Source organism: Streptomyces sp. NPDC055189 (assembly GCF_053606765.1).
The window spans coordinates 1-57,671 of the sequence record NZ_JBSGSG010000035.1 but is presented as its reverse complement, the minus strand read 5'-3'; the positions used below and the strand labels follow the sequence as shown (position 1 = coordinate 57,671).

At 70.7% G+C, this 57,671-nt stretch carries 43 protein-coding genes and 1 pseudogene; 30 read left to right on the top strand and 14 right to left on the bottom strand.

Annotation, left to right across the window (positions count from 1 at the left end):
* Positions 1-264: 264 nt before the first annotated feature.
* The 9 genes and pseudogenes from ACWFR3_RS24110 (at position 265) to ACWFR3_RS24070 (ending at position 10,261) form a co-directional block, all read left to right on the top strand.
* On the top strand, positions 265-1,419 hold the full coding sequence (locus tag ACWFR3_RS24110; protein ID WP_453736689.1) for a glycosyltransferase: 1,155 nt from the start codon (positions 265-267) through the stop codon (positions 1,417-1,419).
* Positions 1,416-2,900 carry a sugar transferase gene (locus ACWFR3_RS24105; RefSeq protein WP_453736688.1) on the top strand — a complete coding sequence of 495 codons (1,485 nt, stop codon included), beginning with the start codon at positions 1,416-1,418 and terminating at the stop codon, positions 2,898-2,900. Before ACWFR3_RS24110 ends, ACWFR3_RS24105 begins: the two co-directional genes overlap by 4 nt.
* 5 nt (positions 2,901-2,905) lie before the next feature.
* Positions 2,906-4,264 (top strand): O-antigen ligase family protein, encoded by a 1,359-nt coding sequence (locus ACWFR3_RS24100; RefSeq protein WP_453736687.1) that lies wholly within the window; start codon positions 2,906-2,908, stop codon positions 4,262-4,264.
* A complete protein-coding gene (murJ, locus tag ACWFR3_RS24095; protein WP_453736686.1) occupies positions 4,261-5,946 on the top strand; it encodes a murein biosynthesis integral membrane protein MurJ in 1,686 nt (561 codons plus the stop codon). Before ACWFR3_RS24100 ends, murJ begins: the two co-directional genes overlap by 4 nt.
* Complete coding sequence (locus tag ACWFR3_RS24090; protein ID WP_453736685.1) at positions 5,936-6,721, top strand: polysaccharide deacetylase family protein; 786 nt, start codon at positions 5,936-5,938, stop codon at positions 6,719-6,721. The genes murJ and ACWFR3_RS24090 overlap by 11 nt, the downstream gene beginning before the upstream one ends.
* Positions 6,718-7,512: pseudogene (locus tag ACWFR3_RS24085) on the top strand (glycosyltransferase); the annotation flags it as partial. The gene ACWFR3_RS24090 and the pseudogene ACWFR3_RS24085, both read left to right, overlap by 4 nt.
* Positions 7,507-8,436: a glycosyltransferase gene (locus ACWFR3_RS24080; RefSeq protein ID WP_453736716.1), complete on the top strand. Its 930-nt coding sequence runs from the start codon at positions 7,507-7,509 to the stop codon at positions 8,434-8,436. The pseudogene ACWFR3_RS24085 and the gene ACWFR3_RS24080, both read left to right, overlap by 6 nt.
* The gene (locus tag ACWFR3_RS24075; RefSeq protein ID WP_453736684.1) at positions 8,436-9,104 is read left to right on the top strand and encodes a lipopolysaccharide biosynthesis protein; all 669 of its coding nucleotides are present in this window, start codon (positions 8,436-8,438) and stop codon (positions 9,102-9,104) included. Before ACWFR3_RS24080 ends, ACWFR3_RS24075 begins: the two co-directional genes overlap by 1 nt.
* Positions 9,105-9,109: 5 nt before the next feature.
* A complete protein-coding gene (locus ACWFR3_RS24070; protein ID WP_453736683.1) occupies positions 9,110-10,261 on the top strand; it encodes a GNAT family N-acetyltransferase in 1,152 nt (383 codons plus the stop codon).
* 6 nt (positions 10,262-10,267) lie between these two features.
* Here the strand turns inward: ACWFR3_RS24070 and ACWFR3_RS24065 are convergent, their stop codons facing one another.
* Complete coding sequence (locus ACWFR3_RS24065; protein ID WP_453736682.1) at positions 10,268-11,518, bottom strand: glycoside hydrolase family 26 protein; 1,251 nt, start codon at positions 11,516-11,518, stop codon at positions 10,268-10,270.
* 165 nt (positions 11,519-11,683) lie between these two features.
* Here ACWFR3_RS24065 and ACWFR3_RS24060 point away from each other — a divergent pair, with 165 nt between their 5' ends.
* Positions 11,684-12,964, top strand: coding sequence for a carboxylate--amine ligase (locus tag ACWFR3_RS24060; protein WP_453736681.1), 1,281 nt, complete (start codon positions 11,684-11,686; stop codon positions 12,962-12,964).
* Positions 12,957-14,225: an NAD(P)-binding domain-containing protein gene (locus ACWFR3_RS24055; RefSeq protein WP_453736680.1), complete on the top strand. Its 1,269-nt coding sequence runs from the start codon at positions 12,957-12,959 to the stop codon at positions 14,223-14,225. Before ACWFR3_RS24060 ends, ACWFR3_RS24055 begins: the two co-directional genes overlap by 8 nt.
* 241 nt (positions 14,226-14,466) lie before the next feature.
* Here the strand turns inward: ACWFR3_RS24055 and ACWFR3_RS24050 are convergent, their stop codons facing one another.
* The 3 genes from ACWFR3_RS24050 to ACWFR3_RS24040 all read right to left on the bottom strand — a co-directional run bounded on the left by ACWFR3_RS24050 (position 14,467) and on the right by ACWFR3_RS24040 (position 16,327).
* A complete protein-coding gene (locus ACWFR3_RS24050; RefSeq protein ID WP_453736679.1) occupies positions 14,467-15,333 on the bottom strand; it encodes a chaplin in 867 nt (288 codons plus the stop codon).
* Positions 15,334-15,450: 117 nt separating this feature from the next.
* Positions 15,451-15,708, bottom strand: a complete 258-nt coding sequence (locus ACWFR3_RS24045; protein ID WP_453736678.1) for a chaplin — start codon at positions 15,706-15,708, stop codon at positions 15,451-15,453.
* Positions 15,709-15,916: 208 nt separating this feature from the next.
* Positions 15,917-16,327 carry a rodlin gene (locus ACWFR3_RS24040; RefSeq protein WP_453736677.1) on the bottom strand — a complete coding sequence of 137 codons (411 nt, stop codon included), beginning with the start codon at positions 16,325-16,327 and terminating at the stop codon, positions 15,917-15,919.
* A 205-nt stretch (positions 16,328-16,532) separates the two neighbouring features.
* Here ACWFR3_RS24040 and ACWFR3_RS24035 point away from each other — a divergent pair, with 205 nt between their 5' ends.
* The 7 genes from ACWFR3_RS24035 (at position 16,533) to ACWFR3_RS24005 (ending at position 22,689) form a co-directional block, all read left to right on the top strand.
* Complete coding sequence (locus tag ACWFR3_RS24035) at positions 16,533-16,943, top strand: rodlin (protein WP_453736676.1); 411 nt, start codon at positions 16,533-16,535, stop codon at positions 16,941-16,943.
* A gap of 628 nt (positions 16,944-17,571) precedes the next feature.
* Entirely contained in the window at positions 17,572-18,477 is a 906-nt protein-coding gene (locus ACWFR3_RS24030) for an LCP family protein (RefSeq protein ID WP_453736675.1), read from the top strand.
* Between the two features lie 111 nt (positions 18,478-18,588).
* On the top strand, positions 18,589-18,996 hold the full coding sequence (locus ACWFR3_RS24025) for a rodlin (RefSeq protein WP_453736674.1): 408 nt from the start codon (positions 18,589-18,591) through the stop codon (positions 18,994-18,996).
* A 103-nt stretch (positions 18,997-19,099) separates the two neighbouring features.
* Entirely contained in the window at positions 19,100-19,408 is a 309-nt protein-coding gene (locus ACWFR3_RS24020) for a trypco2 family protein (protein WP_453736673.1), read from the top strand.
* 11 nt (positions 19,409-19,419) lie between these two features.
* The gene (locus ACWFR3_RS24015; protein ID WP_453736672.1) at positions 19,420-20,487 is read left to right on the top strand and encodes an effector-associated domain 2-containing protein; all 1,068 of its coding nucleotides are present in this window, start codon (positions 19,420-19,422) and stop codon (positions 20,485-20,487) included.
* Between the two features lie 103 nt (positions 20,488-20,590).
* Complete coding sequence (locus tag ACWFR3_RS24010; protein WP_453736671.1) at positions 20,591-20,779, top strand: hypothetical protein; 189 nt, start codon at positions 20,591-20,593, stop codon at positions 20,777-20,779.
* A gap of 59 nt (positions 20,780-20,838) precedes the next feature.
* On the top strand, positions 20,839-22,689 hold the full coding sequence (locus ACWFR3_RS24005; RefSeq protein WP_453736670.1) for an HEXXH motif domain-containing protein: 1,851 nt from the start codon (positions 20,839-20,841) through the stop codon (positions 22,687-22,689).
* 66 nt (positions 22,690-22,755) lie between these two features.
* On the opposite strand, the gene fxsT is transcribed toward ACWFR3_RS24005, so the two are convergent.
* The 3 genes from fxsT to ACWFR3_RS23990 all read right to left on the bottom strand — a co-directional run bounded on the left by fxsT (position 22,756) and on the right by ACWFR3_RS23990 (position 29,754).
* Positions 22,756-26,658: an FxSxx-COOH system tetratricopeptide repeat protein gene (gene fxsT / locus ACWFR3_RS24000; protein WP_453736669.1), complete on the bottom strand. Its 3,903-nt coding sequence runs from the start codon at positions 26,656-26,658 to the stop codon at positions 22,756-22,758.
* A 314-nt stretch (positions 26,659-26,972) separates the two neighbouring features.
* Entirely contained in the window at positions 26,973-28,505 is a 1,533-nt protein-coding gene (locus ACWFR3_RS23995) for a VMAP-C domain-containing protein (protein ID WP_453736668.1), read from the bottom strand.
* A 142-nt stretch (positions 28,506-28,647) separates the two neighbouring features.
* The gene (locus tag ACWFR3_RS23990) at positions 28,648-29,754 is read right to left on the bottom strand and encodes a threonine synthase (protein WP_453736667.1); all 1,107 of its coding nucleotides are present in this window, start codon (positions 29,752-29,754) and stop codon (positions 28,648-28,650) included.
* Between the two features lie 340 nt (positions 29,755-30,094).
* Between ACWFR3_RS23990 and ACWFR3_RS23985 the strand changes: the two genes are divergently transcribed.
* The 9 genes from ACWFR3_RS23985 (at position 30,095) to ACWFR3_RS23945 (ending at position 41,595) form a co-directional block, all read left to right on the top strand.
* Positions 30,095-31,669, top strand: a complete 1,575-nt coding sequence (locus ACWFR3_RS23985) for a S8 family peptidase (RefSeq protein WP_453736666.1) — start codon at positions 30,095-30,097, stop codon at positions 31,667-31,669.
* Positions 31,670-32,000: 331 nt separating this feature from the next.
* Positions 32,001-33,128, top strand: a complete 1,128-nt coding sequence (locus ACWFR3_RS23980) for a DUF4190 domain-containing protein (protein ID WP_453736665.1) — start codon at positions 32,001-32,003, stop codon at positions 33,126-33,128.
* Positions 33,129-33,244: 116 nt separating this feature from the next.
* Positions 33,245-34,510, top strand: coding sequence for an alpha/beta hydrolase (locus ACWFR3_RS23975; protein ID WP_453736664.1), 1,266 nt, complete (start codon positions 33,245-33,247; stop codon positions 34,508-34,510).
* A 215-nt stretch (positions 34,511-34,725) separates the two neighbouring features.
* Positions 34,726-35,478, top strand: a complete 753-nt coding sequence (locus tag ACWFR3_RS23970) for a GntR family transcriptional regulator (RefSeq protein ID WP_453736663.1) — start codon at positions 34,726-34,728, stop codon at positions 35,476-35,478.
* 179 nt (positions 35,479-35,657) lie between these two features.
* The gene (locus ACWFR3_RS23965; RefSeq protein WP_453736662.1) at positions 35,658-37,388 is read left to right on the top strand and encodes a purine-cytosine permease family protein; all 1,731 of its coding nucleotides are present in this window, start codon (positions 35,658-35,660) and stop codon (positions 37,386-37,388) included.
* Positions 37,389-37,579: 191 nt separating this feature from the next.
* Positions 37,580-37,765 carry an SPOR domain-containing protein gene (locus tag ACWFR3_RS23960; RefSeq protein ID WP_453736661.1) on the top strand — a complete coding sequence of 62 codons (186 nt, stop codon included), beginning with the start codon at positions 37,580-37,582 and terminating at the stop codon, positions 37,763-37,765.
* Between the two features lie 18 nt (positions 37,766-37,783).
* Complete coding sequence (locus tag ACWFR3_RS23955; protein WP_453736660.1) at positions 37,784-38,170, top strand: (deoxy)nucleoside triphosphate pyrophosphohydrolase; 387 nt, start codon at positions 37,784-37,786, stop codon at positions 38,168-38,170.
* 187 nt (positions 38,171-38,357) lie between these two features.
* Positions 38,358-38,774 (top strand): ATP-binding protein, encoded by a 417-nt coding sequence (locus ACWFR3_RS23950; RefSeq protein ID WP_453736659.1) that lies wholly within the window; start codon positions 38,358-38,360, stop codon positions 38,772-38,774.
* A gap of 166 nt (positions 38,775-38,940) precedes the next feature.
* Positions 38,941-41,595, top strand: coding sequence for a SpoIIE family protein phosphatase (locus ACWFR3_RS23945; RefSeq protein WP_453736658.1), 2,655 nt, complete (start codon positions 38,941-38,943; stop codon positions 41,593-41,595).
* A 14-nt stretch (positions 41,596-41,609) separates the two neighbouring features.
* Here ACWFR3_RS23945 and ACWFR3_RS23940 read toward each other — a convergent pair whose 3' ends face one another.
* The 7 genes from ACWFR3_RS23940 to ACWFR3_RS23910 all read right to left on the bottom strand — a co-directional run bounded on the left by ACWFR3_RS23940 (position 41,610) and on the right by ACWFR3_RS23910 (position 50,341).
* Complete coding sequence (locus tag ACWFR3_RS23940) at positions 41,610-42,323, bottom strand: PspA/IM30 family protein (RefSeq protein ID WP_453736657.1); 714 nt, start codon at positions 42,321-42,323, stop codon at positions 41,610-41,612.
* Between the two features lie 106 nt (positions 42,324-42,429).
* Positions 42,430-44,535 (bottom strand): TPM domain-containing protein, encoded by a 2,106-nt coding sequence (locus ACWFR3_RS23935; RefSeq protein ID WP_453736656.1) that lies wholly within the window; start codon positions 44,533-44,535, stop codon positions 42,430-42,432.
* Positions 44,536-44,998: 463 nt separating this feature from the next.
* Positions 44,999-46,267 carry an alpha/beta hydrolase gene (locus ACWFR3_RS23930; protein ID WP_453736655.1) on the bottom strand — a complete coding sequence of 423 codons (1,269 nt, stop codon included), beginning with the start codon at positions 46,265-46,267 and terminating at the stop codon, positions 44,999-45,001.
* Between the two features lie 102 nt (positions 46,268-46,369).
* Positions 46,370-47,179, bottom strand: a complete 810-nt coding sequence (locus ACWFR3_RS23925) for a succinate dehydrogenase/fumarate reductase iron-sulfur subunit (RefSeq protein WP_453736654.1) — start codon at positions 47,177-47,179, stop codon at positions 46,370-46,372.
* Positions 47,176-49,113, bottom strand: a complete 1,938-nt coding sequence (locus tag ACWFR3_RS23920) for a fumarate reductase/succinate dehydrogenase flavoprotein subunit (RefSeq protein WP_453736653.1) — start codon at positions 49,111-49,113, stop codon at positions 47,176-47,178. The genes ACWFR3_RS23925 and ACWFR3_RS23920 overlap by 4 nt, the downstream gene beginning before the upstream one ends.
* Positions 49,113-49,946, bottom strand: coding sequence for a hypothetical protein (locus tag ACWFR3_RS23915; RefSeq protein WP_453736652.1), 834 nt, complete (start codon positions 49,944-49,946; stop codon positions 49,113-49,115). The genes ACWFR3_RS23920 and ACWFR3_RS23915 overlap by 1 nt, the downstream gene beginning before the upstream one ends.
* 80 nt (positions 49,947-50,026) lie before the next feature.
* Positions 50,027-50,341 carry a hypothetical protein gene (locus ACWFR3_RS23910; RefSeq protein WP_453736651.1) on the bottom strand — a complete coding sequence of 105 codons (315 nt, stop codon included), beginning with the start codon at positions 50,339-50,341 and terminating at the stop codon, positions 50,027-50,029.
* 378 nt (positions 50,342-50,719) lie between these two features.
* Here ACWFR3_RS23910 and ACWFR3_RS23905 point away from each other — a divergent pair, with 378 nt between their 5' ends.
* The 3 genes from ACWFR3_RS23905 to ACWFR3_RS23895 all read left to right on the top strand — a co-directional run bounded on the left by ACWFR3_RS23905 (position 50,720) and on the right by ACWFR3_RS23895 (position 57,534).
* Positions 50,720-53,065, top strand: a complete 2,346-nt coding sequence (locus ACWFR3_RS23905; protein ID WP_453736650.1) for an ABC transporter family substrate-binding protein — start codon at positions 50,720-50,722, stop codon at positions 53,063-53,065.
* Between the two features lie 343 nt (positions 53,066-53,408).
* Complete coding sequence (gene typA, locus ACWFR3_RS23900) at positions 53,409-55,283, top strand: translational GTPase TypA (RefSeq protein WP_453736649.1); 1,875 nt, start codon at positions 53,409-53,411, stop codon at positions 55,281-55,283.
* 625 nt (positions 55,284-55,908) lie between these two features.
* On the top strand, positions 55,909-57,534 hold the full coding sequence (locus ACWFR3_RS23895; RefSeq protein WP_453736648.1) for a peptide ABC transporter substrate-binding protein: 1,626 nt from the start codon (positions 55,909-55,911) through the stop codon (positions 57,532-57,534).
* The last annotated feature ends 137 nt before the right edge of the window (positions 57,535-57,671 follow it).

Genomic DNA, 57,671 nt, shown 5'->3' with positions numbered 1-57,671 from the left:
CGATGGCCCCGGGGCCGTGCTCCCGGAGAGCCTTGTGCGTTACGCACTTCACGTTTCCGACACACTTGTCAGCCTTCCTGGAAAAATACAGAAGGCGGCTACTGTTGCTTACCTCCTGAAGCCATTTGAAAGAACAAGTGCGGGGAAGTTACGAGCCGAGTGTGACTGTCGCATTTAAATTCTCTCCCTGCTGGTGCGGAACCCTTCCCGAAAGGGCAAAGCCGGTCATGCGTCATTCCCCGGGCCCTGAGCAAGGCGCCGTGCATGCAATTGATTTCAACTGACCACCGGCTGAGCGTCCTCCACGTCGCCCAGCCCGTCGACGGCGGAGTGGCCCGAGTGGTCACCGACCTGGTCAAGTCCCAGCTGTCCGCCGGAATGCGGGTCCACGTGGCGTGTCCGGACGGCGGCAGCCTGCCGGACGCCGTGCGCGGCGCGGGCCTCAGTCCCGTCCGGTGGACGGCGACCCGTTCGCCGGGTCCGGGGCTGCCGGACGAGGTGCGACGCCTCGCCCGCGTGGTCGGCGAGCTGCGGCCCGACATCGTGCACGCGCACAGTGCCAAGGCCGGGCTCGCCGCCCGGCTCGCCCTGCGCGGCCGGGTCCCCACGGTGTTCCAGCCGCACGCGTGGTCCTTCGAGGCCGTCGGCGGCGTGACCGCAGGACTCGCCCTGCGCTGGGAGCGCTTCGGGGCGCGCTGGGCCACGCACGTGGTCTGCGTCAGCGAGGCGGAGCGGCGCACCGGGCAGCGGGCCGGGATCGACGCGCCCTGGTCCGTGATCCCCAACGGCGTGGACGTCGAGCGCTTTCGGCCCATGCCCGCGCAGGCCGCGCGGGCCGCCCTCGGGCTGTCCGGGCAGGCGCCTCTGGTGGTGTGCGTGGGGCGGCTGTGCAGGCAGAAGGGGCAGGACGTCCTGCTGCGGGCCTGGGCCGCGGTGACCGAGCGGATGCCGCTCGCCCGTCTCGTACTCGTCGGCGACGGGCCCGACGCGGCCGGGCTCCGCGACCGGGCGCCCGCCTCCGTGCTGTTCGCCGGTGACGTGGGGGACGCCACCCCCTGGTACCGGGCGGCCGACCTCGTGGTCCTGCCGTCCCGCTGGGAGGGCATGGCACTCGTACCCCTTGAAGCGATGGCGTGCGCGCGTCCCGTGGTGGTCACCGATGTGGACGGCGCGCGCGAGAGCCTGCCGCCGGAGCTCGTGCCGCACGGCCTCGTCCCCGCGGAGGACCCGCGGGCACTGGCGCGGGCCGTCGTCGGCCTGCTCGGCGATCCGCCGCTGAGCGCGTCCCTCGGCCGTGCGGCGCACCGCCACGTTCTGAACACCCACGATGTGCGGCACACCGCGGACGCGGTCGCGGCCGTGTACCGCGAGCTGCTGGGCGTGGGGCCCATCAAGTGCAGGGAGTCCATCAACCCGTGAGTGCGGAACGAACCGTCGCCACCCCTGCCACGCAGCCACGGGCGGCCGACCATGCCATGGCCACCGCCTCGGTCATCCCGCCACGCAGAGCCGGGCGAGGACGCAGAACGACCCTCGGCCGGGGGGCATCGGCACGCCGCTCGTCGGCGGCCGCCCCCCTGTTCGCCGTCGACTGCAGCGCCGCCCTGCTCGGCACCGTGCTGCTCACCGGCCCGCAGCGCCACCCCCTGCTGATGGTCCTGCTCCTTGCCGGGGTGACCGTCCTGAACGCGCGCGCCGGTCTCTACCGTCCGATCGCCGTGCCCTGCGCCCTCGACGAACTCCCTTCGCTGGCCTGGCAGGCCGTGCTCGGCTGGTGCGCCGTGGGACTCGTGGCCGCGAGCCTCTCCGCCCTGACCCCGCTCTCCCTCACCACCGTGTGCGCGGCGGCGGCACTGCAGAGCGTCCTTGGCTGCGCGGGCCGCGGCGCCCTGTACTGGTGGGCGCGCCGCGCGACGCTGCGACAGCCGCGCCCCGCTCTGGTGGTCGGCCCCGGTGCCGTCGCCCGGCGCGTCGCGGAGGCGGTCCTGCGTCATCCCCGGGCCGGGGTGCGGCCCGTCGGCATCGTCGGGGACGCGCCCGCCGAACGCACGGAGACGGAGGGGGCCGAACTGCCGGTGCTCTCCACGATCGAGGAGCTGCGCCGCGCGGTCATCCAGAACTCCGTGCGCACCGTCCTGGTCGTCGGGCCCACGCCGGGACCGGAGCAGATCGGCTGGCTGCGGACGCTGAGCGGCTCGGGGCTCGACGTATGGGCGATCGACGCGACGCAGCCGCCGGGTTACGACGTGCCGGGGCGCCAGGCCAGGTCCGGGCGGCTCGCCGGGTTCCCCTGCCGGCAGCTGGTGCCCGCACGGCGCAGGCACTTCAGCGTCAGCAAGCGCGCCCTGGACCTCGTGACCTCGGGGATCCTGCTGCTGCTCATCAGCCCCGTGCTCCTCGCGTGCGCCGCGGTCCTGCGGGCCACCGACGGACCCGGCGTGATCTTCCGGCAGGAGCGGATCGGCAGGGACGGGCGGCCGTTCACGCTGCTCAAGTTCCGCACGCACCGCCCCGCGGACCCGCACGAGTCGGCGACCCGGTGGACCGTCGCGGGCGAGCAGCACATGAGCCGGTTCTGCCAGTTCCTGCGCCGCTCGTCGCTCGACGAGCTTCCACAGCTGTGGAACGTCTTCCGCGGCGACATGAGTCTGGTCGGCCCGCGCCCCGAACGCCCCTATTTCGTCGGCCAGTTCAGTCAGAAGTACGACGGCTACGGGGAGCGCCACCGGATGCCGACCGGCATCACCGGGCTCGCCCAGATCCAGGGCCTTCGGGGTGACACCTCGATCGAGGACCGGTGCCGGTTCGACAACGCCTACATCGACAGCTGGTCGTTCTGGCAGGACCTCTGCATCCTGCTGCGCACCGCCGCGTCCCTCGTCCGTCCGACGGGGAGCTGACGCCGGTGAACGGTGCCCCGATCACGCTCGTTCCGCCCGGCTCGCCCGCCGCCGCACTGGCGTCGGCGCTCCGGAGCGCCGGGCCCGTACTGCCGGTCATGGCTCTGGTCGCCCTGCTCGCGCTGCCCGTGGCGCCGGGCGAGGACGGCTCGGCGGGCGGCACGGCCGCCGACGCCGCCTCCGCCCTGGTGGTCCTGTGGTGCGTGGCCCGCACCGTGCGCGGGGCTCACCGGCCGCTGACGCGGACCGCCGCCGTCGTGCTGGGTCTGCCGGTCATCGGCATCGCGGTCGCGGCGGTCGGCGCGAGCACCGCGTCCGCCGGGGCCACCGGCCTGGTGCGTTACCTGCAGATCTTCGTCCTCGTACCGGCGGCGGTCCTGCTCCTTGTCCGCGACCGCCGCGACTTCCGCCTGGTGGCCTGGTCCCTCATCGGCCTCGCCCTCTTCCAGGGGGCGCTCGGCGTCCATCAGTACGTCACGGGGACCGGCGCCAGCTACATGGGCTCGGACGTCCGTGCCGTGGGGACCTTCGGGCCGACGGACGTCATGGGGATGGCGACCGTGGTGTCGTACGGAGTGGTGTGCGCCCTCGCGCTCGCGCTCGGCCCGGCCTCCCCGAGGCAGCGTCAGGCGGCGCTCGTGTGCGCGCTGCTCCTCGTCGTCCCGCTCGCGCTCTCCTTCAGCCGGGGCGCCTGGATCGCCACCGTCGTGGCCTGCGGCGCGCAGCTGGGGCTCGCGGGAGTGCGGCGCGCGCTGCGGGGGATCGCCGTGGCGGCCGCCGCGGCCGTGGTGCTCGTGGGCGGCTTCGGGATCGGCACGCAGATGCTGCAGGAGCGGATCAGCAGCATCACGCAGGTGACCGACGCCCCCGACCAGTCGGTCACCGACCGGTACACCATGTGGGCGGCGGCCGTGGACATGTGGAAGGACGAACCGGTGTCGGGCGTGGGGCTCAAGGCCTTCCCCGACCACCGCGACAGCCACGCCTCGCTGGCCCTCTCGTCGGCCAGCGACACCGCGGGCGCCGGCGTGGGGTTCAGCCGCCAGCCGCTGCTCTCCCCGCACAACATGTATCTGCTCGTCCTGGGCGAACAGGGGCTGCTCGGCCTGTGCACGCTGGTCGGCAGCTGGGCGGCCTTCCTGCTGCTCGGCCTGCGGCGCCTTGCCCTGGTGCGCGGGGGCGCCGGCGCGGACTGCGCGCTCGTCGCGTGCGGTCTGCTGGTCTGGCAGCTCGTGGACTTCTCGTACGCCGACATCGGCGGTCCTTCGACGGTGCTCATGGCCGTGGCCCTCGGGCTCGTGGCCTGGTGGGCTCTGTCCGAGCGCGCCCTTGCCGCGCCGGTGCAGGGGGAGGCCCCGCGATGACCCCGACGACTCACCCGGCGGAAGCGGGTGCCGGTACGGCCGGCAAGGTGCCCGCGCCCACCACCACCGAGGCCGCACCCGCAAAAGGCTCCGACCCCTCCAACGGATTCCTCGCCAAGGCCGCCCTGATCACCGCGGTCCTCACGGTCGCCGGATCGGTGCTCGGGCTCGTGCGCGACCAGGCGCTCGCCCACTTCTTCGGGGCGGGCTCCGAGACCGACGCCTTCCTCGTCGCGTGGACCGTCCCCGAGCTGGCCACCACGCTGCTCATCGAGGACGGCCTCGCGTTCGCCCTCGTCCCCGCCTTCAGCATGGCGCTCGCCCGTCGCGGGCAGGGCGCGCGCCGCGATCCGGTCCGCGCCCTGGTGGCCGCGTCGCTGCCCCGCCTCATGCTCGGTTCCGGGGTCGTCGCGCTGATCCTGATGGCCGGGGCGCCGGTGGTGGTGGAGGTCCTCGCGCCGGGGCTGCCCGACCCGCGGCTCGCCGTCGACTGCACGCTGCTCACCGCCACCTGCGTCTTCACGTTCGGCCTCGCCGGGTACTGCAGCGCGGCGCTGCGCGCCCACCGCCGGTTCGTGGCGCCCGCCGCCATCTACGTCTTCTACAACATCGGCATCATCACCGCGGTGTTCGTCCTCGCCCCCCGCTACGGGGTGCGGGCGGCGGCTTTCGGCGTCGCGGTCGGCGGCGTACTCATGGTCCTCGTCCAGGCCCCTTCGCTCTGGCGGCAGCTCACCCGGGGCGCGGCCGACGTACCGCACGACGGGGAGACGGGTACGCCGGCCCCGGCCCTGATGAGCACCGCCCTCATCGCCACCGTGCTGCTCTTCGCGCTGTGCCGGCAGTCGCAGGTGCTCATCGAGCGCTTCCTGGCCTCCTCGCTGCCCTCGGGCGCCATCTCACACCTCAACTACGCGCAGAAGGTCGCGCAGGTGCCGATGGTCCTCTCCCTGATGCTGTGCACGGTCACGCTCCCCGTCGTCGCCCGTGCCCTGGCCGAAGGAGACGTCAAGCGGGCCAGGTCGCGCGTCGAGCGGGACCTGGGCCTGGCCGGCTGCGTGGTGCTGCTCGGCACCGCCGTGGTGATCGCCTGCGCCCCGCAGCTCATCCAACTCCTCTTCCAGCGCGGCGCCTTCACGGCGCGGGACACCGAAGCCACCGCGGCCGTGATGCGCGTGTACGCCCTGGGGCTCCTGGGCCACACGCTGGTGGGGGCACTCGTCCGCTCCTACTTCTCGGCAGGGCGCCCCACGTGGTTCCCGCTCGGCGCGATGGCGGCCGGGGTCGCGGCGACCGCCGGGATCGGCGGCTGGGCGGTGGACCTGTGGGGCGTACGGGGCATCGCGCTCGCCAACGCGGCGGGGATCAGCGTCACGGCCTGCGTGCTGTTGCGCGGGATGGGGCCGCGCAATGTGCCGATCCGGGTCCGCGAGGTGCTTGGCGAGCTGGCCAAGCCGGTGGCCGCGACGGTGTGCGCCACCGCGGCCGGCTGGACCCTCGCGAGCCTCTTCGGCTCGCCGCTCGTCGCCCTCGCCGTCGGTGCGCCGGCCGTGGTGGCCGTCTTCGTCCTCGTGCTCTGGGCCCTGAAGGCACGGGCCTTCGAGCCCGTCCGCCGTTCCGTCACACCCGTCGTCACCTCCGCAGTCTCATCCGCCACACGAAAGCTCACGCATGTCCGTTGACACAGCACTCGGCGAGACCTCCCGTTCGCGGCGCACGCGGCCATGGCTGCCACAGGCGCCGATGTGGGTGGCGATGTACCACTCCGTGGACACCTGCGCGGACGACCCGTACAAGATCACCGTCACGCCCGAACGGCTCGCGGCCCAGCTGCGTCTGCTCCGGCGCCGCGGCCTGCGCGGGGTGAGCATGTCCCGGCTCCTCACGGCGCGCGCCCGCGGCGAGGGGCGCGGCCTGGTCGGCCTGACCTTCGACGACGGGTACGCCGACTTCGTCGACCACGCCCTGCCGCTCCTGCACCGCTACGACTTCGACGCCACCGTCTTCGTGCTGCCGGGCCGCCTCGCGGGCGACAACGCGTGGGATCCGCTGGGCCCGCGCAAACCGCTGCTCGGCGCCGAGGGAATCCGTCGCGCCGCCGCCGAGGGGATGGAGATCGCCTCGCACGGCCTGACGCACGTCGACCTCACCCGGGCGGGCGACCGGCTGCTGTGGCAGGAGACCAGCGGCAGCCGGGTCGCGCTGTCCGACCTCATCGGCCGCGAGGTCGAGGGCTTCTGCTACCCGTACGGCACCGTGGACCAGCGCGTCGTCGAGACCGTACGAGCGGCCGGCTACCGCTACGCGTGCGCGATCTCCCCCGGCCCGCTGACCGGCGTCCACGCCCTGCCCCGCGTCCACATCGGGCAGCAGGACACCGCCCTGCGGCTCCAGCTGAAGCTGCGGCTCAACCGGCTTCGCCGCCGGGCGGTCCGCGAACCGGCGGTGACCGGATGAGAGCCCTGCACATCATCACCGGCCTCGGAGTCGGCGGCGCCGAGCTGCAACTGCGCCTGCTGCTGCGCCATTTGCCCGCCGACTGCGACGTCGTGACCCTCACGAACCCCGGCCCGGTCGCAGACGGCCTGACGGCGGACGGCGTGCGCGTCATCCACCTCGGCATGTCCGGCAACCGCGACCTCGGCGCCGTGCCCCGCCTCGCGAAGGTCATCAGGGGCGGGCGGTACGACCTCGTGCACACCCACCTCTTCCGGGCCTGCCTCTACGGCCGCATCGCCGCCCGCCTGGCCGGGACGCGTGCCGTCGTCGCCACCGAACACTCCCTCGGCGACTCGCAGATGGAGGGACGGCCGCTGACCGCGGGCGTCCGCGCGCTGTACCTGACCGGGGAGCGCCTCGGCCGGGCCACGGTCGCGGTCTCCCCGTCCGTCGCCGAGCGGCTCAGCCGGTGGGGAGTGCCCCGGCAGCGTATTCACGTCGTACCGAACGGCATCGACGTGGACCGGTTCCGCTTCGACCCGCGGGCCCGGATCACCGCCCGCCGCCGACTGGGGCTCCCGGACGAGGCGTTCGTCGTGGGAGGAGTCGGACGCCTTGCCCCCGGCAAGCGCTTCGACGTCCTGCTGCACGCGGTGGCCGCGCTGCCAGGGGACGTACGCGTGCTGCTGGTCGGCGGAGGCCCCGAAGAGGCCGGGCTGCGCGCGACGGCCGCGCGGCTCGGCGTGACGGACCGGGTGGTATTCGCCGGGGAGCGGTCCCATCTGTCGGGCGGCGGGACCCAGTTGCCTGGGGGCGGGGCCCAGCCGTCTGGGGGTGGGGCCCAGTGGTCCGGCGGCGGGGCCCAGCTGCCTGGGGGTGGGGCCCAGCGGTCCGGCGGCGGGGCCCAGCTGCCCGGGGGTGGGGCCCAGTGGTCCGGGGGCGGGACCCAGCCGTCTGGGGGTGGGGCCCAGCGGTCCGGTGACGAGTCCCAGCTGCCTGGGGGCGGGGCCCAGCGGTCCGGCGACGAGCCCCAGCTGCCTGGGGATGGGGCCCAGAGGTCCGGGGGCGGGACCCAGTCGTCCGGTGACGAGTTCCAGCTGCCTGGGGGCGGGGCCCAGCGATCCGGCGACGAGCCCCAGCTGCCTGGGGATGGGGCCCAGAGGTCCGGGGGCGGGACCCAGCCGTCCGGTGACGAGTTCCAGCTGCCTGGGGGCGGGGCCCAGCGATCCGGCGACGAGCCCCAGCTGCCTGGGGATGGGGCCCAGAGGTCCGGCGGCGGGGCCCAGCCGTCTGGGGGTGGGGCCCGGCGGTCCGGCGACGAGTCCCAGCGGTCCGGGGGCGGGACCCACCTGTCCGGCGGCGGGGCCCAGCCGTCCGAGGGTGAGACCGGCCTTCCGGCGCTGCTCGCCGCCATGGACGTCCTCGCGTCGCCGTCGCCAGAGGAGGCCTTCGGCCTCGCCGTCGTGGAAGGACTCGCCGCCGGTCTTCCGGTCCTCTACGTCCGGTGCCCCGCCGTCGAGGATCTTCCGTCGGACGAGACCGCCGGCGCCGAGCGCGTCACGGGCGACCCGGATTCCTTCGCGCGGGCGCTGCTGCGGGTCCGGGCGGCGGGAGCACGGCCGCGGCTCGCCCCACCGGCCGCGCACCGCTACAGCATCACCCGCAGCGCCGCACAGCTGATGCACGTCTACGAGGCAGCTGCCTCCGGCTCGACCCCGAGAGTGAGTTCCTGATGACCGAAACCCTCAGCAGGCGGCTGCGCCCGTCCGGTCTCCCGGCCCCGGTCCTTGCCCGCGTAAAGCGGCTGCCCGCGTGGTGGATCCTGCCGGCGGGTGCCGTCATCGGCGCCCTGACCGGCGGCCTGTACGGCGCGGTGCAGACCCCCGAGTACACCGCGACGAGCTACGTGATCGCCGTCCCGCAGAAGGACTCCGACCCCACCGCCGCCCTCGGCTTCGCCACGGCGTACGGCCGGGTCGCCACGCAGCTCGCGGTGCTCGGCGACGCCCAGGTGGAGTCGGGCGTCTCGCCGCAGACGCTGCGAGAGAGCGTGCAGGCGGCCACCTCGCCCGACGCCCCGATGATCTCCATCTCGGCGTCCGCGGCCCAGCCGGGCAAGGCGGCCGACATCGCCAACGCCGTGTCGCGCTCCCTGACCAACAACGCCAACCACACCAAGGAGAGCACGCAGGTGCGCCTCCTCCAGCTGTCGCGCGCGGTCAAGCCGACCGAGCCCGCGTCGGCGTCGGCGGGCATGACCTCGCTGGTGGGTGCCTGCGCGGGAGGTCTGCTCGGCGGGCTCGCCCTCCTCGTACGGCCCCGGCGCGGCGAGGGCGACGACGCGGCACCGGCCACCGTGCCGGGCCCCGCGCAGTCCGCCGACGTCAACCGGGAGAGGTGACGGGAGTGACCGAAAGCCCCCTGCTCGACAGCCCCCTGCTCGACAGCCCTCTGACCGTCGAACTCTGCACCGACGAGGCGGAGTTCGCGGGCCTCGCCACGGCATGGGCCCGGCTGCACCGCGGCTGCCGGACGGCGACACCGTTCCAGAGCCACGCCTGGCTGCACTCGTGGTGGCTCTCGTACGGCACCCGCGGGCGGCTCCGCGTGGTCCTCGTGCGCCGGGACGGCGAGCTCGTCGCGGCTGCGCCCCTGATGCGCGTCCACGTCCCGCTCCCGGCGCTCGTTCCGCTCGGCGGCGCGATCTCCGACTTCACCGACGTACTGCTCGCCGACGAGTTCGCCGCCGAGGCCGCGAACGCGCTGGCCGACGGCCTGTCGGAGCTCGCCCGCGGCGCACTGATCGACTTCCGCGAGGTCCGGTCCGGAGCCGCGGTGGAGCGCATCTACGAACGCTGGCGCGGACCCCGCCTCCGCCTCACGGACTCGCTCTGCCTGGAGCTGCCCGCGGCCTCGATGGAGGAGCTTCTCGGCCGGCTGCCCGCACCGCGGGCCCAGCGGGCGCGCGCCAAGATCCGGAAGATGGACGCGCTCGGTGTCCAGCGGCGGATCGTACGGCACGACGAGGTGGACGCCTCGGTGCGTACGCTGCTGCACCTGCACCAACTCCAGTGGCAGGGACGGAAGGTGACGTCAGAGCACCTCAAGGAGCGGTTCTCCGAGCACCTGATCAGGTCGGTGGGGCTCATGGTCAGGGCGGGCGACGCGGTGGTCACCGAGTTCCGGCTCGACGACGACGTGGTGGCCGCCGACCTGACCCTGCTCTCGCCGCACCTGGTCGGCGGCTATCTGTACGGGGCGCATCCGCAGCTGCGCGAGCGGAAGGTGGACGTGGCGACGATGCTCCTGAACGCGTGCGCCGAGCACGCCGAGGGCGACCGGAGCCGGGTCCTGAGCCTCCTGCGCGGCAACGAACCGTACAAGCACCACTGGCGCCCCGAGACGGTCACCAACCACCGGCTGCTCCTCGCCCGCAGGCGCACCGCACCCCTGCTGCGGGCCGCCGCGTGGGACGCGGGCGCCCGCAGCACGGGCAAGGAGTTCCTGCGCAAGCGCCGGGAGCGCCAGGAGCGTCAGGAACACAGGGAGCGTTCCTGATCAGGGCTACTTGTACCTGTGCCAGTCGACGCGCATGCACAGCTTGCCGCCCAGCCACTGCTCGGCCCATTCGCCCAGGTTCAGCGGGGAGCAGTTCGGCGGTGTCGGGGGCGCGGTCGGCTCCGGGGCGGTCCCGGTGTCCGTGCGGCCGGAGAGCAGCGTCCGGTAGGCCTTGGACGACTTGGGATTGTCCTCGCACTGCCACACGCCGTGCGGGCAGTAGTCGGTGACGGTGTTGTAGAGCGGCTTGTGCTCGTCCATCCAGGCGAGCATCTTCCGCATGTACTCCTCGTTGTCGCCGTTCCGGAACAGGCCCCACTCCGGATAGGAGATCTCCTTGCCGTGGGCCTTCGCGAATTCCACGTGCTGTTTGAGGCCGTACGGTTCGCTGACCTGCCGTTCGAAATCCGTGCCCGTCGGCTGGTCGTACGAGTCCATGCCGACGATGTCCACGACGTCGTCACCCGGATAGCACTCCGTCCAGGGAATGGCGTCCCGGCCCCTGTTCGGCGTGAAGTCGAACTTGAATTTCTGGCCCGGCACCGAACGCATCGTCGTGATGATGCGCTTCCAGTATTTCTTCCAGGCATCCGGGTCGGGACCGCATCGATGGGTGTACGTGGTGCCGTTCATTTCCCAGCCGAGCACCAGGACGGTGTCGGGCACCTTGAGTTTCACGAGCCGTTCGGCGAGTGCGCGGTAGTGCTCGTCGAATTCGCCCTCCGCGCCCCGGCGGAGCAGCGCGCGGACCTCCTCGTCGCCGACGTGGTCCTCGTTGCGTTCCATCATGGGGACGTTGAGCACGAACATCCGGTCGTCCTGCGCGCGCCGCCACCGGGCCCAGCTCTCCAGGAAATTCGGGGCCCCTTCGATGTTGCTCCACTGATCGCCCGGCAGGTAGGTGTGCCCCACGCGGAGCTCGGCGCCGCCCAGCCATTTGCTGAGCTCGGCCATGCGCCGCACGCCGTCGGGCCCGTAGGTGAGGTAGGCGCCGAACGCGGGCTTGGGGGCGGCCGGGGCCGCTGTGCCGTCCGGGGTCGCCGGGGGTGCTGGGGGCGCCGGGGCGGCCGGAGTGGCTGCGGAGGGGGCCGGGGCGGGTGCCGTCGTCGGTGCGCCGGACGGGCCGCCCGGCGGCTCCGGGTCCTGCCCGGCCCCCCACGCGTAACCCGGCCCCACGGCGAGCGCCGCCGACACGACGATTCCGGTGGCGGCGGATACCAGCCGTCTATTGCTGATCCGGTTTCTTGGCAAAGCCATGGCCGCTCCTCATGCTCGTCCGATTACTCGTCCGCGTGCTCGTCCTCGTGCTGGCCTCCGTCTACTGACACTCAGTCATATGTATGACCGATGCGCCAATCGAGCCCCTAATCCTTTGGGCGTGCCCATCGCCCGCATGGGGGATCGAATTGAGAGAATTCGGCAGTGCTAACTCTTGACACCCGGGTCCCCGCGGTTCTGCTGCGGATCGACCGGAATCCCTTTCATCACGGCACGCTCGGAGCTGTTCGGTCACTTGGCCGCGCGGGAGTGGAGGTCCATGTAGCGGCAGCCGATTCCGCGAGAAGTCCGGTGCGCAGCTCCCGCTATCTGCACCAGACGCACCCACCGCCGCCGCCCGGTGCGTCCCTGTCGGAAATCGCCGCCGTATTGCGCCGCATCTCCCACCGGGTGGCCCGGCCGTCCGTGCTCATTCCGATGGACGACGCGGGCGCCCTCGCGATCGGGCGCCTCCAGAAGGAACTGGCCGACACCTATCTGCTGCCGGACCAGGCGAGCGGACTCGCGGAGCGGGTGGCCGACAAGGCGACGCTGGCCGAGGTGTGCGCCTCCGCCGGCATTCCGCACCCGGTGACGCTCCTGCCGGATTCGACGGCCCAAGCAGCCGATGCCGTACGCAGGTTGGGCCTTCCCGTGGTGGCGAAGTGGAGCCGCCCGTGGCTGGTCCCCGCAGGGACCGGCCTGCGCAGCACGGTCCTTGTGCGGTCGGTGAGGGAGGCCAGGGAGCTCTATCTGCGCAGTGAGGAGGCGGGCAGCCGACTCCTGTTGCAGGCGTACCTGCCGGGCGGCCCCGGCCGCGACTGGTTCGTCCACGGGTACGCGGACCGCAAGGGCGCCGTGCGCAGCGGCGGCTCCGGCCGCAAGCACCGCTCCTGGCCGCGCGGGGCGGGCCTGACGGCGGTGGGCGAGTGGACGCCCGATCCGGGCCTGCGGGCCGACGTGGGGCGGCTGGTCGACACGCTGGGCTACCGGGGCATCTTCGACCTCGACTTCCGGGTGGACGCCGCGACGGGCGAGCACTGCCTGCTCGACTTCAACCCGCGGCCGGGGGCCCAGTTCCGCCTGTTCGCCGACGGCGCCGACCTCGACGTGGTGCGCGCCCAGCACCTGGACATGACACACCGCCCGCTGCCGGCCGGTGCCGTCCTGCCGGGCCGCGCGTTCGTCGTGGAGAACTACTCCCCGCTGGCCGCGCTGCGCGTCCTGACCACGGCGGGCCCCGCGTCCACGGCGGCACGGCGCCGCGAACTGGCCTGGCACGCCAGGGACGACATGGCGCCCGCGCTCGCCATGTGGGTGCTGTGGTGCCGCCACGTAACGCGGCGCCTCCTCGGCCGGCTGCGACGGAAGGTGCGCCCGGCGGCCGCGCCCGCGCCCACGACGCCCGTAACGACGACGAGAGAGCGAGCAGTTGCTGATGTATGACCTGTTGGTGGTCGGAGCCGGTCCCTACGGACTCTCCATCGCCTCGCACGCCGCGGGCGCCGGACTCGACGTACGCGTCTTCGGCAGACCCATGGCGTCCTGGCGCGACCACATGCCGCGGGGCATGTTCCTGAAGTCGGAGCCCTGGGCGTCCAACCTCTCCGACCCCCGCGGCCGCTACGGCCTCGCCGAGTACTGCAAGCGCAACGGCATGGAGGCCAGGCACGGCGAACCGATCTCCGTGGAGACGTTCGCCTCGTACGGCCTGTGGTTCGCGCAGCACGCCGTGCCGGACGTCGACGAACGGATGGTGGAGACCGTCAGCGCCTGCCCCGGAGGGTTCGAGGTGATCACCGAGGACGGTCAGGCCATCCGTGGCCGCAAGGTGGCCCTGGCCGTCGGCGTGCTCCCCTTCGTCGAGATCCCCTCGGCGCTGCACGGCCTCGGCAGGGAGCACGTCTCGCACAGCAGCCACCACCGGAACCTGGACCGCTTCCGCGACAAGGACGTCACCGTGATCGGCGGCGGCCAGGCCGCCCTGGAGACCGCCGCGCTGCTCGCCGAGCAGGGGACGCGGGTACGGGTGCTTGCCCGGTCGCACCGGCTGAACTGGAACACCCTGCCCCCGGCGTGGGAGCGGCCGTGGCGGGAGTCCGCCCGGGCTCCGCACAGCGGCCTCGGCTGCGGGTGGCGCAACTGGTTCTACGCGGAGGTGCCGGGCGGCTTCCGGCGGCTTCCCGAGGCCACCCGTGCCCGCATCACCGCGTCGGCGCTCGGCCCGGCGGGGGCCTGGTGGGTGCGCGAGAGGGTCGAGTCACGCGTGGAAGTGCTGCTCGGCCACGAGGTCGTCACGGCAACGGCCGCGGCGGGCCGGGTGCGGCTCGCGACCATCGGCGACGCGAGCGGCGGCCCGGACTTCGAGACCGACCACGTCATCGCGGCCACCGGCTTCCGGGCCACCGGGACGCGCCTGGGCATGCTGGCCCCGGACGTGCGCGGCGGCCTCGCGGTGAACGCGGCCGACGAGCCCTACGCCTCCGTGGAGTTCGAGTCCTCGTACCCCGGTCTGTTCCTCGCGGGCCTGGTGACGGCGTCCAGCTTCGGCCCGGCCATGCGCTTCGTGCACGGGGCCTCTTACACGGCCGGCAGGCTGGTGCGGGGGGTTCGGCGGAGCCTGCGGCGCGGGCCCGCCGGTATCGCGGTTCCGATGGCCGTGGACGAGCGCAGCGGCCGTACGCTCATGGGCTCCGTCAAGCGCTGAGCGGGAATCCCGCCCGTCGGGAACTCGATCAGGTGATGGCCTCGGCGAACGGGTGAATCGGTTCTTCGGATGCGGCGACGAGGTGGTGGAGTCGTCATGGGACGGGCCCGGTTGCCCTCCGCCAGCCGTCGGCGTTCTCGCCGTAGGTCGGCAACACCCCCTCCGCGGGCCGGCCCTCCTGCCGCTGGCGGGGAAGAGACCCTCGGGTGTCTCTTCCCCGCCAGCGGCATTTCCGGGCGTACTACAGGCCGGATGAGGCGCGCCCGCGGCGGTAGAGGATGCCCCCGCCGAGCAGCAGAGCGGCACTCGCCGCGGTCGCGGCGAGAAGGTCCTCGTCGCTTCCGGTCGCCGCGAGCTGAGCCAGGGCGTGCGGCGCCGGGGAATCGGCCGACGGCGCCCGCCCGGAGGCCGAGGACGCGGCGTGGCGCGGCGACTTGGCGGAGTGCGCGGGGTCGGTGACGGCACGGTCGGCGGGCGGCTCGGCGGCGGCCCGGGGAGGCGTCTCGTGCCCCGTGGGCGGTGCCTCGTGGCCCGAGGGCGGTGCCTCGTGTCCCGGAGGCGTCGGTGCTCCCGCGTCACAGCCGTTGCCCATGGCCGGGCTGAGCAGGCCGATCACGTCCACGGTGTTGCCGCAGGCCTTGACCGGCACGTCCGCGGGCGCCTTCGCGTTGTTGCCCGTACCGACACCGGGCGAGCCCACCGCGTCGCCGTCGGCCACCGACTGCGTGCCGGCGTGCATGTCCGGGCGCGTGTGCGTGTGCCGAGCCGGGGCGGAGCTGTGACGGGGCCCGTCGTCCGCCCTGCCGGACGTGCTGCCGGACGTGCTGCTGGACGTCCGCTCCTGCGTCGGCACCCGTGCCGGAGCGCTCGCGTGGTGATGAGTGGAGGACCCGTTGTTCGCGCAGTTGTTGCCGAACGTCGGGTTGGCCGCGCCGACCACGTCCGCGGTGTTGCCGCACGCGTTCACCGGCACTTCCACGGGGGCCTGGACGCTGTTGCCCGACAAGACCCCGGGCGAACCCGCCGCCACCGCGTTCCCGTCCGCGGCGAACGCGTTCGAGCCGGACAGGGAGAGGATGCTGGTCGCGGCGGCCGCAGTCGCGAGCATCCCTTTACCAATGACCTGTCGCAATCTAGTTGTCTTCCTCTGAGCAGTGGAAAGCCGGCCTTGGAGTCGAAGTGACGGTCCAAGGCCGGCCATGAACAGCCTGGTGGCTGAGCGTTATCAGCTGTTGACGCAGGTGTTGCCGAACGCCGGGTTCAGCAGACCGATGACGTCCACGGTGTTGCCGCAGGCGTTGACCGGGATGTGGATCGGGACCTGGACGGCGTTGCCCGAGATGACACCGGGGGACCCGACGGCCGCGCCCTCGGCACCGGCGTCGGCGAAGGCGGGAGCCGCCATGCCCATGGTCATCACGACACCAGCGACGATCGTTGCGCTCTTCTTGTGCTTCACAGATGTTCCCTTCTCTGTGGTCATGCCGTTCTGGCAGTCGAAACCGAGCGAGAACTTCTATTTACGTCTCGCACCATGACCTGCAATCTGCAAACGAGTTAAAGATGCGGAAGAAACCACTGATCTCTCCCGTTCGGGAAATTCACCCGAATTACCGCGTCCGAAAATGGAGCAGCCCGGGCTGCCCGGCCTTGGGGAAGGCGGGCAGCCCGAGCGGCCTCACACCGGTAGATCAGCCGTTCGACTGACCGTTCCCGGCCAGGACCGGGATGTCGTTCAGGATGTGCGACAGCGGCTCGTCGCCCTTGGCCTGCGTCGAGTTCTCCACGCACTGCTGGTTCTGCGGGGCCGACAGGATCGGGATGTCCTGGACGGCGATCGGCACCAGGCCCACGAGGGAGCCGACGTTCGCCTTGGCCGGCAGGCCGATGCAGGGCTTGTTCAGCGAGCCCTGGACGAGGGAGAGCTGGGGGCTCATGTTGCCGTGCGTCGACGAGTTGCCGTACGCCTGCTCGGCGCCGTTGCCGCTCAGGGAGGTGGTGCCGTGGTCGTCACCGATGGCGCTCGCCGAACCGGCCGCAGCAGCGGTCATACCGACGACGGAAACGGCAACTGCCGCCGAGGCCATAGCCTTCTTAATCATTTTGCGTGTTCCTTTTCTGGCAGACGCTCGAGTCACTGCCCCCTGACCAACTTGCGGGTGCGAGCCCGGGTTTCGGGGCTTCACTCGGTTGGGCGTTTGTCGGGCCATCGTTGGGCCATCAGAGTGAAGCGGAGCAACTATACGGAGGGCGTGGAGTTAATCAGAGCGCTCCGGCGAACGGGGTTTCTCCAGAAGGGAATTAGTTGTGATCAAGAAGGGTATGGCTGCAGCCGCGGTTGCCGTCTCCGTCGTCGGCATGTCGGCTGCCGCAGCTGGGTCCGCAAGCGCGATCGGCGACGACCACGGCACCACGTCGCTCAGCGGCAACGGCGCCAAGCAGGCGTACGGCAACTCCGCCACGTACGGCAACATGAGCCCGCAGATGGCGCTGATCCAGGGTTCCCTGAACAAGCCCTGCATCGGTCTCCCGGCCAAGGCGAACGTCGGCTCCCTCGTCGGCCTGGTGCCGATCGCCGTCCAGGACATCCCGATCCTGTCGGCCCCGCAGAACCAGCAGTGCGTGGAGAACTCCACGCAGGCCAAGGGCGACGAGCCGCTGTCGCACATCCTCTCCGACATCCCGGTCCTGTCGGGCAACGGCGCGAACAACGACTGATCTCCCCACGCACCGCTCAGCGGGCCGCCGTTCACCGGCGGCCCGCTGTTGTGTGCGACCGCGTGCGGCCGTCAGCCCCGTGGCCAAGGATCGCGTGACATGAGTGCCTGCCATTCCTGGTCGGGCCGGCCCGGAACAGTTCTTCCCTGCCGTGCCCAGGAATCCTGCAACGACGTGTAGATGGGATCCTCGACGCGGCGTTCCGGAGAAGTTCTGCTCAGTGGGATGAGGCTCTGACGCCTCCATTGCTGCTTGAAGTCAGCCATATTCCCTCGCCATCGATGGGCGTGTGTCGAGCGATCTGTTCCAATTGCGGAATCCGGCGAAACCGAACGCTTAGGTCGAACGAGTTGTTGTTCGTGCGCGCCATGGAGTTACCGCGCCCGCGTTGCCGCCGAGCGATTTACCGTTTCCGCGTCCTGGTTCCCCCGCAGCGGAGATCAGCTTGCGCACTCACCTCTACTCACCGACCGGATCCCGGCGGGCGCGAAAGCTCCGTCTCGCCGTTCCGGGGGTACTTCTGGTCGTCGCCGCCGCCGGAATGGGAAACGCCGCGGCGCTGCCGCTTCCCGTCCAACGCGTCGATGTCTTCAGTGACATGAAGAATCGGCCGGACGGGGGAAGAGGTATGAATATCCTTTTGATGGGGACGGACGGGCGCGACACCATCACGCGGGAGGAAAAGCGGAAGTTCCACGCGGGCGGCATCGCCTGCGACTGCACGGACACGCTCATGCTGGTCCATGTCTCCGAGGCACGGGACCGCGTCAGCGTCGTCAGCCTCCCCCGCGACTCCTACGCGAAGATCCCCGCGCACCGCGACGAAGCCACGGGCCGGATGCGCGCGGCACATCCGGGAAAGATCAACGGCGCCTATGCGGAAGGCGGGCCCACGCTGTCCGTACGCACGGTCGAGGGGATGACCGGCGTCCGTGTCGACCGGTATCTGCAGCTCGACTTCCGGCGCTTCATGGACAGCGTGCGGACGGTCGGGGGCGTGGAGGTCTGCACGCCCCGCGTCCTCAAGGACAGGACGACGAAGTTGAACCTCGCGCCCGGCACGCACCGGCTCGGCGGCGGCAGGTCCCTGCAGTACGTCCGCTCCCGCCACGTGGACGACAGCGCCGACTTCGGGCGGATCCAGCGCCAGCAGCGCTTCCTGATCGGCGCGCTGCGCAGCGTACGTACCCAGAACGTCCTGGCCGACCCGCTCAGGGCGGCACGGCTGAGCCGGTCGCTGGTCGGCGCGGCGCAGGACGACCGGGGGTTCAGTACCGGGCAACTCCTGTCGCTCGCAGGCGATCTGGGACGGATTCCGCCGTCCTCCATGGAGTTCACCACCGTGCCGGTCAGCGGCTTCAGCACATCGCTGAACGGCTCTCTCGAATGGGACCGGGCGAAGGCCGGGAAAGTCTTCAAGGCCCTCGACCAGGACCGGCCCCTCACCTCCCGTAACTCGACGGCCAGGCTGAGCGATCCACCGAGGTTCGGCAGCCCGGTGACGGTGCGCGGCAACACCCTGGAGTGCCGTTGACGGCCGTCTGATTACTAGGCCGACCGGGTCAAACGTCGAAACCATCCCCCGATCAGGCAGTTGATCATCACGCGGCTCTGCCAACGGAGCCCGCTCTTGAAGGGAATCAAAATGAAGAAGCTCCTGGCATCCGCGGCCATTGCCGTCTCCGTCGCCGGCGTCACGGCCGGAATGGCCCCCCAGGCCATGGCGATCGGTGACGACTCGGGCACCACGTCCCTGAGTGGCAACGGCGCCGAGACGGCGTTCGGCAACTCCGCGACCAAGGGCGACCAGAGCCCCCAGCTCACGCTCGTCCAGGGCACCCTGAACAAGCCCTGTGTCGGCCTGCCGGTCAAGGCGAACGTCGGCTCCCTCGTCGGCCTGGTGCCGATCGCCGTCCAGGACATCCCGATCCTGTCGGCCCCGCAGAACCAGCAGTGCACCGAGAACTCGACGCAGGCCAAGGGCGACGAGCCGCTGTCGCACATCCTGTCGGACATCCCGGTCCTGTCGGGCAACGGCACCGCCAACCAGTAAGACCCCGACAGGGGCCGGCCGTCGTCGTGCCGGCCGGCCCCTTCGGTCGCTCCCGTGTCGCCTCCGCAGTGTGGAGGCGACACGCCGGGGGTAGGGGCTCGGCGTGATTGAACTCGCCGAGATGATCGCGCAGTTACGCGGGGAACTCGCCGCCGCCATGGCCGCGGCGCAGGACGCCGAGGACGACGCACTGCGTTTTGAACTGGGTCCGGTACAGCTGGAGACCGAGTTCACCGTCCAGCGGTCCGAGGCCGCTGACGGCAGGATCCGCTTCTGGGTCGTCGAGGCAGGCGCCTCCGGCCAGCGGGCGGACAGCACCACCCATCGCGTCACCCTCAGCCTGGAGCCCCGCGTGCGCGGCTCCGATCAGCGACCGTGGGTCCGCGGTAACGCGGCCGAGCGAGAGCGCTGAGCGCCGCCGCCATGCCGGTGCCAGGGGGGATCGAGGCGGCGCGGGTCGCCGAAGTGCTGGTGGAGAGGCCGGGCGGAGATCCCGGACGACGCGGGTCCGGCTACCGCGTGGGGGACAGGTCCGTATTGACCGCGGCTCACGTGGTCGAGGGCCCGGTGTCTTCGGTGCGGGTGCGCTTCGACGCCGATCTGCCGGGGGAGTGGAGCGCCGGCGCACGCGTCGTACTGCTCGCCGGGGCGGCGGACGTCGCGCTCCTGGAGATCACGACGCTGCCGACCGGCGTCGCGAGCGTCGAGAGTCCTCGCTACGCGTCCGTACCCGAGAGCGATGTGGTGCTGCCCGTCAGCGCGATGGGCTTTCCCCGTTTCAAGCTGCGTGACGACGGCATGCGCCTCCTGGACGACGGCGCTCCCAGCCAGTACCGCGACTCCTGTCACGCATCGGGGACCGTCTCCGTCCTGTCCAACCGGCGCGAGGGCACACTCGAACTGGCCGTTCTCGCGCCGCGCGAGGACCCCGAACCGCGGCGTTCTCCCTGGGAGGGGATGTCCGGCGCGGTGGTCTGGTCCGGCGGTTCCGTGATCGGTGTGATCAGTGCCCACCACCGCTCCGACGGCCTCGGGCGGCTCGCGGCCGGCCGGGTCGAACACTGGTACGACGCACTGTCCCCCACCGAGCTGGAACGCCTCCACCGGGACGCCGGTCTGCCCCCGCGTGGAAGCCTCGGCTCCGCAGCAGGACCGGAGGGCCCGACGGCCCCGGCGAGCCTGGCCGATCTCCCCTCCGACCTGCCGTTACGCGAACTCCTCGGTCTGGTCGACGCGTTGGTGGACATCCCGGTGCTCGGGGACGCGAACGGCCTGGGTCTTGTGCTCTCCAGCATCGACGCGGAGATCGCCGCGAACCGGCCGAGGGACTCCCGGCTGAAGATGGACATCTACGGCATCGTGCGTACGTGTCTGCGTTACCGGGGCACGCTCGATCAGCTCCTGGAGACCGTCCGGCTCCTGGAGGGGAAGTCGGCGGAATTGGCCCGGGTCGACCGTGAAGCAGCTCAACTGGCCAAGCGATACTGCTGACTTGATGTCGGGCACGGCTCGGACGCGGGGTTTCGCAGCGTGCCGTGCTGGGTCATCATGAGGGGGAAAGGGACTGCGCATGCACGGAATCACGGGAGGGGACTTGGCAGCCGTGGAGCGAGCGATGCCTGCCGTCGAGTCCGATCTCGTAGATCTCTCGGGGGTTTCTCTTGAAGCGCTGCTTTCCATGGACGGCAGTGCCATCGAGGGGTCGCTGGAACCCCTGCTGGATCACATCGATGATGCCCAGGCCATCACGAATACATACGGAGGGCCGTCTCGTTTCGACTGACGGGACGGCCGGCGGGGCGGCTGACGGGACGTCCGCGCCGGTGTGGCGGGCAGCAGCCCATGGCGGGTAGGCCCACGGGGGCGGTGGCACTGCCGCTCCACCGGCTTTCGATCGCCGGATTCCATGACCTGGCACGGGGCGAAGGCGGCCGGGCGGTGGTGGAGGAACTCCTCGCCGCCGAGCGCAGCCGCCGCATGCTGTTGCTGCGGGCACTGCACGACGGCCTCGCCGGGAACGGCCCGCCCGCCCGGTCCGGAGCGGCGATCTCGTACGGCGAGGCCTGGTCCCTCCTCGAGCGCGCCCAGCGGACGGCCCCGGATGACTTCGACGACGTACTGATGTCGCCGAACACGGGGATGTGGCTGTCCCTCGTGCTGCGTCGGATCCGGGGCGCCTCCATGGAGGACGCGCCGCTGTGGGTGGTGGCGGGACACGTGTCGGCGCTCGCCGCGGCGGCGGGGACGCGGGCCGGTCTCGACTTCTCCGTCGCCGTGCCGGTGAGCCGGGGCATCGTCTTCCTGCCGACGTTGGGCTGTGCGGAGATCGAGGCGACGGAACCGTGGAGCACCGCGCGCGTCGAGGCGCGGGACGGCCGGCTGCGGATCACCGGGGAACACGGCACGGTGCTCGTCGGGCCAGGGGTCGAGCACAGCGCGCCCGGATGGCATGCCGTGCGCCGGGTCACCCTGGGGACGGCGCGGCCGCACCTGCGCGTCGCCCTGGAGGAGTTGGATCCCTACCGCACGTTCCCGCGCCCGAGCGAACCCCTGCTCCTGTCCGCCGCGGACGCGAAGGCGTGGCAGGTCATGCTCACCGACGCGTGGGAGATCCTGCTGCGCGACGAACCGGAGAGCGCCGAGGCGATGCGCGCCGGGCTCATGTCGGTGACCCCCACCCCGGCGAGGGAGCGGTTCCGGCCGCACAGCGTGACCGCGGGCGACGCCTTCGGCGGCGTCATGGCCTCACGGCCGGACGACGCCGCACAGCTCGCCGCCACCCTGGTGCACGAGTTCCAGCACATCAAACTGGGCAGCCTGATGCGGCTGCGCCCCCTGAACGTGAGCGCTTCGTCCGCAGGCTCCGAAGAGCTGTTCTACGCACCCTGGCGCGACGACCCGCGCCCGCTCGGCGGCCTGCTGCAAGGGATATACGCCTTCGCCGGGGTCGCCCGCTTCTGGCGCACCCACCGGCACTCCGCCGATGCCGCGCATGCCTCGCTCGCGCACTTCGAGTTCGCGCTGTGGCGCACGCAGGTGTGGTCGACGGTGAACCTGGTGCGTACGCACGAGCGGCTTACGCCCTTGGGGCGGCGCCTCCTCGACACCCTGCGCGAGCGCTGCGCCGCGTGGCTGGACGAGGCGGTGCCGGACGCGGAGCTGCGCCTTGCCCGGGAGGTGGCGGCCGGTCATCGGGCGCGCTGGCGCGCCCACCATCTGCGGCCGTCGGCCGACGCGGTGGACGAGGCGGTGCGGGCGTGGCGGCGCGGGGACGACCGCCCCCCGCCCGGTCTCGCCGGTGAGCCCGTCCTCGTGCCGGACTCCGAGGCCCGCTTCCTGGACACCGAGGCCGTCCTGACCCGGTACCGGCTCAGCGGCGCAGGCAAGGACGCGTGGGACGCCGAGGGGGCCGAGGACGCCGACGTCCTGCTGGCGCTCGGCGACCGTGATGGGGCGCGGGACGCCTTCGCCGCGCGGCTCACGGGCAAGGAGGCGCCGTTCGGTGCCTGGGCCGGACTGGGGCGGGCCCTGGCCGGTGACGAGGCCCTCCGTGGCGCCTCCTGGCTGTTGCGGAACTTCCCGGAGCGGGCGTGTGCCGTGCAGTGCGCGCTGGAGAAGGCGGCGGGGCAGGGCGCTGATCCGGTGCTTCTCGCGCAGTGGGTGGCACGTGGCGCGCAGGAGCCCGGCAGCTGATCCTGAGTTACTTGGATAGTTGGGTGGCGGGGGCGGGTGTGTGCCACCCGCCCCGCTGACCGTCGGTTACAGCGGCACCGGGTCGATGTCGCAGTTGGCCCGCTGGCCCGCCTTGGCCTGGAGCGTGGCCGGGTGCGGGGTGCCGGGCTCCACGAGGAGCCGGGGAGCGTCGAGTACGCGTTCCATGCGGGCCAGGGTGTCGGCGCGCAGCGCGGCGCCCTCGGCCTCCTCGCCGAGCTCGATCAGGTCCATCGCGAGGTTCCCCGCACACGCCAGCGTGGTGGGGTGGTCGTCGCCGAAGGTGGTGCGGCAGTGCTCCAGGGTCCGCCGGCCCAGCTCGCGGGCCGCGTCGTGGTCGCCCAGGGCGGCCAGGTCACTGGCCAGGTTGATGGCGGTGACCAGGACGATGGGGTGGGCCTCGCCGAGGCGTTCGGTCAGCGAGGCGAGCGCGGCCTCGTCGAGGCGCTTGGCCTCGGCGGGCTGACCGAGCAGGCGCAGCGTGACGGCGAGGTCGACGTCCGCCGACAGGACATGCGGGTGCTGCGGGGAGAAGATGTTGCGGTACTCCTGGCAGGCCTTGATGCCGCGTTCGCGTGCCGCGTTCAGGTCGCCGTTCTGGCGCAGGGCCACCGACAGGGTCAGGGCGGCGGACAGCGACGAGGGGTGGGTGTCGCCGTACCGGCGGGAGAACTTCGAGTACGCCTCCGTGGCGAGCTCCAGGGACTGCGCGTGCTCGCCTGCCTTGCGGGAGGCCTCGCTGAGCTGGCGCATGGTGTGGATGGTCGAGGGGTTGCCGCTGCCGAACACGTCGCGGTACGCGTCGAGGACGGCCTGCTGGCGGGCGCGTGCGCCCACGTAGTCGCCCCTCTCGCGTACGTCGATGGCGACGTTGTTCTCCGTCATCAGGGTCCGCGAGTGGTCCTGGCCCAGGACGCGCAGACGCAGCGCGAGGGTGCTCTCGTCGAGTTCGAGGGCCTGGCGGAAGTCTCCGACCAGGCGCAGGCTCGTGCCGAGGTTGTGGGCGGCGTCGAGCGTCGTGGGGTCCTCCTCGCCGAAGGCCCTGCGCGCCCGCTCGTAGACCGTCGCGTCCAGCTGGGCTCCGAGGGCGAACTCGCCCTCGACGCGGCGCACCGCGGCTTCCAGGCCGATCGCGGCCAGTGCGTCCTCGCGGACGTCCTCGCGGCCGCCGGGTGCCGTGCGCTCGTAGATCTCCTTGAGCTTGCCGACCAGTTCGACGGCTTCGCCGTGCCGGCCGAGGACCCAGTAGATGTAGCAGAGCCACTGCCCCATGAGCAGCGTCTGCTGGTCCTCCTCGCCGAAGACGCTCTGCCACGTCTCCCAGGCCTGCTCGGAGAAGTCGAGCGACACCTCGTGGTCGCCCCAGTGGTAGAGGTACCGGGCGACGTTCATGACGAGCTGACGCACCCAGGGCTGGTCCGACTTGATGGCGTCGGAGGCGATGACGTGGCCGTAGAGCTCGGCATAGCGCGGCCAGTTCGCGGCCGTGGTGGGCGCCTTCGGGTCCGCGGCGGCAAGCAGGGTGTGGGCGCCGTGCCGCATCCGGGACTGCTCTTCGGGCGTCATGCGGTTGTTCAGGACGAGCTGTACGAGGCGGTGCATCTCGATGGAGTTCGTACGGTGGTCGATGCGGGCCAGGGAGTAGCGGTTCACTTCCCTTATGGCGCGCGCGAGCCGCATCGGGTCGTTCAGCGTCGCGTCCAGCTCGGGGAAGATGCTGCTGTTGCCGAGGCCGGAGAAGATGGACCGCGAGATCGGGTCCGGGGCGAAGTACGAGCAGAGCTGCAGCAGGCGCAGGGCCGAGGGGCTGCGGGTCTCCAGGTGGTCGAGCGAGACGTTCCAGGCCGCCGCGACCGGAAGTTGATAGTCCGGGGGCGGTGACGTCTCCAGGAGTTCGGTGCGCTTGTTCTCGAAGAGGCGCAGATACTCCGATGCGGGCATGCCCGTCTCCGCGCGCCACGCGGCGGCCTGCTCAAGGGCCAGCGGCAGGTCTCCGAGCGCTTCGGCGAGCCGGTCGGCCTCCTCCTCCTGGAGGGGCGGCCCGGAGTGGCGCAGGAGCTCCTTGCTCTCCTCGCGGGTGAAGACGTCCACCTCGAGCGAGCCGCCGACCAGGCCCCACCGCCGGTTGCGGGAGGTGACCAGGATCGTGCCGTTGCCCCCGGTGGGGAAGTAGTGGCGTACCTGCTCGGGGTTGTCGGCGTTGTCGAAGATCAGCAGCCAGCGCGAGAAGGGGCGGCCCTCGCGCAGCGCCTCGCGCACCGCGGGGCCCGCGATGTTCGCCTCGGTGCTGGTCTCCAGGCCCAGGCGCCCGGCCAGCTCCACCAGGGCCTGGCCGATCTGGCCCGGCCGCTCGGAGGGGATCCACCAGACGATGTCGTACTCGCCCTGGTGGCGGTACGCGTATTCGATGGCCAGCTGGGTCTTGCCCACGCCGCCCATGCCGTGGATCGCCTCGGGCAGGACCGTGGTCGTGCCTTCGCGCAGACGCTCGCCGAGGAGTTCGAGGAGCTCTGTGCGGCCGGTGAAATTGGGGTTCCTCGGCGGTAGGTTTCCCCAGACGCGCGGCTGTGATGTGCGGTCCCCCTCCACCGTTTGCTGGGGCGTAGTCGACATCACCGATGCTCCTTCAGGATCGGGCCGAGAGACGGGGATTTCACCGCTTTTCTCCAGGCTTACTGCGTATCGACGATCGTGCCAGCCAAGTACCCCTGCCAGCAGGGCGGCGCGCTGCATGAAACGTCCGGAGAGTGCCCTCAGCGCGGCGAGCTCCACGCGGAGGAAGCCGATATTGCGACTGTTCACCCGTGGCATGGCCAGGGTGTCCAGGGGTTCCGCGGGGGAGGGGAGCAGTGAGGCGGTCTCTGTGCCGTCACTGGCCAGGAACGCGCGTACGTCGTGCAGGATCCGTGCGGTGTCGCTCCGGCGGCCGAGCGCCAGGAGTTCCTCGCGGATGTCGGGGGCGAAGGAGAACGCCACGTCCGCGATGTCCTCTCCCTGCGACCCGCTGGGCCGTACGAGGCCGCTCATCAGGAGCTCCGACGCGTGCACCGGACCCGCTCCCGGTGTGGTCCGCAGAACCTTGCGGATCAGGGGGAGGCTCAGGGGGACGGCTGATAAGCGCGTCGCCAGGGTGAAGGCCGTGGGCGAGGCGCCGGCGCGGAAGTCCGACACACGCTCCGCCGCGGGCACCGTGCTGAGGGGGTCGGGGACTTCGTCGGTCCAGGGCAGGGCGCGCGCCGCGTCGGGGCGGCGCTTCCACTCCCGCGCCCGGATGGCGGACATCTCCAGCCATTGCGGCTCGGGCCCCATGACGAGCTGGGCCCAGACCTCGGCCCAGCGGTTGGTCAGGGCCAGGACCGGCACGAGGACCGCGTCCCCCTCGACCTCGGGTTCGTCCGGGTCGTGCGACTCCACCGGGGCCTCGCGCAGCTCCCAGTCGAGCTCCCTGTTGGCCGCCCAGGCGTGGGGGGCGCGCAGCCGCACCCGGCAGACGTCCAGGCCCGTGCGGAACCACAGCTGCTGGGGGAGCACGTGCACCACGGCGACCGGGCCGCCGCGGCCCCAGGCGCGCAGTAGCGGCATGACCGCCCCGGACCGCCAGCCGGCCGCGAGTCCGTCGGTGAGCACGAGGATCACGCGGCGCATGTCCCCGGCGCTGCCGAGCGGTTCCCGGGGGCTGAGGCGTGCGGGGTCGGTCTCGTCGGTGCCGAGCAGGCGCAGGACGCGTACGCGCGCGAAGTCGCCCTCGCGGTTCAGCTCGTCGACCAGGTCGTCGACCGCCTGGTCCCAGACCTTCATCGTCACATGGCCGTCGATGACGAGGACCGCTTCGGCGCGGTCCGTTCTTCCCGACTGGCCGGGCCTCGCACGGCCGAGGCGGCCCAGGACGGACGCGGCCTCACGTCGTGCCCGCGTAGCCGGCCCTTGCCGCTGTCCTCCGTCGTCATGCATATGCGCCCTCAAGGCGTCGTGGCGGCCAGGACAGTTGTGCGGAGTCCCGCAGAGCGCGGGCGTGCGTGACATCCACAGGCGAAGGGTGACAGTGCGCCCGCACCTGGGGCAAGGGGGTACGGACGCATGAGCCGGGGCGCGCGGAATTCGTGCTAGTGCTCGCGTCCCCGGCGGTGAACCTCGTGCACCCGACGGTGGACCTCGTGCACCCGGCGGGCGACGGCCGCACGGCAGCGGAGGCCGGCTGGTTCACGGCGCGGCACCCCCTATCGCCGTATACGGGAGGGTCACGGTCAGGTGGTCGGCGGGCCCGGTCAACTCGTCACCGTCGCACGGTCGGGGCCGGGCGGGCCGGGTCTGCGTTCCGGGTCGTCGACCAGGATGGCCAGATGGCGTCCCACGTGGTTGTCCCAGCCCTCGGGGCCCAGCGCCAGAGCCTCCTTGCGCCAATTTCCGGCGCGCGAGACCAGACTGGCCAGGCCCCGGTCCTGGACCATCTCGGCGACCGCTTCCTTGAAGGCGGGATCGCCGCAGTCGCCCCGGTGCCAGATCATCGCGGGCACGCCCGCCCGCAGCCCGGCCATGAACTCCTGGTGGCCGGTCGGCGAGTCGGTCCCCGGCGGCTGGCTGAGGACCAGACAGACCGCGTGGTCGTCCTCCTTCAGCTCGCGCTCCAGGTGGAAGTGCGACTGGCCGGGAGGGTTGAAGTACGAATGGCTGTCGGCGGGCTGCTCCTTGAGCTGCCGCCACTTCTTGTGCCAGGGACGGTGCCAGGCGGCTTTGCGCAGGCGCTCGAAACTGCGGATCAGAACGGCGTAGTCCATGACCAGAGGAGTCGGTGACAGGGAGGAGGACTCCTTGTGCCACCACTCGACCGGTTCCCCGAGCAATTCCCACGGGAGGATGAATTCCAGGACGACGGGTTGCCTCAGATCCGCCCAGCGCTCCTCGGTCTGCTCGATGAGGACCTCGACCTCGGCGGGCAGGTCGTCGCGGTGCAGATGCACGGTCTCGCCCGGTACGGGATGCCAGCCTTCGGCGTCCGACTGCCGCCAGTGGGAGAGGAAATAGCGGTCGGGCTCCACCCCGTCGGGCTCGAACTGGATCATCAGATACGCGGGCACCATGGGCGGCGGGGCCTGCGGGGCCATGCCGCTGCGCTGCCAGTCGGCGATCTGGTCCTCCAGACCCCACGTCCTGGCCTGCTGACGGTTCCAGCGACGCAGGACCTCTGCTGCCTCCATCAGTCCGTCCTCCACGAGCCGTTCGGCGGCCAGGGCCAGGAACGCCATGCTCACGGGGAGTTCCTTCGCGGCGGTGTTGTCGCCGGCCAGTCGTAGGAAGACTGCCCATCCCGTGTCGCACCACGCGGGCAATTCCTGCGTACGCGAACGGCTCGCGCGCCGGGCGAGCGTGGCGAGCGAGGCCGACGAGCGCATGTCCCGCAGGATCGGCTGCAGGGGATACAGGTCGGCGCCGTCGAAGAACTCCACGGCCTCCCACTCGTCCACCAGCCGCAGCAGCGCGAGAATGGCGGAAGACTGCTGTTCCAGATACTTCAGGCAGCGCACCAGACACGGCAGCCCGTCAGGCACCTCCGTGCAGCGTTCCACCAGGTCGAGGAGCCAGGGACGCAGCGCCGCGTTGCGCAGGGGCTGCACGGGGCATTCCAGTTCGTCGCTCAGCATGCGCACCCATATGTCGGCGCTGTTCTCCTGTCGTACCGTGCCCGATTCCTGCAGTACGTCGACGATGTCGGCGACCAATTCGTGTCGAACCCTCGCCGGGCTGCGCCCTTCCACCCCCGTGACCTCCCCGATCGCCACCAGCAGTTCAGCAGTCAGCACTCGTGTATCGATGGTGCCGACAAGCGTACGGCCACAGACCGGCCCGGGGCAGGCCTCCGGCCATTAGCAGCGCAGAGCTGTGACCAATGGCCGTGGACGGTCAACTCCCTTGTGCGAGGGGTCAGTTCTTCTGTACGAGCGGTCAGTTCTTCGCGAGACCGGACTTCAGGCCCGCGCCGCACAGCGGGACCACCGCCGTGCGGTCGCCGAGGGCGCCGTCCCGTACCGCCGCCCAGCACACGGCGCCGGTCGTCTCGACGTACAACCCGCGCCCCGCCAGGTCCATTTGGGCGTGCCGGATCTGGTCCTCCGTCACGGTCAGGAAGCCCCCGCCGGAGCCGCGTACCGCCCGCAGGATCTGCCGGGCGCGGGGCGGACGCGGGATCGCGATGCCCTCCGCGAGCGTGGGCGTCATGGGGGTGGTGCCCGGGGGTTCGTCGGCGCCCGTGCGCCATGCCTCGGCCAGCGGGGCGACCGACGCCGCCTGGACGGCGTACAGCGTGGGTGCCTTCGCGATCAGGCCCGCCGCGTGCAGCTCCCGTACCGCGAGGGCCGCACCGAGCAGCAGGGTGCCGTTGCCCACGGGGACGACGAGCGCGTCCGGCAGCCGGCCGCCCAGGTCTTCCCAGAGCTCGTGGACGTACGTCTTGGTGCCTTGGAGGAAGTAGGGATTGTGGACGTGCGACGCATAGAAGATGCCGGGTTCGTCGGCCGCCGCCCGCGCCGTCTTCGCCGTCCGCTCGCGGTCGCCGGGCACGATGTCGAGCCGCGCCCCGTGCGCGCCGATCTGCTCCAGCTTCTTCGGCGACGTGCCCTCGGGGACGTACACCGTGCAGGGCAGTCCCGCCCGCGCGCAGTACGCGGCGACCGCCGTGCCCGCGTTGCCGCTGCTGTCGGCGATCACCCGTTGCGGGGCGAGTCGCTGCGCGAGGGCGGCGAGCATGACCGCGCCGCGGTCCTTGAAGGAGAGTGTCGGCATCAGGAAGTCGAGCTTGGCCGAGATCGCGCCATCCAGCGGCACGAGCGGTGTGCGGCCCTCGCCGAGCGAGAACGCGGGGGCGGGCATCGGCAGGCACTCCGCGTACCGCCACAGGGAATTGACCCTTCCGCCAAGGGATTTCAGCGAAGCGGGATTGGGGGAGAAGTCCAGGTCGAGCGGGCCGCGGCAGACGGGGCAGCACCAGGCGAGGGTGCCCGCGGGGACCCGGGTTCCGTCGGTGGGGCAGAAGCAATCCGGCAAGGCTGTCATGTCGGCAGGCTAGTTGGGGTAGTTGGGGCGGATGTGTCATGGCGGGTGCGTGGCGGTCATGTTACGTCCGGTCCTGACCCTTGTGAGTTTCCTATGGATCCGCCAATCTTTCGTCGCGACGAAGGCAAGAACAGGCATGTCGCTTGACATGTCCCTGTTCGTTTTCCTCGTGTACGGGCGCCACCAGCACTGTGTACGGGTCCCGCGGGCACTGCGCACGGGTTCCGCGGCACTGTGCGCGGGCACCACCAGCATGTGTGCGGGTGCCGCCGGTACGGCGTGTGAGCACCTCAAGCACCACCCCCCACCAGCGCACCATCTATTGAGGAGGACCCCTCAGATGGCAGTGATGCGTCATACCCGTCGAAGAATGGCCGGGATCAGCGCGACAGCGGTCGCGGCCCTTGCCCTCGGCGTCGTATCCGCACTCCCCGCGACTGCTCAGCCGGGGCAGGCGGAAGGCACGATCGAGAACGCCGGAGTCCCCGGCGCGATACCGGGCAGCTACATAGTCAGCCTCGACGAGGACGCCGCGAAGGCGGGCTCCAAGGCGGGCAAGGCGCTGGCGAAGGAGTACGGCGCCGAGATCAAGCGCACGTACAAGAAGGCCCTCAACGGCTACGCGGTCGAGCTCTCCGCGGCCGAGGCCAAGAAGTTCGCCGCGGACCCGGCGGTCGAGTCCGTCGTGCAGAACCGGACGTTCACGATCGACGCCACCCAGCCCAATCCGCCGTCCTGGGGCCTGGACCGCATCGACCAGAAGACGCTCCCGCTGAACAACTCGTACACCTATCCGGACTCCGCCGGTGAGGGCGTCACGGCGTACGTCATCGACACCGGGGTCCGCATCAGCCACAGCGACTTCGGCGGACGCGCCTCCTACGGCTACGACGCCATCGACAACGACAACACCGCGCAGGACGGCCACGGCCACGGCACGCACGTCGCCGGCACCGTCGGCGGCACCCTGCACGGCGTCGCCAAGAAGGCCAAGATCGTCGGCGTGCGCGTCCTGAACAACCAGGGCTCGGGCACCACAGCGCAGGTCGTGGCCGGCATCGACTGGGTCACCCAGAACGCGGTCAAGCCCGCCGTCGCGAACATGTCGCTCGGCGGCGGCGCCGACAGCGCCCTGGACGCGGCCGTACGCAACGCCGTCGCGTCCGGCATCACCTTCGCGGTCGCGGCGGGCAACGAATCCGTCAACGCCTCGACGCGCTCTCCCGCGCGCGTGACCGAGGCCATCACCGTCGGCGCCACCACGAACACCGACGCCAAGGCGAGCTACTCCAACTTCGGCAGCGTCCTGGACCTGTTCGCGCCGGGCTCGTCCATCACCTCGTCCTGGAACACCAGCGACACCGCGACGAACACCATCTCCGGTACGTCGATGGCGTCCCCGCACACCGCGGGCGCGGCGGCGCTCTACCTCGCGGACAACCGTACGGCGACTCCGGCGCAGGTGTCCGACGCGCTGGTCGCCGCGGCCTCCACGGGCGTCGTCACCAGCCCCGGAACGGGCTCGCCCAACCGGCTCCTGAACGTGGGCACCGGCTCGACGAACCCGCCGGGCAGCAAGTTCGAGAACGCGACCGACTTCGCGATCAACGACAACGCCACGGCCGAGTCGCCGATCACCGTGAGCGGGGTCCCCGGCTCCGCGCCCGCCGCGCTGAGCGTGCCGGTCGCCATCAAGCACACCTACGTGGGTGACCTCCGGGTGCAGCTGATCGCGCCCGACGGCACCGCGTACACGCTGAAGGCGTATGGCACCGGGGGCAGTTCGGACGACATCAACACCACGTACACGGTGAACGCGTCGTCCGAGACGGCCAACGGGACGTGGAAGCTGCGGGTGAGTGACAACGCGGCGCAGGATGTCGGGAAGATCGACTCCTGGGGGCTGCAGTTCTGAGCAGGCCTGAGTCAGAGCAGGCCTGAGTCAGTAGTTACTGGTTCTGTGCAGGCCTGAGTTCTGTGCGGTTTTCGCTCGTCCTCGTGGTGCGGCTGCGGCCCGCCGCGAGGGCGGGCTCGGACGTTACGTGCCCTGCCCGCGCCCCGCATACGATGCGAAGCTCCCGCATCGAACCCCCGTACGGATCAGGAGCACGGCACCCGTGGACATACCTCCGCCGCCCGACCTCGGTGGCCGCCCCCAGCAGCCGTACGGGCAGGCGCCTTACGGACCTCCTCCGCAGTCTCCCTACGGACCTCCTCCGCAGTCTCCGTACCCTGGCGGGCCCCAGGTGCCGTACCAGCGGTGGCCCGGCGCGTACTCCCCGTACTCGCGCCCCCCGGTCAACGGCTTCGCCATCGCCTCGCTCGTACTCGGCATCCTCTGCTTCCTGCCCGCCGTCGGTCTGATCCTCGGTGTCGTCGCGCTCGCGCAGATCTCGAAGAAGGGCGAGCGCGGCAAGGGTCTTGCGATCGCGGGGAGCATCCTCTCCGTCGTCGGTGTCGTGCTCCTTGTGCTCGCCGTCGCCACCGGGGGCGCGCGTGACTTCATGGACGGCTTCCGGGATGCGGCGCGCGACTCCCGGAGCAGTTCCGGGTTCCCCGTCGGCAAGGGCGAGTGCTTCAACGTTCCGGGCAGCGATCTGGAAGGGGCGCGGTACGCCTTCCAAGTGGACGATGTGCCCTGCTCGGACAGGCACGACGGGGAGGTCTTCGCCTCGTTCCGGGTGAACGAGGCGAGCTATCCCGGCGACTCCGGGCTCACGGCCCTCGCCGAGAACAAGTGCGTCGATCTCCAGTTCGCCTATGTCCTCGACACCTGGACCGACTGGGGCGACACCGACATCAACTACTTCGTGCCCGACCGGACCACCTGGCGCCAGGGGGACCGGCACGTCACCTGTCTCTTCGGCGACGCGGCGGAGAAGCGCTCCCTGAAGGGCTCGTTCCGGCGCGACGCGACGAACCTCGACGCCCACCAGCTCGCCTACCTGAAGGCCGACAAGGTCCTCTACGACGCGTACGGGGCCGGTCCCGGCACGGAGAACTTCGAGGACGATCTGCCGGCCCACAAGGAGTGGGCAGGACGCGTCGAGAAGGGCCTCGCCGGGCAGGCACGGCTGCTGCGCGCGCACGTCTGGCCCGCGCAGGCCGACGCCGATGTCACCGCTCTCGTCGGCGCGATCGAGCAGAACCGCAAGCAGTGGAAGAAGGCGTCCACCGCCGCGGACGCCGACACCTTCTCCGAGCACTACTCGGCGGGCGTGCGGCACATCGGCGGCAAGCGCGAGGCCGCGGCCCGCAAACCCCTGGGCCTGGCGACCACTTCGCCTCGCGACGCGGGCCCCGGTGGCGGCGGGGGCCTCGGGGCGGGCGGGATCGACGAAGGCGGCGTGAGCGAGGTGGGCGCTGCGGTGTGAGGGCGCTGCGGCGCGAGGCGGGCGCGGCGGAGTGAAGTGGGGCTCGGCGGGCTCAAGAGGGTTTGGGGGCGCTCACCTTAAGGGCTTTTTGTCCGCTTCTGTGATAGTTCTTCGGCGTGACGACCGTCATGACGCCGACCGTCGGACCCCAGCGCACTCCGGGGCCCGCGTCGTCGGACCCTCCCCGAAGGGGCAGCCGCAACGGCAGGAAGAAGTCCGGGGTTTCGTGCGTCGCGCACCTCTCCCGCGGTCTCCTCGTCCTCGTCGCCCTCCTGAACGCCGCCCTCGTCGTCCTCGTCGCCTCCCCGCTGCCCCGCATCCCGCTCCTGGTGCTCGTCGCGGCGGCGGTCACCTCCTGGGGGCTCGTGCTCGTGCCGCCCGCGGCCATCGGTCTGGTGGCCGGTGTGCTCGCGGGGCGGCGCCACCCCTGGTGCGGCGGACTCGCCGTCCTTACGGCGTTCGTCGCACTCGTGTACGGCGTCATGCCGTACGCCGTCGCGTACCGCACGGCCGAGGCGTACGGACAACCGCTGGTCCCCACCGCCTACTTCAAGGGCATCAACTACGCCAAGGCCCCCGACGGCGAGCGCACGCGCCGCTACGCCCGCATCGGCGAGCGGCGCGGAAAGCTGGACCTCTGGACCCTGCCGAAGCGGGACGGGGTGCGGCACCCGGCCGTGGTCTGGGTGCACGGAGGCGGCTGGAACAAGGGGCACCGGAGCCAGAGTCCCGCGTGGAACCGCTGGTTCAACGCACGCGGCTGGTCCGTCTTCGACATCGACTACCGGCTCGCGCCCCACGTGACCCAGCTCGACCAGATCGGCGACGTGAAGTGCGCGGTGGGCTGGGTGCGGCGGCACGCGCGCGCGTACGGCATCGATCCAGGGCGCCTTGTCCTCGCGGGGAGTTCGGCGGGCGGCAATCTCGCGCTCTCGGCCGCCTATACGGAGGGTGATGACCGCGTCCCGGCGTCCTGTGCGGTGCGTGACAGCTCGGTCGCCGGAGTGATCTCCCTCTACGGACCGACCGACATGGGGCGCCTCATCGCGGGGACCGCGCTGCGCGGAGACCCCATGATCCCGCGTCTGATGGGTGGTTCGGCGAAGGCCGTTCCCGCCCGCTACCTGCTCGGATCGCCCGCGAAGCTCGTACGGACCGATGTGCCGCCCACGCTCCTGCTGCACGGCAGCGCGGACCGGGCGGTGCCGGTGGCGCAGGCGCGGGAGCTGGCGCGGCGCCTCGACGCGGCGGGGGCGCCCGCGACGTATGTCGAACTCCCCTGGGCCGACCACTGTTTCGACGTGAACTGGGGTGGATGGGGAAGTCAGATCGCGAGAGCGGCCGTCTCCCGGTTCCTCGACATCCGTGGTACGAGTATCTGATCATCGCAATCCGGCCGTCACGCAAGCCGTCGCGCGAGAGGGCGCGAGTGGACGCGGGTGGACCTGAGTGTGATCGCCATAGCCGCGAAAAGCTCCTGCGTAAAGCCCTGCACGGAGAGAAATCATCACTTCGGGTGATTCCTTGGCCTTGGGTTGCGGACAACAACCGTCGGTTGCCAGGCTGTTGCTGTCTGTCAACCTGATGGGAGTGGCCAGTGACATTCGGTGAGCAGCCGGCGTATCTGCGCGTCGCGGGTGATCTCCGCAAGAAGATCGTCGACGGTTCGCTGCCCCCGCACACCCGACTCCCCTCGCAGGCCAGGATCCGCGAGGAGTACGGGGTGTCGGACACGGTCGCCCTGGAGGCACGCAAGGTCCTGATGGCCGAAGGACTGGTCGAAGGGCGGTCCGGATCCGGCACCTATGTGCGCGAGCGACCGGTGCCCCGCCGCGTGGCACGCACGGGCTATCGGGCCTCCGGCGGCTCGACGCCCTTCCGCCAGGAGCAGGCGGAGGACGGCGCGCGCGGCACGTGGGAGTCCCGCAGCGAGCAGGCGGAGGCGAACGGCCTGATCGCCGAGCGTCTCGGTATCCGCGCGGGCGACCGCGTGATGTGCACGAAGTACGTCTACCGCGACGCGGGCGAGGTGATGATGCTCTCCACGTCCTGGGAGCCCCTCGCCGTCACCGGACGCACCCCGGTGATGCTCCCCGAGGAGGGGCCGCTCGGCGGCTGCGGAGTGGTCGAGCGCATGGCGGCCATCGACGTGGTCGTGGACAACGTCGCGGAGGAGGTCGGCGCGCGTCCGGGGCTTGCGGAGGAGCTCATGTCGCTCGGCGGTGTCCCCGGGCATGTGGTGATCGTCGTGACGCGGACGTACTTCGCGTCGGGCAAGCCGGTCGAGACGGCCGACGTCGTGGTGCCCGCCGACCGGTATCGGATCGCATACCACCTGCCGGTGAGGTGACCGGAGCGCTCCGGCGTACGCCCGGAATCCGGACGGGCCCGTCCGCCCGCCGTGATCGCGAGTTAACACGCGCTCGGCTTCCGTAACGCCGGAGCAACCCCGTCTCGTGACGACTTGTCATGTACGGCTCCTAACTTCGTCGCCCGTACCCGCAATCCGGTCGGACGACAGGAACCCACATGACGGATACGGCCACCCGCGACACCAGTGCCGCCGCAGGCCCGCCGCCCAAACGCAGCTACGCGAAGATGGCGGCCGACGAGAGCCGCGAGGACTACTCGCTGCGGTATGCGCCGCACTCCTTCCGGCGCTGGTCGCCGACGATGGTGGCGTCGACCGCACTCGGCGGCATCGCCTATCTCGCGGACTTCGCGATCGGCGCGTCCATCGTCTTCACCTACGGCTTCACCAGCGGACTCGCCTCGATCCTGTGCGCCGCGACGATCATCTTCGTCACCGGCATCCCGATCGCTCGGGCCTGCGCCAAGTACGGCCTTGACATGGACCTGGTGACGCGGGGCGCGGGCTTCGGTTACTTCGGCTCGACGCTGACGTCGCTGATCTACGCCTCGTTCACCTTCATCTTCTTCGCGCTCGAAGGCTCGATCATGGCCCAGGCCATGCACCAGGCCGTCGGGCTCCCGGTGGAGATCGGCTATCTGATCACGACGCTCATCGTGATCCCGATCGTCTTCCGGGGTATGGGCGCCTTGGCCAAGGTGCAGGCCTGGACACAGCCGATCTGGCTCATCGGCATGGTGCTGCCCTTCGTGGTGCTCGCTTTCGAGGCGCCGGAAGCCTGGGGGGCCTTCGGCTCCTTCGGGGGCACCGAGGGCGCCGGGAGCGGCTTCTCCTGGGTCGCCTTCGGGCTCGGCACGGGGGTCGCGCTCTCGCTCATCGCCCAGATCGGCGAGCAGGCGGACTATCTGCGCTTCATGCCGGCCAAGACGGAGCAGAACAAAAGGCGCTGGAATCTGGCCGTTCTCGCTGCGGGACCCGGCTGGGTGATCATCGGAGCGGCCAAGCAACTGGGCGGCGCGCTGCTGGCGTTCGTGGCCCTGGAGGCCGTCGGCAAGACGCACGCCCTGGAGCCGATCGCCCCGCAGATCGAGGCCCTCAAGCCCTGGCTCGGCTCCTTCGCGCTGCCCGCGGCGGCCCTCTTCGTGATCGTCTCGCAGATCAAGATCAACGTGACCAACGCCTACAGCGGCTCGCTGTCCTGGTCGAACTTCTTCTCCCGCATCACGCACCGGCATCCGGGCCGGGTCTGGTACATCTTCCTCAACCTCGCCATCGCGCTGACGCTGATGGAGATGAACATGTTCGCGGCCCTCAACAAGCTGCTGGGCTTCTACTCGAACGTCGGCATCGCGTGGATCGTGGCCGTCGCCGCCGACCTGGTCATCAACAAGAGGATGGGCTGGAGCCCCCCGTACATCGAGTTCAAGAGGGCCTACCTGTACGCGGTGAACCCGGCGGGCTTCGGCTCGATGGTGATCGCCTCCGTGGTGTCGATCCTGGCCTTCTTCGGCCTCTTCGGGGAGTACGCGGAAGCCTTCTCGACGTTCATCGCCGCCGGACTCGCCCTTGTCCTCTGCCCGTTGATCGCGTGGGCGACGAAGGGCAAGTACTACCTGGCGCGCCCGAACCCGGTGAACGGCCCGCACGTCGAGGTCGCCGACGTGACGGCCACGCACGCGTGCGGCGTCTGCGAGACGGCGTACGAACTCCCGGACATCGCGGACTGCCCGGTCCAGGCGGGCCCGATCTGCTCCCTGTGCTGCTCGCTCGACGCGGAGTGCAAAGACGTCTGCCGTACGTCGCCCTCGTCCGAACCGGTGCTCATGCCGGTGCCCACGGTGCGGTCCGTGCCGACGGTGCGGTCCGTGCCTGCGGTGCGCGCGGACTGACGCCGGCCACGGCGTCAACAGGGGGCGCACTCGCCACGGTGCGCCCCCTCAGCGGTGGCTAATTGCGTACCTCTTTGTGCAAAGTCGTATCCGCTGCGTGAAGGTCGGGCGTAGGCTCGGGCATATGCGGATTGCGGTTTCCTTACTGATCGAGGCGTGGCGCGCGCCGGGAGCGGCGAGCGGAGGGCGCGATGAATGACGGGACGGCCGTACTTCCCTGGCTCGTGATACGTCAGGACGACAACGGCAACCGCTACCGAGTGGGCAGGTACGCGACGAAGGCCGAGGCCGAGAAGATCGCGAACAGCCTCGACGGGAACGGACACAAGCAGCTGTACTGGGTCGAGAAGCTGAGCGAGAACAGCACCGCGCGCTGACCGCATAGGCTCCGGCGCATGACGGAACGCATCGTGGTGGGCGCCGCCCTGTACGACGACGGGCGCCTGCTTGCCGCGCGGCGCAGCGCACCCCCCGAGCTCGCGGGCCGCTGGGAACTGCCCGGCGGAAAGGTCGAGCCGGGCGAGCATCCCGAGGAAGCCCTGGTGCGGGAGCTGCGCGAAGAACTGGGCGTCGACGCCGAACCGGTCGCGAGGGTGCCGGGGGAGTGGCCGCTCAAGCCGGGATACGTCCTGCGGGTGTGGACGGCGAAACTCCGCTCGGGCGTCCCCGAGCCCCTGGAGGACCACGACGAACTGCGCTGGCTCTCGCCGGACGAGGTCTGGTCGGTGGAGTGGCTCGACGTGGACGTCCCGGCGGTGGCCGCCGCGATCGAGTGCCGCTAGGCCCCGGTACGGGGGTCCTGCCCTCGTGTGGGGGGAGCGTGCGAGGTCATGCCTCCCGGCGCTTGAGCCCCACCTACGCCGTTCGTGCCACAGTGCGCCCAGGTAAGCGGTAATTCCGGCCGGATATCGGGTATGTGCCCATTAACCCCGTGAAACCGGACAAGGGTCCGCTGCTGCTGGTCTGGATGTGATCGGCGTGATCGACACCGAAGGCGACTGCGCCGAGTGGGACTTTCCCGCAGATCCGGGCGCCGTGCGCATGGCCCGTGCCGTCGTCCGCAAGCAGCTCGGCGCCTGGGGCATCGGAGCGCTCGGCGACCTCACCGTCCTGCTCGTGAGCGAGCTGGTGACCAATTCCCTGCGGCACGCTTCGGGCCCGATCGGTGTACGTCTCGTACGCCCTGCCGGTCCCTCTGGCACCCTCCTCGTAGAGGTCTCCGATCCGCTTCCCGACCCGCCCCTGGAACGCGACGCCGCCCCTGATGACGAGGGGGGCAGGGGTATCCAGCTGGTGGCCCGTGCGTCGCGGCGCTGGGGGACACGACAGGGCAGTGCGGGGAAGACGGGGAAGACGGTGTGGTTCGAGCTGGTGCTGCCGGGTTAGAAGACTGGCAGCGTAGGACGGACACAAGACGGTCACGGGCCAAAAAGAGTTGAGTCCGTGCTGTGATCGTGAACGCCGTGTGGCGTGGCTCCGTAGTGCTGGATACTGCGGGCAGCTGCATCCGGTGACCGGTGCCGGACGTGGTGAGCTGGAGGGGACGGTTCGCGTGAGCGAGATACCAGCGAAGGCGACGGAGCAGGACGGGCCGTCGGGTGACGCTAGGGGCGAAGCTGCGGATGACGTGATGTGGCAGAGCAGTCCACCCGGTTCGATCTATGACTACATCAGAGTGGCCTCGTTCTCGATCGGCCCCGACGGACTCATCGACCAGTGGAGCCTGCGGGCCGAGCGGCTGTTCGGAGTGCCCGCGGACGACGCCGTGGGCAGGGACCCGATCGAGGCCTTCGTCGCGCCCGAGCTGCGCAGCAGCGGGCACCGCAAGATGGCGGAGATCCTGGACGGCAGGGAGTGGACCGGGTCCGTTCCCTTCCGGACGCCGGAACGGCCTGAGGAGCCCGGCGCGGGGTCCGATCGGCCCGCGGGGGCCGCGGGTCCGGCGGGGGTCTCCAAGGGCTCTGAAGGCATCGCGGAGGTCTATGTGATGCCGACCGAGACGGAGGACGGCGAACGGGCCGCCGTCTGCATCGTCGTCGACGTACGGGCGCTCCGGCAGATCGAGACCGACCTTGCCGCGTCGCAGGCCATTTTCGGCCAATCTCCCTTCGGCTTCCTGTTGTTCGGCACGGACCTGAAGGTGCAGCGGGCCAACCGCCGCTTCGCCGCCGTCTTCGGGGGCGGCGTCGACGAGCACCGCGGCCGCACCGTCCACGACTATCTGCCGCGGCACGAGGCCGACCGCATGGCCGCCGCCCTCAAGCGCGTCCTGGAGACCGGCGACGCCGTCACGGACATGCAGATCGTCGGCCCCGCCCCCGGCAGCAAGGAACGCCGCCACTGGTCGATCAACCTCTACCGCGTGCACAGCGGTTCGGGCCGCCCCATCGGCATCGCGGGGCTCGGCACCGACGTCACCCAGCGGCACGCCGCGGCCCGCGAGGCCGCCCACGCCCGCCGCAACCTCGCCCTGCTCAACGAGGCGGGCGCCCGCATAGGCAACTCCCTCGACCTGGAGACGACCGCGCGCGAACTGCTCGACGTCGCCGTACCCGGCTTCTGCGATCTCGCCTCCGTAGACCTCTACCAAGGGCTGCTCGACGGCGACGAGACCCCTCCGGGCCTCGCCGACGGAAGCGCCGAACTGCGCCGCGTGGCCTTCGCGAGCGCCGTCGCGGACGCGCCCTTCCCGGACGGCGGCCAGCCCATAGACGTGGGCGCCGTGCACCGCTTCCCCTTCACCTCGCCCTGCGCCGACGCCCTGCGCGCCGCACGGCCCCGGCTGGTCTCCGCGGCCGACGACGGATCCGCGAGCAGGCTCACCGGCGGGCTCATCCAGTCGACGCTCGCCGTGCCGATGGTCGCCCACGACACGGTCGTCGGCCTCGCCCAGTTCTCCCGCACGAAGGGGAGCGAGCCCTTCGGGGAGCGCGACCGCGCCCTGGCCGTCGAACTCGCCGCGCGCGCCGCGGTCTGTATCGACAACGCCCGCCTCTACCGCCGCGAACACGAACGCGCGCTGATACTGCAGCGCTCCCTGCTGCCGCCGGACGACCCCGAGGCGTCCGGCCTGGACATCGCCTGCCGCTATCTCCCCGGCAACGCGGCCACCGAGGTCGGCGGCGACTGGTTCGACGTCATCGAGCTGCCGGGCCACCGCACCGCCCTGGTCGTCGGCGACGTCATGGGGCGCGGCCTGCGCGCCGCCGTCGCCATGGGAGAACTGCGCACCGCCGTACGCACCTTGGCGCTCCTGGACCTGGAGCCCGCCGAGGTCCTCTCCGCGCTCGACGAGATCGCCCGCGGCCTCGGCGACCCATCGGGCACCCAGCAGGCCACGCGAGCGGCCCGGCAGACGCGTTCCGCGAGCGAGACGGACCTCTCCGAGGTCTATCTCGCCACCTGCGTCTACGCGGTCTACGACGCCGTCACACGCCGCTGCACGTTCGCCAACGCCGGCCACCTGCCGCCCGTGCTCGTCGAGCCCGGCGAGAGTCCGCTCATGCTCGACGTACCGCCCGGCATGCCCCTGGGAGTCGGCGGTGAGCCCTTCGAGGAGGTCGAGGTCGAGCTGCCCGAGGGCGGCCTGCTCGCGCTCTACACGGACGGTCTCGTCGAATCCCGCGACCATCCCCTCGACGAGGGCCTGAACGCCTTCGTACGGGCCCTCGACGATCCGGCACCCGCCCTCGAGGACGTCTGCGACCACGTCCTGAACACCCTCGACACCCACCACGGAGAGGACGACATCGCGCTGCTCATGGCCCGCATCCAGGGCCTGCCCGCCGAGAACGTCGGCGACTGGACGCTGCCGCGCGACCCGAAGTCTGTGGGCCGGGCGCGCGAACTGGCCTGCGAGCAGCTGCGCACCTGGGACCTGGAACCGCTCTGCGACACGACCGAACTGCTGGTCAGCGAGCTGGTCACCAACGCCCTGCGCTACGGCGAAGGCGACATCCGGGTGCGGCTCCTGCTCGATCGCACCCTGGTGTGCGAGGTGTGGGACGCGGGCCTCGTCCAGCCGCGCCGGCGCCGGGCGCGCGACACGGACGAAGGCGGCCGCGGGCTCCAGCTCGTCGGGCTGCTGAGCGCCGCGTGGGGCTCGCGCAGGACGCCGCGGGGCAAGACGGTGTGGTTCGAGCTGTCGCTGCCGGACAGCGGGGTGGAGCCGATGGACGCGGCGGAGGCGCTGCTCAGCCTCTTCTGAGGGCGTGGTGGCTGCTATGTGGTGGCCTTCAGGGCGGCGAGACGGGCCGCGACCTCGGCCTCGTCGCCCATGCTGTCCAGCTGCTCGAACTGCGCGTCCAGGGATGAGGCGGCGAGTTCCTGCTTGCCGAGCGCTCTGGCCTCCTCGCGGCGCACCTTGTCCTCGAAACGGTTCAACTCGCTGGTCGGGTCGAGCACGTCGATGTTCTGGGCGGCGTCCATCATCTGGTTCTGCGCCTGCGCGGTCTTGGCGCGGGCGACCAGCTGATCGCGCTTCGACTTGAGCTGGGTCAGCTTGATCTTCATCTGGTCGAGCCCGGACTTCAGCTTGTCGACGACCTCGGTCTGCGAGGCGATCGTCGGCTCGGCGTCCTTGGCCTCCCGCTCGGACTGCAGCTGGCGCTGCAGCGCGACCTTGGCGAGACCGTCGAACCTGTCGGCCTCCGCGGCGCTCCCGGCGGACCGCAGCTCGTCCGCCTTCTTGCTGGCGGCGACCGCCTTGGTGCCCCACCCGTTGGCCGCGTCCTGGTCCTCCTTGTGGTCCAGTTCCAGCATCCGCAGATTGCCGATGGTGGTCGCGACCGCCTCCTCGGCCTCCTGGATGTTGTTCGTGTAGTCGCGGATCAGCTGGTCGAGCATCTTCTGCGGGTCCTCGGCCTGATCGAGGAGGGAGTTGATGTTGGCCTTGGCGAGCTGGGCCACACGTCCGAGGATCGTCTGCTTAGCCATGTCGGGTTCCTTCTATGAGGGTTGGTAGGAGTACGAGGGGTCCAGGAGACGGCGGTTCAGAGGGGGCCCGGAGACGGTGGTTCAGAGGGGGCCAGGAGGAGGCGGTTCAGAACCTCCCGCCTCCGCCCATCCGCCCACGGGTCCCGCCGCCGCCGAAGCTTCCGGGACCGCCTCCGCCGAATCCGCCGCCGAAACCACCTCCGCCGAACCCGCCGCCCGCCCCGCGGCCCATGCCTCCCAAGAGCTCGCCGAGGATGATGCCGCCGAGTACCGCGCCGCCCGTGCCGCCGCCGCGCCCGCCGCCTCCGTAGGGATTGCCGTAGCCGCGTACGTCCCGTTCGGCCAGCTGCTGCGCCTGCCGGGCCAGGGCGTCCGCCTGCTGGGCCTCCGCGAGTGCCGCGGGGGCGTCGGTGTCCCGGGCGGCCTCCGCGCCCGAGAGGTGCCGCTGGGCCTCGGCGAGGCGGGTCCTCGCCTCGCTGCCCACCCCGCCCCGGTGCGTGGCGATGAAGTCCGCCGCCGCTCCCACGGCGCTGCGCGCGGTGAGCAGGGCCTGACCGAGGAGCGTGGCGGCGCGCTGCCGGCTGACCTCGCCCTCGCGGGCGCCCGCGAGGGACTCGTCGAGGACCGTGTCGGCCTCCTCGACCCGGCGCAGGGCGTCGATCGGGTCGTGCGGGCCCGCCGTCATCTTCTTGCGGACCTCGTCGACCACCGCCTGCGCGCGGGCGATCCGGCCGTGCAGGTCAGCCGTGGAGGAGCCCGCCGTGGTGCCCTCCAGGAGGCCGCGCGCCTCGGCGAGGTCGGTCTCCGTCTCGGTGAGCGCGGCGGGGAGCTTCTCCGCGGCGAGCGCCAGCTCGTCGGCGAGGCGGTCCACGGCGTCCACGAAGGTGCCCGCCTGGTCCACGGCGCCCTCGGCGGCCCGCAGATGCACGGCGGCCTTGCCGTTGTCGCCCGCGTCGATGGCCTGCCGGGCTTCGTCGAGGTGCGTGGTGGCGAAGGCGAGGCGGTCCCTGGCCTGCTCCACATGGCCCACGAGGTGCGCGGACGCGGCCGGCGCGTACCGCTCCCGGATCGTGCCGAGGGTGCTCTCCGCGGCGCTGGCACGCCCGGTGACCTGCTGGAACGCTGTCTCGGCATGCTCAAGGGCCTGTGCCGCGTCGCGTTCGAGGGCGCGCAGCTGGTCGAAGCCCGCGGCTTCCGCGTCCAGGCGCCTGCCCGCATCGGTGCAGCGCGCGACGATCTCGTCCAGCATGGTGCGCCTGGTCGCGTCGTCCTCCGGATAGGCGTCGTCCAGCTGCTGGCGCAGCTTGAAGGCCTTGGTCAGCTCGGAGCGTGCGTACGCGAGCGCGTCCGTGAACGGCCGCACCGCCTCGTCGCCGAATTGAGCGGTGGCGAAGCCCAGTTCCTCCGCGCTGGTGCGGACCGCGTCGTCGGTCTCCACCAGGAGCTGCTTGCTCTGCTTGTCCAGCTCCGGGAGCGGGGTCGGCTGTCCGCCCCCAGTCCCCTTTCCCCAGCCGCCGCCTCCGGGTGTCGTCCGCGTGTTGGTGCGCCGTATGCGGCGGCTGTACGCCACCGCGGCGAGGGCGCCCGCGCCGCCGACCACCACGACGGGCAGCACCAGGTCGCCGGCGGCCACGTCGTCACCGCTGCTGCCGCTGCCGCCACCGGGATCGGGGTCCCCCGGAGTGGGTGTCGGGGTGGGGACGGGGCGCCCGGAGAGGACCGCGCGGTAGCCGTTCGCCGCGCCGATGGCTGCGCCGGCCCAGTCGTTCTGCCGCAGTGTCGGCTTGATCGCGGTGGTCGCGACGTCCTGGAGCTGGGCCTCGGTGAGGCGGGAATCGACGTCTACGGAGTAGGCGTACTGGCGGTCGTGCGTGGCGACGGCGAGCAGCGCGTCGTCCAGGCCGAGGCCGTTGCGCTCGGCGGTGGCGTCCGCCCACTCCTGTGCGGCGCGTCCGGAGAAATCTCTTACGTAGACGACGAAGAGCTGGAGACCACCGTCTTCGTAGAGCTGGTCGAGCGCCCGCTTCGTGGCGTCCTTGCGGTCGCCGAGCGCTCCCGCCCTGTCGGTGATCTGACCGTCGCGGGAGAGCGTGACCGGGTCGTCGGCCGGGGCGGCGAGTGCAGCGGGGGCGGACAGGAGCAGCAGGCACCACGTGAGCAGTGCGGTGGCTGCCGCTGTCGCCCGCACGGCCAGGTGCGGGGGCGGCGTCACATTTGGGAGCGTATGACCGTCTTGGGGGGTGCGCGACCCGGCGGCGGGAGCCGTGCCCGAGGGCCCCGCCCGGCGGCGGGGCGTTCGTGGCCGGAGGTTCCGGCGGTGGGCCGTCTGTGGCCGGAGGTTCTATCCGGTGGCCCGGGCATCGGTGCGGGAGGCTCTCCGGCGGTGGGGCGTCTGTGGTCGGAGGTTCCGGCGGTGGGCCGTCTGTGGCCGGGCTCCCATCCGGGGGCCTGGGCATCGGTGCGGGAGGGGCCCCCGGCGGCGGGGCGTCTGTGGCTGGAGGTTCCGGTGGTGGGCCGTCTGTGGGCGGAGGTTCTGTCCGGGGCCCGGGCGTCCGTGCAGGAGGTCCTCCGGCGGCGGGGGCAGGCGTGGGCGGAGGTTTTTTGGGCGGTGCGCGCCGGGCTCCGGGCGGGGCCGGTAGAGCGGAACGGGGTCGCCGGCCCGGCCCCGGCCTGGCTCACCCGGCGAACTCCACCTCCGGGTAATTCTCCGACGGGCCGTCAAGCAGGTGGTCGTTCCGGTTTTGGAGCCAGCGGTCGAAGAACGAGGTTGCGTAGGCACGCTCCGCCGCCACCGCGCGGGCGGGGTCGACCGTGCCTATGTGCTCCTCCATGACTTCCCGGCCCACCCCGGCCTGCGGGAGCAGCGCGGCGAGGTCCGTGTACGTCTGGTGCTTGGAGCCGCGCAGGGTCAGATTCCGCTTCCAGCCCGTCGTGTGGGACCAGAACGCGCGCCACGACGGTTCCGTCGTGCGGTCGCTGCCCTGCCTGCCCATGAGGAGGAACGGGCGGTTCAGGCCGTGCAGGGCCACCGGCAGCAGGTTCGTGCCCTTCGGCTCGGGGTTGTTCTCCAGGGTGCCGTCCATGTCCAGACCCGCCTTGACCCTGCCGTCCTCGTACATCGTCTCGGCGGCCGCGATACCGCCCGCCGACTGGCCGAGCATCCCCACCCGCCGCTGGTCCACGACCCCGGAGAGGCCGTGCGGCAGCGAGCCGAGGCGGTCCAGGACGAACTTCGAGTCCGCCACACGGATGTCGAGGACCTTCTTGAGCAGGGCCGGGATTTCGCTCTCCTCGGTCTCCTCCAGCGCCTTCAGGAGCGGGGCGTCGTCCTTGACCGAGCCGTCGGGGAACTGCACTCCCGGCGACTCGTAGGTGTGGTCGATCGTCACCACCACATAGCCGCGGCTCGCCAGCTCCTCGACCGCGGAAGTGCCCCACGTGCGCGGGTCATTGGCCCCCGACGCGTACAGCAGGACAGGGCGTCGGCCCGCGCTCGTGTCGGCCGGGGCGCCCTCCCGGGCATGGGTGCGCATGGCCGCGAAGTCGATCGCGTCCTTTGGGATCCCGTGGGGTGACTTCGCGTTCCAGCGCTCTGCCGCGCCCGGCGCCATGTATGGAGCGAGGGGGTGCCCGGCGCCGTGCGAACCTCCCGCCGCCGGATACCAGACGCTGATCATCAGCTCCCGATACGGCACGGACTTCACCCACGGGTCGCGCCGCGAGGTGTCGACCAGGCGCGTCGACACCGTGCCGATCCGGTGCGGCCCCGTGGGTGCGGGGAGCTTCGCCGCGATACCGAGAGACCGGGCGGGGGCGGGCGTGGTCCCGTGGGCGTGCGCGGGGGCCGGGGCGGCCAGCATCGTCGCCGTAAGACCGGCCGCCGCGAGGCCCAGCACCGAGCGCCGGGTCAAAGCCGAACGAGTCCTTGCCGAGGAGGAGTTCATGCCTCAATGCTGATCTCGCCCGGCGCCCGTGACCATGGGGGAAATCTTGAGTCTTCGGCCCGGGGGATTACCCCCGGGCCCCCACGAGCCCCGCAGCGACCGCTACTGCTCTCCCCGCCGCCGGATCTTGTTCCCGAGCCAGACCAGCGGGTCGTACTTCCGGTCGACCGCCCGTTCCTTCAGGGGGATCAGCGCGTTGTCCGTGATCTTGATGCCCTCCGGGCACACCTCCGTGCAGCACTTCGTGATGTTGCAGTAGCCGAGCCCGTGTTCGTCCTGGGCGGTCTGCTTGCGGTCGAGACCGCTCTCCGCCGCCGCGTCCAGCGGGTGCATGTCCAGCTCCGCGACCCGCATCAGGAAGCGCGGCCCCGCGAACGCCTGCTTGTTCTCCTCGTGGTCGCGCACCACATGGCAGGTGTCCTGGCACAGGAAGCACTCGATGCACTTGCGGAACTCCTGCGAGCGGTCCACGTCCGTCTGCTGCATGCGGTACTCGCCGGGGCCGAGGTCCGCCGGCGGCACGAAGGCGGGCACTTCCCGTGCCTTCGTGTAGTTGAAGCCGACGTCCGTCACCAGGTCCCGCACCACGGGGAAGGCCCGCAGCGGAGTCACCGTGATGACGTCCTCGCGGTCGAACATCGACATCCGCGTCATGCACATCAGCCGCGGCCGGCCGTTGATCTCCGCCGAGCACGAACCGCACTTGCCCGCCTTGCAGTTCCAGCGCACCGCGAGGTCGGGCGCCTGCGTCGCCTGGAGGCGGTGGATGATGTCGAGGACGACCTCGCCTTCGTTGACCTCGACCTTGAAGTCCTCCAGGTCGCCGCCCTCGATGTCTCCGCGCCAGACCCGGAACGACGCGTCGTACGACGTGCTCGAAGGGCTTGAAGGACTCGGCGTAGCGGTACTCACTCGTAAAGCTCCTCTTCGGCCAGGTACTTGACCAGCTCTTCCTTCTCGAAGAGAGCAAGCAGGTCGGAACGGATGGGCTCGGTGGTGACCCGCACCAGATCGATCTGGCCGCGCACGGGATCCGTGGCCGCCAACCCGCCTGACGGGTCCGTGAGCTGGCAGAGCAGATTTGCGCGGCGCCATTCGCGGTTCATGCCCGGGTGGTCCTCGCGGGTGTGCCCGCCCCGGCTCTCCGTGCGCTCCAGGGCGGCCCGCGCCACGCACTCGCTGACCAGCAGCATGTTGCGCAGGTCGAGCGCGAGGTGCCAGCCGGGGTTGAACTGGCGGTGGCCCTCCACACCGGCCCGCCGTGCCCGCACCCGCAGCTCCGCCAGCTTCTCCAGGGCCTGCTCCATCTCGCCCTCGCGGCGGATGATGCCGACCAGGTCGTTCATCGTCTGCTGGAGTTCCTGGTGGAGGGTGTACGGATTCTCCGGCGTCGCCCCGTCCTCGGGGCCCTCGGCGCTGAACGGCCGCAGCGCCTCGGCCGCCGCCGTGTCCACCTGGACGTCGTCGATCACCGGCCGCGCGCCCGCCCCGGTGAGCCCGGAGGCGTACTGCGCCGCGTGCAGTCCCGCACGCCGACCGAAGACAAGCAGGTCGGACAGCGAGTTGCCGCCGAGCCGGTTGGAGCCGTGCATGCCGCCTGCGACCTCGCCCGCCGCGTAGAGACCGGGCACGCGCCGCGCGGCCGCCGTGTCCGACTCGACCGCGATGCCGCCCATCACGTAATGGCAGGTCGGTCCGACCTCCATGGCCTCGGCCGTGATGTCGACGTCCGCGAGCTCCTTGAACTGGTGGTACATGGAGGGAAGCCGGCGCCGGATGACCTCGGCGGGCATGCGCGTCGACACGTCGAGGAAGACCCCGCCGTGCGGCGATCCGCGGCCCGCCTTCACCTCGGAGTTGATCGCGCGGGCCACTTCGTCGCGCGGAAGGAGCTCCGGAGGACGCCGGTTGTTGTCCGGATCCTCGTACCAGCGGTCGCCCTCGTCCTCGGACTGGGCGTACTTCTCCTTGAAGACGTCCGGTACGTAGTCGAACATGAACCGCTTGCCTTCGGAGTTGCGCAGTACCCCGCCGTCGCCGCGCACCGACTCGGTGACGAGGATGCCCTTCACCGACGGCGGCCAGACCATGCCTGTCGGGTGGAACTGCACGAACTCCATGTTGAGCAGCGGCGCCCCGGCGAGCAGCGCGAGTGCGTGGCCGTCGCCCGTGTACTCCCACGAGTTCGACGTCACCTTGAAGGACTTGCCGATGCCGCCGGTCGCAAGGACGACACTCGGGGCTTCGAGGACGAAGAAGCGGCCGGACTCGCGGTCGTAGCAGAACGTGCCGCTGACGCGCTCGCCGTCCTTGAGGATGCGGGTGACCGTGCACTCCTGGAAGACCTTCAGGCGCGCTTCGTAGTCACCGAATTCGCGCTCGTCCTCCTGCTGGAGGGAGACGATCTTCTGCTGGAGGGTGCGGATCAGTTCGAGTCCGGTCCGGTCGCCCACGTGCGCGAGGCGGGGGTATTCGTGCCCTCCGAAGTTGCGCTGGGAGATCCGCCCGTCCGCCGTACGGTCGAACAGGGCGCCCCAGGTCTCCAGCTCCCACACGCGATCGGGCGCCTCGCGCGCGTGCAGCTCGGCCATCCGCCACTGGTTGAGGAACTTGCCGCCGCGCAGGGTGTCGCGGAAGTGGACCTGCCAGTTGTCGCCGGAGTTCACGTTGCCCATGGAGGCGGCGATGCCGCCCTCGGCCATCACCGTATGGGCCTTGCCGAACAGGGACTTGCAGATCACGGCGGTACGCGCGCCTTGCTCACGTGCCTCGATCGCGGCCCGGAGGCCCGCGCCTCCGGCTCCCACCACGACAACATCCCACTGCTGCCGCTCGACTTGAGACATCAGAACAACCTCGGATCGTCGAAGACGCCGGACGCGATCAGATACACGTAGAAGTCGGCGAGCGCCACGCTCACCAAGGAGGCCCAGGCGAGCAGCATGTGCCGTGCGTTGAGCTTTCCGACCCACTGCCACATGCGGTACCGCACGGGATGCTTGGAGAAGTGCTTGAGCTTGCCGCCGACGATGTGCCGACAGGAGTGACAGGAGAGCGTGTACAACCAGATCAGCGTGATGTTGACCAGGAAGACGAGAGTGCCGAGGCCCATGTGGCCCCACTCGTAGTGCTCGTCACGGAACGAGAGCACGGTGTCGTACGTGAGGATGCCCGCCACCGGAACCGCCGCGTAGAAGAAGTAGCGGTGGATGTTCTGCAGGATCAGCGGGAAGCGGGTCTCTCCGGAGTACTTCTTGTGCGGCTCGGCCACCGCGCAGGCGGGCGGTGAGGCCCAGAAGCCGCGGTAGTAGGCCTTGCGGTAGTAGTAGCAGGTCAGCCGGAAGCCGAGCGGGAAGATCAGGATGAGCAGGGCGGGGGACAGGCCCCACCAGCTGCCGAAGATCTCCCAGTTGGGCCCCGCCCGCATCGGCTCGCAGTTCTCGGCGAGGCACGGCGAGTAGAACGGCGATACGTAGGGCGCCGCGTAGTAGTCCGCGTTCGCGAAGGCCCGCCACGTCGAGTAGACGATGAAGGCGAAGAGTCCGGCGGCGGTCGCGGCGGGCGCGAGCCACCAGCGGTCGGTCCGCAGATGGGCAGCGCTGATCGCGGCGCGCGTCGCCGCTCTCACGCCGCCGGAATCCTGACCGCTTTTCAGATGAGGTTCCGTGCCAGTGGCCAACGAGGCTCGACTCCTTAGTCCTCAGGTCGGGGACGACTGGTCCTCAGGTCGGGGACGACAGCGATCGGGGCGGGGGTGCCTCAAGGGGCACGCCTGTCGCGCGCGCCCAGGCCCTCGTCGTCCGAGTCCGTCCACAGAGAGCTGTCGTACGGCGTATCGGGGATGGTGACCAGGTCGGGCCGCTTCTGCGGTGCGCCGCCCGGTTCTGAGGCCGTGGCGCGAAGGAGCGCGACGCTCTCGCGCAGGTGGTCGGCGTCCGTACGGACGCGGCGGACGTCGATACCCGCCAGACCGCCCTGTGAACCCTCGCCGACCTGCTGTTCCAGCTTGCCGACGGTGCGGACCAGATCGTCGACGCAGCGCTGAACAGCCGTCAGATCATCCTGCAGAGCCATGACTTGCCCTCACTTCAGGGGTGCGGCGGCAACGTTCATGCGCCTGCGAGTGTCGCGCGTCACATCCCGGCTTGTGAAGGGATCTGCCGGGATTCCCGGCTCGCACTGGCCGAAACGCGCCGGGGTGTACGCCGTGCCTCCGGCCGCGCTTCGGGGCGCGCGCCGAGGCGGTCGTCACGCTCGGTCACGCCGGGGCGGGGCCGGGTTGGGCCGCACGAGTGGCATCCGCCGCCCCCGCGCCGTGTCGCCCCCGCGGGTTGGGTCCCGTCCCCTTCAGTGGATCGATAGATGTGATCAGCTCCATATACCGCCAAACGTGATCAAACCCGGCCCCGGTCCTGGTAGCGGGCGGCCGGGCGAGCCCCGGAGGTACCCGCCATGACCCCAGACCGCGCCAGACTGAGATCTGCCGTGTTCCTCGCCACGGGCGTGCTGGCTCTGCCCGCCCTCGCCGCCTGCAGCTCTCAGGACGAGGCGGGCACCCCGACGGCCGGCCAGGACGTCGCGCCCGCGGCCCGCGATCGCGTCGCCGACGGCGGGACCATGAACTGGGCCGTCGACGCGATGCCGGAGACCCTCAACTCCTTCCAGTCGGACGCCGACGCGGGCACGTCGCGCGTCGCGGGCGCGGTGCTGCCCTCGATGTTCCGGCTTGACGCGATGGGCAGGCCGCAGCGGAACGCCGACTTCCTGGAGTCCGCGGAGGTCGTCGAGCGCGAGCCCAAGCAGGTCGTGCTCTACAAGCTCAACCAGCAGGCGGTGTGGAGCGACGGCCGGGAGGTCGGCGCCGATGACTTCGCGGCGCAGCAGCGCGCCCTGTCCGGCAAGGACAGCGCGTACTGGACGGCACGCAACGCGGGATACGACCGCATCGAGAAGATTGAGCGGGGCGAGAACAACCTGGAGGTGCGCGTCACCTTCAACAAGCCGTACGCGGACTGGCGTTCGCTCTTCTCGCCGCTGTACCCGAAGGAGGTCATGGGCACTCCCGACGCCTTCAACGACGGCGCCCGGCGCAAGCTCAAGGTGAGCGCGGGCCCCTTCGCGGTGCAGGAGTTCGACAGCAAGGCGGAAGAGGTCACGCTGACCCGCAACCCGCGCTGGTGGGGCAGGCCCGCCAAGCTCTCCAAGCTGGTCCTGCGCGAAGTGCCGCGCAGTACGCGGGCCGCGGCGCTCGCGGCCGGGAAGATCGACCTCACCGAGATCGACGCGCCGGAAGCGCGGCGCATCGCGAACGCGGCCCGTGACCAGGGCGCGCAGGGTCCGCTCAGCCACGGCCCCGAGGCGCGGCTGACGCCCGCCAAGGCGCTGCGCTCCTGGGCGATCGCCAACGGCTCCGACGAGGAGGCGGCCGACACCGAGCAGCAGGCCCGCGCCAAGAGCCACCGGGCGATCAAGAAGTACGCGACCGAGCAGACGGGCCTGCGCGGCTACACCGTGCGCAAGTCGCTCGAACCGGCCTACACCCAGCTCGCCCTCAACGGCACCGAGGGCCCGCTCGCCGACGACCGGGTGCGGCGCGCGGTGGCCCGCGCCCTCGACCGCGAGGAGCTCGCCAAGGCGGTCCTCACACCGCTCGGCCTGCCCGCCAAGCCGGTCGGCAGCCACCTGGCCCTGGCCGGGCAGCAGGCGTACGCGGACAACAGCGGCGCCTTGGGCGACCAGGACACCACCGAGGCGCGGGCGCTGCTCGCCGACGCGGGGTGGACGCCGGGCGGTCCGCTGAAGGAGCCGAAGGGGAAGACGGCCGGGGGAGAGGCGGACGCCAAGAAGTCGAAGGCGGACTCCGACGCAGAGGGCTCAGAGGGCTCAGAGGGCTCCGCGGACTCCGGGGAGGACTCCGGCGACGACGGCACGTACATCGTCGGCGAGGACGACCAGAAGCCGGGCGACAGCGGCACCTCGGTGCTCGCGCCCGCCCCGGCCGCGGCCTACCAGCAAGCGGCGCTGAACCGTCAGGCCGCGTCTCTCACGGCTCACCGCGAGGCGGACAAGGAGAAGAAGAAGGATCCCGGCGGGCACGCCAAGCAGCGCGCCGAGAAGCACTCGGAGAAGCACGCGAAGAAGCAGGACGAGGCCAAGGGCGGTGCGCCCGGCGCGTACGCCCCCAAGGGGACGGCGGCACCCGCCGGGGACCACGGGGCGGCCGGCGGCCCCATGGCCAAGGACGGCAAGCCGCTCACCCTCCGTTTCGTCCTGCCCTCAGGCGAGGGCTCGGAGTCGCTGCGGACCGTGGCCGACCGGATCTCGCGGATGCTGGAGAAGATCGGTATCCGTACGGAGACGTCGAAGGTCGCCGACGACAGTTACTTCAAGGACCACATCGCGTCCGGTCAGTACGACCTCGCCCTCTACTCCTGGCCCGCCACGGCCTTCCCGGCCACGGACGCGCGCCCGATCTTCGCCAAGCCGGTGCCCGCCGCGGACGGCTCGCTGAACGTCGAGCAGAACTACACGCGGGTCGGCACGGACCATATCGATCAGCTGTTCGATCAGGCGATGGGGGAGCTGGACGAGGACGAGAGCCGCGCCCTGGTCAAGAAGGCGGACGCCCGCATCTGGGCCGAGGCCGGGTCCATTCCCCTCTATCAGCGCCCCCAGCTGACGGCGGCCAGGGCGAATCTCGCGAACGCGGGCGCGTTCGGATTCCAGGCGCCGAACTACGAGGACATGGGATTCCTGAAGCCCGGCGCGAAGCCCGCGGACAAACCAGCGGAAAAGTAGTCCCGCCGCAGGTCACACTCAGATCCAGCTCAACTCCCTTGCCCGCCGGTCCCCCGGCGGGCAAGGTCGTTCCCACCCCTTGACCCGCCTTGCCCCACCCCTTGACCCACCCGTTGACCCGCCCATTGGCCTTTGGCCCGCGTGATCTCCTCCGCGACCCCCAAGCACCCCGAGATGAACCGTAAAACCCCTGGTCAGGGCCTACGCCAGGCCCCCGCGGAGGTCACCTCCGCGTATGGGCCGTAGACTGGGGTAAGGCCGTGGCGTGTTGTCTGCCCGGCAGGGCACGCGTGCCGGACCGTACGCGCGGCCATCCACTCTTCCCGGGAGAAGCGCAGCTCGTATGCCCACGCGCCATGACATTCGTAATGTTGCCATCGTCGCCCACGTCGACCACGGCAAGACCACGCTGGTCGACGCCATGCTCAAGCAGGCCGGCTCCTTCGCCGCGCATGCGGCAGAGTCCCTCGACGACCGCATGATGGACTCGAACGACCTGGAGCGTGAGAAGGGCATCACGATCCTGGCCAAGAACACGGCCGTCAAGTACCACCCCAAGGATGGCGGCGACGTCATCACGATCAACATCATCGACACCCCCGGCCACGCCGACTTCGGTGGTGAGGTCGAGCGCGGCCTGTCGATGGTGGACGCGGTCGTCCTTCTCGTGGACGCCTCCGAGGGCCCGCTGCCGCAGACCCGCTTCGTGCTCCGCAAGGCCCTCGCGGCCAAGATGCCGGTCATCCTGTGCATCAACAAGACGGACCGTCCGGACTCGCGCATCGCCGAGGTCGTCGACGAGACGTACGACCTGTTCCTGGACCTGGACGCGGACGAGGACCAGATCGAGTTCCCGATCGTCTACGCCTGTGCCCGTGACGGCGTCGCCTCGCTGACCAAGCCGGAGGACGGCACCGTCCCGGCCGACAGCGAGAACCTGGAGCCGTTCTTCTCCACGATCCTGGACACCGTTCCGGCTCCGGAGTACGACGAGGACGCGCCCCTCCAGGCCCACGTCACGAACCTCGACGCCGACAACTTCCTCGGCCGTATCGCGCTGTGCCGTGTCGAGCAGGGCGAGCTGAAGAAGGGCCAGACCGTCACGTGGATCAAGCGTGACGGCACGATGTCCAACGTCCGCATCACCGAGCTGATGATGACGGAGGCGCTCACCCGCAAGCCCGCCGAGAAGGCGGGCCCCGGTGACATCTGCGCCATCGCCGGTATCCCGGAGATCATGATCGGTGAGACCCTCGCCGACCCCGAGAACCCGATCGCGCTCCCGCTGATCACGGTCGACGAGCCCGCGATCTCCATGACCATCGGCACCAACACCTCGCCGCTCGTCGGCAAGGGCGGCAAGGGCCACAAGGTCACCGCCCGCCAGGTGAAGGACCGTCTGGACAAGGAGCTCATCGGTAACGTCTCGCTCCGTGTCCTGGACACCGAGCGTCCCGACGCCTGGGAGGTCCAGGGCCGTGGTGAGCTCGCGCTCGCCATCCTGGTCGAGCAGATGCGCCGCGAGGGCTTCGAGCTGACCGTCGGCAAGCCCGAAGTCGTCACCAAGCAGATCGACGGCAAGACGTACGAGCCGATCGAGCGCATGACGATCGACTCGCCCGAGGAGCACCTCGGCGCCATCACGCAGCTGATGGCGACCCGCAAGGGCCGCATGGAGACGATGACCAACCACGGCTCCGGCTGGATCCGCATGGAGTGGATCGTTCCGTCGCGCGGTCTCATCGGCTTCCGTACGGAGTTCCTGACCCAGACCCGCGGCACCGGCATCGCGCACTCGATCTTCGAGGGTCACGAGCCGTGGTTCGGCGACCTGCGCACCCGTCACAACGGCTCGCTCGTCGCGGACCGCTCGGGTTCGGTCACGCCGTTCGCGATGGTCAACCTCCAGGAGCGCGGTGTCATCTTCACCGAGGCCGGCACCGAGGTGTACGAGGGCATGATCGTCGGCGAGAACTCGCGCGCCGACGACATGGACGTGAACATCACCAAGGAGAAGAAGCTCACCAACATGCGTGCGGCTTCCGCGGACACGACGGAGAACGTCGTGCCCGCCCGCAAGCTCTCGCTGGAGCAGTCCCTGGAGTTCTGCCGCGACGACGAGTGCATCGAGGTGACCCCGGAGACCGTGCGTATCCGCAAGGTCGTCCTGGACGCCAAGCAGCGCGGCCGCAGCGCCTCGCGTGCCAAGCACGGCTAAGGCCGGAGCAAAACCCGGCTAAAACCCGGGTCCGGCGCAACTGCCGCCGAAGCACCGCGAATTCGGCACCCGAGGCCGGTTTCCGCCCCTCCCCACGGGAGAGGCGGGGGCCGGCCTTCGTGCGTGTGCGGGGTTTACCCCCTTGCGAGGGCCCTGAGGGGCACTACGCTGGCCCGGGCCCCGGGGGTGGCGGGTTTCCCTCCGTCGCGACTCTCCGCGCATCTACGCGCGTCCACGGAGCCGCCCCCGAAAGCGCCGCGAGCCGTCTCCGGCGCGGTCCGCCGCAACCGGTTTTCCCGGACCATCTGTCCGGAATACGGACACCGTTGACCGTTAGATGTGTAACACGTCCGTTTCGCAACCATCTATCTCGGATCGGTTTGTCCGGATTTTGGAAGTTGTACGCACCAGGTGTGATTGAACCGAGACCAAAAGAGTGTGGTCGGGCGGTACCTCATGGCTAATAGTTGACCGCGTATAGCTCGGGTCAATGGGTCACGCGCTGTGGGGAGCGCCGACTCACGAGCACACTGGGGTACTTCGATCTACGCGCCGTCAGGGGTGTCGGCGCGGCTTCATGTACCCCCTCTCGTAGTGAACAAGTGGACTCATGAGGAGGAACCCCATGCGTGGTGCCAAGAGCGCCAAGTGGGTCGCGATAGCGGGTGTCGTGGCGCTGACGGCAACGGCCTGCGGCGGCGGCAGCGACAGCGGCGGCAACAGCGGCAAGGTCGACCCCAAGGGGATCGTCAGTTACGCCAACGGTGAGCCGCAGAACGCCCTGCAGCCGTCCAACACCATGGAGGCGTACGGCAGCGTCGTCATCGACTCGCTCTTCACGGGCCTGGTCCACTACGACAAGCAGGGCAACATCACCTACGAGAACGCCGAGTCGGTCACCCCCGACAAGGACTCGAAGGTGTGGACCGTCAAGCTGAAGCCGGGCTGGAAGTTCCACAACGGTGAAGCCGTTACCGCCAAGTCGTACGTGGACGCCTGGAACTGGGCTGCCGACCCGGCCAACGGTCAGCAGAACAGTGCCTGGTACCGGGACATCGTCGGCTACGACAAGGTCCACCCCGAGAAGGGCAAGGCCAAGGCCAAGGCCATGGAGGGCCTGAAGGTCGTCGACGACAACACCTTCACCATCACGCTGAACTCGGGCATCCCGTACTACGCGTACAAGCTCGTCTACGCGCCCTTCTACCCGCTGCCCTCGGGCGCGCTGAAGGACCCGAAGGGGTACGGCGAGAAGCCGGTCGGCAACGGTCCGTACAAGTTCAAGAGCTGGGACCACAAGAAGTCGATCCAGGTCACCGCCTGGCCGCAGTACAAGGGCTCCAACAAGCCCAAGAACGGCGGCGTGAACTTCAAGGCGTACAACAAGGACACGGCCGCGTACGCCGACCTGAAGTCGGACAACGTCGACTCCATGCCGATCGTGCCGAACAGCGAGATCGCCAACTTCAAGCAGGACTTCGGCGACCGCGCCATCGAGCAGGACTTCTCGGCGATCAACACGGTCAACTTCGCCTTCTACACGAAGCAGTGGAAGGACGTCGACATCAAGGTCCTCCAGGGCCTGTCGATGGCGATCGACCGCGACACCATCGCCAAGACGGTGTTCAACGGCACCCGTGAGTCGGCCACCGGCTGGGTCGCCAAGGGCGTCAAGGGCTACCAGAACGACGCCTGTGGCGAGTTCTGCAAGTTCGACGCCAAGAAGGCCAAGCAGTCCATCAAGGACGGCGGCGGCGTTCCCGGCAACAAGATCCAGATCCAGTACAACGCCGACCAGCCGCACAAGGACTGGGTCGTCGCGGTCTGCAACTCGATCACCAACGCGACCGGCGTCAAGTGCGTCGGCGACCCGGTGACCGACTTCGCGGCGGACACGGAGATCCGTGACCAGAAGAAGGTCAAGTCGATGTACCGCTCCGGCTGGGTGCTCGACTACCCGTTCAACGGCAACTTCCTCGCCGACCTCTACGGCACGAACGTGGACGGCAACAAGGGCGGCTTCTCGGACAAGAAGTTCGACGAGCTGACCAAGAAGGCCGACGCCGCCAAGACGATCGACGAGTCCGCGAAGCTGTACGGCGAGGCGGAGAAGCAGCTCGTCAACACCTTCCCGGGCATCCCGCTCTGGTACAACAAGACGCTCTCCGCGTACTCGAACAACGTGAAGAAGATCGAGTTCGACCAGGCCGGCGACCCGATCCTCACCGAGGTCGAGGTCTTCGAGAAGTAGCAGTCGTCGGAGTTCCGCATCCGTGAAGCGACGCCCGGCGATCCCGGGCGTGGGTTAAAGGGCGGCACCGCAATGGTCGGAGGCCCCCCCCAGGGGGGCGACGTAGCGAGGCGACAGCTACCGATTATACCCGGAGT

What these genes read in the sequence shown, in the direction of transcription:
- ACWFR3_RS23955 (WP_453736660.1), top strand. Translation starts at nt 37,784, where the DNA reads ATGACGGAACGCATCGTGGTGGGCGCCGCCCTGTACGACGACGGGCGC.
- ACWFR3_RS23960 (WP_453736661.1), top strand. Translation starts at nt 37,580, where the DNA reads ATGAATGACGGGACGGCCGTACTTCCCTGGCTCGTGATACGTCAGGAC.
- ACWFR3_RS24040 (WP_453736677.1), bottom strand. Translation starts at nt 16,327, where the DNA reads ATGATTAAGAAGGCTATGGCCTCGGCGGCAGTTGCCGTTTCCGTCGTC.
- ACWFR3_RS24055 (WP_453736680.1), top strand. Translation starts at nt 12,957, where the DNA reads ATGTATGACCTGTTGGTGGTCGGAGCCGGTCCCTACGGACTCTCCATC.
- ACWFR3_RS24110 (WP_453736689.1), top strand. Translation starts at nt 265, where the DNA reads ATGCAATTGATTTCAACTGACCACCGGCTGAGCGTCCTCCACGTCGCC.
- ACWFR3_RS24075 (WP_453736684.1), top strand. Translation starts at nt 8,436, where the DNA reads ATGACCGAAACCCTCAGCAGGCGGCTGCGCCCGTCCGGTCTCCCGGCC.
- ACWFR3_RS23895 (WP_453736648.1), top strand. Translation starts at nt 55,909, where the DNA reads ATGCGTGGTGCCAAGAGCGCCAAGTGGGTCGCGATAGCGGGTGTCGTG.
- ACWFR3_RS24030 (WP_453736675.1), top strand. Translation starts at nt 17,572, where the DNA reads ATGAATATCCTTTTGATGGGGACGGACGGGCGCGACACCATCACGCGG.
- ACWFR3_RS23985 (WP_453736666.1), top strand. Translation starts at nt 30,095, where the DNA reads ATGGCAGTGATGCGTCATACCCGTCGAAGAATGGCCGGGATCAGCGCG.
- ACWFR3_RS24005 (WP_453736670.1), top strand. Translation starts at nt 20,839, where the DNA reads ATGGCGGGTAGGCCCACGGGGGCGGTGGCACTGCCGCTCCACCGGCTT.
- ACWFR3_RS23990 (WP_453736667.1), bottom strand. Translation starts at nt 29,754, where the DNA reads ATGACAGCCTTGCCGGATTGCTTCTGCCCCACCGACGGAACCCGGGTC.
- typA (WP_453736649.1), top strand. Translation starts at nt 53,409, where the DNA reads ATGCCCACGCGCCATGACATTCGTAATGTTGCCATCGTCGCCCACGTC.
- ACWFR3_RS24090 (WP_453736685.1), top strand. Translation starts at nt 5,936, where the DNA reads ATGTCCGTTGACACAGCACTCGGCGAGACCTCCCGTTCGCGGCGCACG.
- murJ (WP_453736686.1), top strand. Translation starts at nt 4,261, where the DNA reads ATGACCCCGACGACTCACCCGGCGGAAGCGGGTGCCGGTACGGCCGGC.
- ACWFR3_RS24045 (WP_453736678.1), bottom strand. Translation starts at nt 15,708, where the DNA reads ATGACCACAGAGAAGGGAACATCTGTGAAGCACAAGAAGAGCGCAACG.
- ACWFR3_RS23920 (WP_453736653.1), bottom strand. Translation starts at nt 49,113, where the DNA reads ATGTCTCAAGTCGAGCGGCAGCAGTGGGATGTTGTCGTGGTGGGAGCC.
- ACWFR3_RS23930 (WP_453736655.1), bottom strand. Translation starts at nt 46,267, where the DNA reads ATGAACTCCTCCTCGGCAAGGACTCGTTCGGCTTTGACCCGGCGCTCG.
- ACWFR3_RS24015 (WP_453736672.1), top strand. Translation starts at nt 19,420, where the DNA reads ATGCCGGTGCCAGGGGGGATCGAGGCGGCGCGGGTCGCCGAAGTGCTG.
- ACWFR3_RS23905 (WP_453736650.1), top strand. Translation starts at nt 50,720, where the DNA reads ATGACCCCAGACCGCGCCAGACTGAGATCTGCCGTGTTCCTCGCCACG.
- ACWFR3_RS24025 (WP_453736674.1), top strand. Translation starts at nt 18,589, where the DNA reads ATGAAGAAGCTCCTGGCATCCGCGGCCATTGCCGTCTCCGTCGCCGGC.
- fxsT (WP_453736669.1), bottom strand. Translation starts at nt 26,658, where the DNA reads ATGCATGACGACGGAGGACAGCGGCAAGGGCCGGCTACGCGGGCACGA.
- ACWFR3_RS23965 (WP_453736662.1), top strand. Translation starts at nt 35,658, where the DNA reads ATGACGGATACGGCCACCCGCGACACCAGTGCCGCCGCAGGCCCGCCG.
- ACWFR3_RS23910 (WP_453736651.1), bottom strand. Translation starts at nt 50,341, where the DNA reads ATGGCTCTGCAGGATGATCTGACGGCTGTTCAGCGCTGCGTCGACGAT.
- ACWFR3_RS24065 (WP_453736682.1), bottom strand. Translation starts at nt 11,518, where the DNA reads ATGGCTTTGCCAAGAAACCGGATCAGCAATAGACGGCTGGTATCCGCC.
- ACWFR3_RS24050 (WP_453736679.1), bottom strand. Translation starts at nt 15,333, where the DNA reads ATGCTCGCGACTGCGGCCGCCGCGACCAGCATCCTCTCCCTGTCCGGC.
- ACWFR3_RS23940 (WP_453736657.1), bottom strand. Translation starts at nt 42,323, where the DNA reads ATGGCTAAGCAGACGATCCTCGGACGTGTGGCCCAGCTCGCCAAGGCC.